The sequence below is a fragment of the Halorubellus amylolyticus genome, assembly GCF_034808145.1.
Taxonomy (GTDB): domain Archaea; phylum Halobacteriota; class Halobacteria; order Halobacteriales; family Natrialbaceae; genus Halorubellus.
The window spans coordinates 713,319-768,837 of record NZ_JAXHGM010000001.1 but is presented as its reverse complement, the minus strand read 5'-3'; the positions used below and the strand labels follow the sequence as shown (position 1 = coordinate 768,837).

The 55,519-nt window shown below is 70.4% G+C and carries 57 protein-coding genes and 1 pseudogene (2 of these 58 only partly in view); 24 read left to right on the top strand and 34 right to left on the bottom strand.

Annotation, left to right across the window (positions count from 1 at the left end):
- On the bottom strand, positions 1-342 hold the beginning of the coding sequence (locus SM754_RS03875) for a DMT family transporter (RefSeq protein WP_501993734.1). It extends 603 nt beyond the left edge of the window; the window shows 342 of its 945 coding nt (coding positions 1-342); its start codon is at positions 340-342; the stop codon falls past the left edge of the window.
- A 187-nt stretch (positions 343-529) separates the two neighbouring features.
- Here SM754_RS03875 and SM754_RS03870 point away from each other — a divergent pair, with 187 nt between their 5' ends.
- A complete protein-coding gene (locus SM754_RS03870; RefSeq protein ID WP_323674892.1) occupies positions 530-1,018 on the top strand; it encodes an Lrp/AsnC family transcriptional regulator in 489 nt (162 codons plus the stop codon).
- Positions 1,019-1,183: 165 nt separating this feature from the next.
- Here SM754_RS03870 and pdhA read toward each other — a convergent pair whose 3' ends face one another.
- Positions 1,184-2,245 carry a pyruvate dehydrogenase (acetyl-transferring) E1 component subunit alpha gene (gene pdhA, locus SM754_RS03865; protein WP_323674891.1) on the bottom strand — a complete coding sequence of 354 codons (1,062 nt, stop codon included), beginning with the start codon at positions 2,243-2,245 and terminating at the stop codon, positions 1,184-1,186.
- Between the two features lie 219 nt (positions 2,246-2,464).
- Between pdhA and SM754_RS03860 the strand changes: the two genes are divergently transcribed.
- From SM754_RS03860 to SM754_RS03850, 3 genes are all read left to right on the top strand, one after another.
- Positions 2,465-3,787, top strand: a complete 1,323-nt coding sequence (locus tag SM754_RS03860; protein WP_323674890.1) for a M20/M25/M40 family metallo-hydrolase — start codon at positions 2,465-2,467, stop codon at positions 3,785-3,787.
- A 135-nt stretch (positions 3,788-3,922) separates the two neighbouring features.
- On the top strand, positions 3,923-4,711 hold the full coding sequence (locus SM754_RS03855) for an NAD(+)/NADH kinase (RefSeq protein WP_323674889.1): 789 nt from the start codon (positions 3,923-3,925) through the stop codon (positions 4,709-4,711).
- A 24-nt stretch (positions 4,712-4,735) separates the two neighbouring features.
- Positions 4,736-5,197: a DUF7313 family protein gene (locus SM754_RS03850; RefSeq protein ID WP_323674888.1), complete on the top strand. Its 462-nt coding sequence runs from the start codon at positions 4,736-4,738 to the stop codon at positions 5,195-5,197.
- 508 nt (positions 5,198-5,705) lie between these two features.
- Here SM754_RS03850 and SM754_RS03845 read toward each other — a convergent pair.
- From SM754_RS03845 to SM754_RS03810, 8 genes are all read right to left on the bottom strand, one after another.
- Positions 5,706-5,963 carry a DUF7314 family protein gene (locus SM754_RS03845; protein ID WP_323674887.1) on the bottom strand — a complete coding sequence of 86 codons (258 nt, stop codon included), beginning with the start codon at positions 5,961-5,963 and terminating at the stop codon, positions 5,706-5,708.
- A complete protein-coding gene (locus SM754_RS03840) occupies positions 5,956-6,270 on the bottom strand; it encodes a DUF7315 family membrane protein (RefSeq protein WP_323674886.1) in 315 nt (104 codons plus the stop codon). Before SM754_RS03840 ends, SM754_RS03845 begins: the two co-directional genes overlap by 8 nt.
- A gap of 22 nt (positions 6,271-6,292) precedes the next feature.
- Complete coding sequence (locus SM754_RS03835; protein ID WP_323674885.1) at positions 6,293-7,078, bottom strand: cytochrome b family protein; 786 nt, start codon at positions 7,076-7,078, stop codon at positions 6,293-6,295.
- Between the two features lie 4 nt (positions 7,079-7,082).
- A complete protein-coding gene (locus tag SM754_RS03830; protein WP_227131801.1) occupies positions 7,083-7,877 on the bottom strand; it encodes a cytochrome b in 795 nt (264 codons plus the stop codon).
- A 4-nt stretch (positions 7,878-7,881) separates the two neighbouring features.
- Positions 7,882-8,730: a ubiquinol-cytochrome c reductase iron-sulfur subunit gene (locus SM754_RS03825; RefSeq protein ID WP_323674884.1), complete on the bottom strand. Its 849-nt coding sequence runs from the start codon at positions 8,728-8,730 to the stop codon at positions 7,882-7,884.
- 2 nt (positions 8,731-8,732) lie between these two features.
- Positions 8,733-9,125 (bottom strand): DUF7318 family protein, encoded by a 393-nt coding sequence (locus tag SM754_RS03820; RefSeq protein WP_323674883.1) that lies wholly within the window; start codon positions 9,123-9,125, stop codon positions 8,733-8,735.
- 3 nt (positions 9,126-9,128) lie between these two features.
- On the bottom strand, positions 9,129-9,788 hold the full coding sequence (locus tag SM754_RS03815; protein WP_323674882.1) for a plastocyanin/azurin family copper-binding protein: 660 nt from the start codon (positions 9,786-9,788) through the stop codon (positions 9,129-9,131).
- 61 nt (positions 9,789-9,849) lie between these two features.
- Complete coding sequence (locus SM754_RS03810; RefSeq protein WP_323674881.1) at positions 9,850-10,845, bottom strand: DUF7319 domain-containing protein; 996 nt, start codon at positions 10,843-10,845, stop codon at positions 9,850-9,852.
- A 93-nt stretch (positions 10,846-10,938) separates the two neighbouring features.
- Between SM754_RS03810 and SM754_RS03805 the strand changes: the two genes are divergently transcribed.
- Entirely contained in the window at positions 10,939-11,421 is a 483-nt protein-coding gene (locus SM754_RS03805) for a DUF7321 family protein (protein ID WP_323674880.1), read from the top strand.
- A gap of 36 nt (positions 11,422-11,457) precedes the next feature.
- Here the strand turns inward: SM754_RS03805 and SM754_RS03800 are convergent, their stop codons facing one another.
- Together SM754_RS03800 and nth are read right to left on the bottom strand one after the other, a co-directional pair.
- A complete protein-coding gene (locus SM754_RS03800; protein WP_323674879.1) occupies positions 11,458-11,712 on the bottom strand; it encodes a hypothetical protein in 255 nt (84 codons plus the stop codon).
- Between the two features lie 82 nt (positions 11,713-11,794).
- The gene (gene nth, locus SM754_RS03795; protein ID WP_323674878.1) at positions 11,795-12,478 is read right to left on the bottom strand and encodes an endonuclease III; all 684 of its coding nucleotides are present in this window, start codon (positions 12,476-12,478) and stop codon (positions 11,795-11,797) included.
- A gap of 140 nt (positions 12,479-12,618) precedes the next feature.
- On the opposite strand from nth, the gene mvaD reads away from it, so the two are divergent.
- The 8 genes from mvaD to SM754_RS03755 all read left to right on the top strand — a co-directional run bounded on the left by mvaD (position 12,619) and on the right by SM754_RS03755 (position 20,834).
- Entirely contained in the window at positions 12,619-13,626 is a 1,008-nt protein-coding gene (mvaD, locus tag SM754_RS03790) for a phosphomevalonate decarboxylase MvaD (protein ID WP_323674877.1), read from the top strand.
- A gap of 106 nt (positions 13,627-13,732) precedes the next feature.
- A complete protein-coding gene (locus SM754_RS03785) occupies positions 13,733-14,650 on the top strand; it encodes a rhomboid family intramembrane serine protease (RefSeq protein ID WP_323674876.1) in 918 nt (305 codons plus the stop codon).
- The gene (locus tag SM754_RS03780; RefSeq protein ID WP_323674875.1) at positions 14,650-15,408 is read left to right on the top strand and encodes an endonuclease V; all 759 of its coding nucleotides are present in this window, start codon (positions 14,650-14,652) and stop codon (positions 15,406-15,408) included. The genes SM754_RS03785 and SM754_RS03780 overlap by 1 nt, the downstream gene beginning before the upstream one ends.
- Positions 15,409-15,691: 283 nt before the next feature.
- Positions 15,692-16,576 carry an SDR family oxidoreductase gene (locus SM754_RS03775; protein WP_323674874.1) on the top strand — a complete coding sequence of 295 codons (885 nt, stop codon included), beginning with the start codon at positions 15,692-15,694 and terminating at the stop codon, positions 16,574-16,576.
- 3 nt (positions 16,577-16,579) lie between these two features.
- A complete protein-coding gene (locus tag SM754_RS03770) occupies positions 16,580-18,049 on the top strand; it encodes a glycerate kinase type-2 family protein (protein WP_323674873.1) in 1,470 nt (489 codons plus the stop codon).
- Between the two features lie 103 nt (positions 18,050-18,152).
- Positions 18,153-18,593: a DUF5788 family protein gene (locus tag SM754_RS03765; RefSeq protein WP_323674872.1), complete on the top strand. Its 441-nt coding sequence runs from the start codon at positions 18,153-18,155 to the stop codon at positions 18,591-18,593.
- A 16-nt stretch (positions 18,594-18,609) separates the two neighbouring features.
- Complete coding sequence (gene polX, locus SM754_RS03760) at positions 18,610-20,361, top strand: DNA polymerase/3'-5' exonuclease PolX (protein ID WP_323674871.1); 1,752 nt, start codon at positions 18,610-18,612, stop codon at positions 20,359-20,361.
- Between the two features lie 5 nt (positions 20,362-20,366).
- Entirely contained in the window at positions 20,367-20,834 is a 468-nt protein-coding gene (locus SM754_RS03755) for a DUF5615 family PIN-like protein (RefSeq protein ID WP_323674870.1), read from the top strand.
- Between the two features lie 25 nt (positions 20,835-20,859).
- Here SM754_RS03755 and SM754_RS03750 read toward each other — a convergent pair whose 3' ends face one another.
- Complete coding sequence (locus tag SM754_RS03750; protein WP_323674869.1) at positions 20,860-21,879, bottom strand: cell division protein CdpA domain-containing protein; 1,020 nt, start codon at positions 21,877-21,879, stop codon at positions 20,860-20,862.
- A gap of 149 nt (positions 21,880-22,028) precedes the next feature.
- On the opposite strand from SM754_RS03750, the gene SM754_RS03745 reads away from it, so the two are divergent.
- From SM754_RS03745 to SM754_RS03735, 3 genes are all read left to right on the top strand, one after another.
- Positions 22,029-22,313, top strand: coding sequence for a DUF5789 family protein (locus SM754_RS03745; RefSeq protein WP_323674868.1), 285 nt, complete (start codon positions 22,029-22,031; stop codon positions 22,311-22,313).
- 78 nt (positions 22,314-22,391) lie between these two features.
- Positions 22,392-23,099, top strand: coding sequence for a CPBP family glutamic-type intramembrane protease (locus tag SM754_RS03740; RefSeq protein WP_323674867.1), 708 nt, complete (start codon positions 22,392-22,394; stop codon positions 23,097-23,099).
- Between the two features lie 99 nt (positions 23,100-23,198).
- Entirely contained in the window at positions 23,199-23,663 is a 465-nt protein-coding gene (locus SM754_RS03735) for a DUF302 domain-containing protein (protein WP_323674866.1), read from the top strand.
- 25 nt (positions 23,664-23,688) lie between these two features.
- On the opposite strand, the gene SM754_RS03730 is transcribed toward SM754_RS03735, so the two are convergent.
- Both SM754_RS03730 and nreA read right to left on the bottom strand, forming a co-directional pair.
- Positions 23,689-23,901 (bottom strand): hypothetical protein, encoded by a 213-nt coding sequence (locus SM754_RS03730; RefSeq protein WP_323674865.1) that lies wholly within the window; start codon positions 23,899-23,901, stop codon positions 23,689-23,691.
- A 119-nt stretch (positions 23,902-24,020) separates the two neighbouring features.
- Positions 24,021-25,301 carry a DNA repair protein NreA gene (nreA, locus tag SM754_RS03725; RefSeq protein ID WP_323674864.1) on the bottom strand — a complete coding sequence of 427 codons (1,281 nt, stop codon included), beginning with the start codon at positions 25,299-25,301 and terminating at the stop codon, positions 24,021-24,023.
- A 225-nt stretch (positions 25,302-25,526) separates the two neighbouring features.
- Here nreA and SM754_RS03720 point away from each other — a divergent pair, with 225 nt between their 5' ends.
- The 5 genes from SM754_RS03720 to SM754_RS03700 all read left to right on the top strand — a co-directional run bounded on the left by SM754_RS03720 (position 25,527) and on the right by SM754_RS03700 (position 32,232).
- Positions 25,527-26,609: a glycosyltransferase family 4 protein gene (locus SM754_RS03720; protein WP_323674863.1), complete on the top strand. Its 1,083-nt coding sequence runs from the start codon at positions 25,527-25,529 to the stop codon at positions 26,607-26,609.
- A gap of 225 nt (positions 26,610-26,834) precedes the next feature.
- Entirely contained in the window at positions 26,835-27,218 is a 384-nt protein-coding gene (locus SM754_RS03715; RefSeq protein WP_323675258.1) for a DUF7518 family protein, read from the top strand.
- Between the two features lie 33 nt (positions 27,219-27,251).
- Positions 27,252-30,827: a chromosome segregation protein SMC gene (gene smc / locus SM754_RS03710; RefSeq protein ID WP_323674862.1), complete on the top strand. Its 3,576-nt coding sequence runs from the start codon at positions 27,252-27,254 to the stop codon at positions 30,825-30,827.
- Positions 30,820-31,905, top strand: a complete 1,086-nt coding sequence (locus tag SM754_RS03705; protein ID WP_323674861.1) for a segregation/condensation protein A — start codon at positions 30,820-30,822, stop codon at positions 31,903-31,905. Before smc ends, SM754_RS03705 begins: the two co-directional genes overlap by 8 nt.
- Before the next feature lie 123 nt (positions 31,906-32,028).
- Entirely contained in the window at positions 32,029-32,232 is a 204-nt protein-coding gene (locus tag SM754_RS03700) for an HVO_0649 family zinc finger protein (RefSeq protein WP_323674860.1), read from the top strand.
- Between the two features lie 25 nt (positions 32,233-32,257).
- Here SM754_RS03700 and SM754_RS03695 read toward each other — a convergent pair whose 3' ends face one another.
- From SM754_RS03695 to SM754_RS03685, 3 genes are all read right to left on the bottom strand, one after another.
- The gene (locus tag SM754_RS03695; RefSeq protein WP_323674859.1) at positions 32,258-32,452 is read right to left on the bottom strand and encodes a hypothetical protein; all 195 of its coding nucleotides are present in this window, start codon (positions 32,450-32,452) and stop codon (positions 32,258-32,260) included.
- Positions 32,453-32,601: 149 nt separating this feature from the next.
- Complete coding sequence (gene mtnP, locus SM754_RS03690; protein ID WP_323674858.1) at positions 32,602-33,456, bottom strand: S-methyl-5'-thioadenosine phosphorylase; 855 nt, start codon at positions 33,454-33,456, stop codon at positions 32,602-32,604.
- Between the two features lie 57 nt (positions 33,457-33,513).
- The gene (locus SM754_RS03685; RefSeq protein ID WP_323674857.1) at positions 33,514-33,924 is read right to left on the bottom strand and encodes a hypothetical protein; all 411 of its coding nucleotides are present in this window, start codon (positions 33,922-33,924) and stop codon (positions 33,514-33,516) included.
- Between the two features lie 129 nt (positions 33,925-34,053).
- Between SM754_RS03685 and SM754_RS03680 the strand changes: the two genes are divergently transcribed.
- The gene (locus SM754_RS03680; RefSeq protein WP_323674856.1) at positions 34,054-35,574 is read left to right on the top strand and encodes an MATE family efflux transporter; all 1,521 of its coding nucleotides are present in this window, start codon (positions 34,054-34,056) and stop codon (positions 35,572-35,574) included.
- 1 nt (position 35,575) lies between these two features.
- Here the strand turns inward: SM754_RS03680 and SM754_RS03675 are convergent, their stop codons facing one another.
- The 3 genes from SM754_RS03675 to SM754_RS03665 form a co-directional block, all read right to left on the bottom strand.
- Positions 35,576-37,054 (bottom strand): sensor histidine kinase, encoded by a 1,479-nt coding sequence (locus SM754_RS03675; RefSeq protein WP_323674855.1) that lies wholly within the window; start codon positions 37,052-37,054, stop codon positions 35,576-35,578.
- Positions 37,055-37,097: 43 nt separating this feature from the next.
- Positions 37,098-37,793, bottom strand: coding sequence for a phosphoribosyltransferase (locus SM754_RS03670; RefSeq protein ID WP_323674854.1), 696 nt, complete (start codon positions 37,791-37,793; stop codon positions 37,098-37,100).
- A 332-nt stretch (positions 37,794-38,125) separates the two neighbouring features.
- Positions 38,126-38,665 carry a DUF7109 family protein gene (locus SM754_RS03665; RefSeq protein ID WP_323674853.1) on the bottom strand — a complete coding sequence of 180 codons (540 nt, stop codon included), beginning with the start codon at positions 38,663-38,665 and terminating at the stop codon, positions 38,126-38,128.
- Between the two features lie 126 nt (positions 38,666-38,791).
- Between SM754_RS03665 and SM754_RS03660 the strand changes: the two genes are divergently transcribed.
- Positions 38,792-39,406 carry a hypothetical protein gene (locus tag SM754_RS03660; protein ID WP_323674852.1) on the top strand — a complete coding sequence of 205 codons (615 nt, stop codon included), beginning with the start codon at positions 38,792-38,794 and terminating at the stop codon, positions 39,404-39,406.
- 9 nt (positions 39,407-39,415) lie between these two features.
- On the opposite strand, the gene SM754_RS03655 is transcribed toward SM754_RS03660, so the two are convergent.
- The 3 genes from SM754_RS03655 to SM754_RS03645 all read right to left on the bottom strand — a co-directional run bounded on the left by SM754_RS03655 (position 39,416) and on the right by SM754_RS03645 (position 44,200).
- Entirely contained in the window at positions 39,416-40,513 is a 1,098-nt protein-coding gene (locus SM754_RS03655; protein ID WP_323674851.1) for a glycosyltransferase family protein, read from the bottom strand.
- 133 nt (positions 40,514-40,646) lie between these two features.
- On the bottom strand, positions 40,647-42,725 hold the full coding sequence (locus tag SM754_RS03650) for a PAS domain-containing sensor histidine kinase (RefSeq protein WP_323674850.1): 2,079 nt from the start codon (positions 42,723-42,725) through the stop codon (positions 40,647-40,649).
- A 305-nt stretch (positions 42,726-43,030) separates the two neighbouring features.
- Entirely contained in the window at positions 43,031-44,200 is a 1,170-nt protein-coding gene (locus tag SM754_RS03645; RefSeq protein ID WP_501993751.1) for an MFS transporter, read from the bottom strand.
- A gap of 176 nt (positions 44,201-44,376) precedes the next feature.
- On the opposite strand from SM754_RS03645, the gene SM754_RS03640 reads away from it, so the two are divergent.
- On the top strand, positions 44,377-44,544 hold the full coding sequence (locus SM754_RS03640; RefSeq protein WP_227131882.1) for an HVO_0758 family zinc finger protein: 168 nt from the start codon (positions 44,377-44,379) through the stop codon (positions 44,542-44,544).
- Between the two features lie 42 nt (positions 44,545-44,586).
- Here SM754_RS03640 and SM754_RS03635 read toward each other — a convergent pair whose 3' ends face one another.
- From SM754_RS03635 to SM754_RS03595, 10 genes and pseudogenes are all read right to left on the bottom strand, one after another.
- Positions 44,587-45,681 carry an aldo/keto reductase gene (locus SM754_RS03635; protein ID WP_323674848.1) on the bottom strand — a complete coding sequence of 365 codons (1,095 nt, stop codon included), beginning with the start codon at positions 45,679-45,681 and terminating at the stop codon, positions 44,587-44,589.
- 57 nt (positions 45,682-45,738) lie between these two features.
- On the bottom strand, positions 45,739-46,884 hold the full coding sequence (locus SM754_RS03630; protein ID WP_323674847.1) for a DHH family phosphoesterase: 1,146 nt from the start codon (positions 46,882-46,884) through the stop codon (positions 45,739-45,741).
- A 111-nt stretch (positions 46,885-46,995) separates the two neighbouring features.
- The gene (locus SM754_RS03625) at positions 46,996-47,889 is read right to left on the bottom strand and encodes an NAD-dependent epimerase/dehydratase family protein (protein ID WP_323674846.1); all 894 of its coding nucleotides are present in this window, start codon (positions 47,887-47,889) and stop codon (positions 46,996-46,998) included.
- 94 nt (positions 47,890-47,983) lie between these two features.
- On the bottom strand, positions 47,984-48,415 hold the full coding sequence (locus SM754_RS20480; protein WP_501993750.1) for a DUF5791 family protein: 432 nt from the start codon (positions 48,413-48,415) through the stop codon (positions 47,984-47,986).
- Positions 48,416-48,604: 189 nt separating this feature from the next.
- Positions 48,605-51,643 (bottom strand): annotated as a pseudogene (locus tag SM754_RS03620) (DUF7286 family protein); the annotation flags it as partial.
- Positions 51,640-52,545, bottom strand: coding sequence for a DUF7284 family protein (locus SM754_RS03615; RefSeq protein ID WP_323674844.1), 906 nt, complete (start codon positions 52,543-52,545; stop codon positions 51,640-51,642). The pseudogene SM754_RS03620 and the gene SM754_RS03615, both read right to left, overlap by 4 nt.
- A complete protein-coding gene (locus SM754_RS03610; protein WP_323674843.1) occupies positions 52,542-52,970 on the bottom strand; it encodes a DUF7285 family protein in 429 nt (142 codons plus the stop codon). The genes SM754_RS03615 and SM754_RS03610 overlap by 4 nt, the downstream gene beginning before the upstream one ends.
- Complete coding sequence (locus SM754_RS03605) at positions 52,948-53,424, bottom strand: DUF7283 family protein (protein ID WP_323674842.1); 477 nt, start codon at positions 53,422-53,424, stop codon at positions 52,948-52,950. The genes SM754_RS03610 and SM754_RS03605 overlap by 23 nt, the downstream gene beginning before the upstream one ends.
- 102 nt (positions 53,425-53,526) lie before the next feature.
- On the bottom strand, positions 53,527-55,326 hold the full coding sequence (locus SM754_RS03600) for a type II secretion system protein (protein WP_323674841.1): 1,800 nt from the start codon (positions 55,324-55,326) through the stop codon (positions 53,527-53,529).
- Positions 55,302-55,519, bottom strand: partial view of an ATPase, T2SS/T4P/T4SS family gene (locus tag SM754_RS03595; RefSeq protein ID WP_501993733.1) — the end only. It continues 1,630 nt past the right edge of the window; 218 of the gene's 1,848 nt are visible here — the last part of the coding sequence; its start codon lies beyond the right edge, outside the window — the gene reads right to left on this strand; it ends in the stop codon at positions 55,302-55,304. Before SM754_RS03595 ends, SM754_RS03600 begins: the two co-directional genes overlap by 25 nt.

Genomic DNA, 55,519 nt, shown 5'->3' with positions numbered 1-55,519 from the left:
GAGGACCGGGGAGAGCGAGACGACGACCGCGGCGACGGCGCCGGAGACGTACGTCTCGCCGACGTAGAGGAGCGCGGGGTACGCGCCGAAGACGAAGACGGCGGGGACGAGGACGCTGACGAGCTCGGTGCGGGTGCGGGGCCGCCAGCGGTCGGTCGCGGCGACGGCGTACGCGAGGACGACGAGGCCGGCGAGGTCGTAGCGAAGCGCGGCGAACGCGAGCGCGGGGACGTGGTGGAGGCCGACCTCGATGGCGACGAACGACGTCCCCCAGAGGATTGCGAGCGATACGAACAACAGGCTAGTGTCTGGTAGTGCTCTCCAGAACTTCTGCGATATCATCGGTTTCTGTCCAACGCCAGCGGACGCCCGTATTAAAACTCGTTGCAACTCGACGTCCAGAACCAGGATTGTGAATTAGCGTCGACACAGGAGTTGAACGAAACTACAGCTACAGCCGTTATTATGGATTCAGTTCGAGTCCACGACGGTCGGGAGGCTGAAGTCGCTCGCGGTCGAGCGTCGACACATGGACGACCGCGACGTGCGCCTGCTCAAGGCCATCAGCGAACTCGGCACCGGCAGCCCCGAACGCCTCCACGAGGAGACCGACATCCCGGTCTCGACCATCCACTACCGCCTGAACAACCTCCGCGAGGCCGGCGTCATCGAGAACGACTGCTACGACCTCGACCTCGACGCGCTCGGCCTCGGCGTCACCGTCATCCTCGAGGTCCTCACCGACTACTCCGGGAGCCACGAGGACGTCGCCGAGGACGTGGAAGCCATCGAAGGCGTCACCCAACTGTTCTCGACGATGGGGGAGACCGACTACGTCGCCATCGCGCGCCTGGCCGACGGCGACGACGTCGGCCGCCTCATCCGCGACTTCGAGACCGTCGACGCCGTCGAACGCACGAACTCCACGTACGTCATCGACGAACTCCACGAGGACGCCCGCGCACTCGGGAGCTACAGCATGGAGACGCTGCTCGCGACGCTCACCGACGACGACTGACCGACGACGCCCGACTCGCTCTCGACCACACACCGCACGTTCGCCACAAAGGAACTCGCCGTCCTCCTCGAACTCTCCCAGAACGTCCCCTGCCAGTCGGCGGGCACGCTCGTCGACGACGTCGTGGGACTGCGCGAAGGAGGGGTGCTCGACTAGCGCCGTCCGTCAGCGCTCGACCTGGGGCTCGTCGACGAGGTGCCGGCGCTGCTCGCGGAGGTGCGCGGGCATCTCCGCGTGCACGTTCTCGAACATCTCCCCGGCGTCGTAGCCCGTGTGCTCCTCGGCCGCCGTCACCGCCTCCTTCACCGTCTCGGTCGCCCACTCCCGGGTCGCCGCCTCGTCGGTCTCCGACCACCCGAACTCCTCCGTGAGGTACGTCCGCGCCCGGTCCAGCGGGTCCTCGAGACGCCACTCCTCGGCGTCCCCCTCGTCGCGGTACTTCGACGGATCGTCGGTCGTCGTGTGCGCGCCCTTCCGGTACGTGACCGCTTCGATGAGCGTCGGTCCGCCGCCCGAGCGCGCCTTCTCCAGGGCGTCCGTGACGACGTCGTACACCGCGAACACGTCGTTCCCGTCGACGCGAACGCCGTCGAACCCGTACGCCTGGGCCTTCTGGGCGATGGTCGCGCTCGCCGTCTGGCGTTCCCGGGGCACCGAGATGGCGTACCCGTTGTTCTGACAGAAGAACACCGTCGGCGTCTGGAAGACGCCCGCGAAGTTCATCGCCTCGTGGAAGTCGCCCTCGCTCGTGGCACCGTCGCCGAACGAGACGAGGCTCGCGACGTCGTCGTCCTTGTACTTCGCCGCCATCCCGACGCCGACCGCGTGCGGGAGTTGCGTCGCGATCGGGATCGTGATGGGGAACGTCGTCAGGCCCGCGGGGTCCTCGCGGTCGATGTAGTTCCCGTCACCGGAGAGGTGGAGCAGGACCTCGCGGAGGTCGATACCGCGCTGGAGGTACATCGCGTGGTCGCGGTACGTCGGGAACAGGTAGTCGCGGTCGGGCATCGCCGCGGCCGCGCCGATCTGCGCCGCTTCCTGGCCGGCCATCGGCGCGTACGTCCCGATGCGCCCCTGTCGGTGGAGACTGACGGCTTTCTCGTCGAATGTCCGGGCGAGTACCATTGTCTCGTAGAGGGAGCGTGCACGCTCCGCGGAGACGCTGTGGTCGGTGACTTGAGAGCCGCCCGGGGACATGACGCGAACGATGTTGTCAGCCTTCGACATTAGTGACACCTGAGGGTCTATCGGACAATCGCCCGCACGGGTAATAAAGAATCGCCTCAAACAGATTCGCCCATGGAATTATCATCGAGTACTTAAACTCGTCACTGATTCGTCGGTGGTTGGCGGTGTCGAGTCGTGGCAATATTGACGAATCGTCGAATCGGGCCGCGTACTCGCGAGCCGGAAACCCTAACACGGACCGTCGATTCGTGAGAGGCAATGACAGACTGGATCGGGGAGACGTTCACGAGCGACGTCGGGTGGACCCACCTGGAGGCACTCGTCGATATCGGCGACCGGATGGCCGGGAGCGACGGGGAGCGACGCGCAGCCGAAGCGACGCGGGACGCCCTCGCAGACGCCGGCGCGCGCGACGCGCACCTCGCCGAGTTCGACGTCCAGGGCTGGGAGCGCCACGCGAGCAGTATCGACGCGGCAGGCGAAACCTACGACCAGAACCACGAGGTGATCTCCCTCCCACGGTCACCGGACGGGGCCGCGTCCGGCGAACTCGTCGACCTCGGGTACGGCCTCCCGCGGGACTTCGAGGGCGCCGACCTCGAGGGGAAGGTCGTGCTCGCGCGCTCGGACGTCCCCGAGTGGTACGACCGCTACCTGCACCGGCGCGAAAAGTACTACCACGCCGTCGAGGCGGGGGCGGCCGCGTTCGTCTATCGGAACCACGTCGAAGGCTGCCTTCCACCGACCGGGAGCGTCGGCACTGACGCCGACCCCGTCGGCGAGATTCCCGCGGTCGGCGTCTCCGCCGAGACCGGTGCGCGCATCGCACGGCGCGCCGACGGCGACACCGTCGACGTCGACGTCACCGCCACCGTCGAGGACGCGACCAGCCAGAACGTCCACGCGACCCTCGGCCCGGACACCGACGACGAACTCCTCCTGACGAGTCACGTCGACGCGCACGACATCGCCGAGGGCGCGATGGACAACGGCGCCGGCACCGCCGCCGTCGTCCAGGTCGTCGACGCCCTCGCCCGACGCGAAGCCGACCTCGACACGCGCGTCCACGTCGTCTGCTTCGGCGCCGAAGAGGTCGGCCTCGTCGGCTCCGCGCACCTCGCCGAGACCGCCGACCGCGACGACGTCAGCGCCGTCCTGAACCTCGACGGCGTCTGCCAGGGTCGCGACCTCGGGTTCTACGCGCACGGCTTCGACGAGCTCGCCGACGCCATCGACGACGTCACCGACCGCCTGGGTCACCCCGCGTACGTCTCGCCCGAACTCGGCCCGCACAGCGACCACTGGCCGTTCGTCCAGCACGGCGTCCCCGGCACGCACGTCTACGGGAAGACCCCCGGCGACGGCCGCGGCTGGGGGCACACGCACGCCGACACCCTCGACAAGCTCGAACGCCGCGACCTCCGCGAGCAAGCCATCGTCCTCGCCGAACTCGCCGTCGAACTCGCCGACGACGACACGACCATCCCCCACCGCGACCCCGGCGACATCGCCACCCAGCTCGAGGACGAAGACCAGGCCGAAGGCATGAAGATAACCGGCGACTGGCCGTACGACGACTGACGTCGAATCCCGACCCTCACGCACCGACCCGCGGAGCGTACGTCCACCGACGCACCGATCCGTGGAGCGTACATCCGCCGACGGCGCGGCGACGAGACCTGCAGGGTTTTTGGTCGCCCCACCGCAACCCCGAGTATGGACGAGTCCACGACGGCCGACGCGGTCGTTGGCATCGTCGACGCCACCGCCGCCGACGCGCCCGACGTCACCGCGCTCGCCACCGCCGTCGAGCGCGCCGGCGGCACGCCCGTCGTCGACGACGCACGCGCGCTCGCCACGATGGACCTCGACGCGGGCATCGCCGCCGGCGACCGCGCGCTCGTCGAGTTCGTCCGCGCACGCATCGACGCACCCGTCCTCCCGGTCGAGACCACGCCGAGCACGCGTAGCGTCCCGGCCGACGACGCCGACGACGCCATCGCCGCGGTCGTCGCCCGCGAACACGACACCGCGACGCGCAGAACGCTCGCCGTGAACGCACCCGGCATCGACCCCGTCCGCGCACTCGCCGACGTCACGCTCGTCACGAGCGAACCCGCTCGCATCAGCGAGTACACGCTCCGCGCGAACGACCGCATCGTCGGCCAGTTCCGCGCAGACGGCGTCGTCCTCGCCACGCCCGCCGGCTCGCAGGGGTACGCGCGCGCCGCCGGCAGCCACGTCGTCGCACCCCACACGAGCGTGCTCACCGCCGTCCCCATCGCGCCGTTCGCGACGAACGCCGACGACTGGGTCGTCCCCGACGACGACGTCACACTCACCGTCGAACGCGACGAGGGCGACGTCTCCCTCCGCATCGACGACACGCACGTCACTCGCATCGGACACAGGGACGTCGTCGAAAGCACCCCGGACGACTCGCTCACCATCGCCGTCACCCCGCAGAGCACCGGACCGTGGCCGCACGCATTGGAAAAGCACTAATGCCTCGTCCACACAGGTTCACCTATGGACCCAGCGACGATGTTCGGACCCCTCGACGCCATCCTCACCAGCAAGGTGCTCGGCGTCGAACTCGTCAAGTACCTGCTGGTCGTGCTCGTGCTCGCCAACATGGCGACGCGCATCCTCGCCTACCAGCGTAACGTCAGCGAAGCCGAGGACGAGGACGTCGAGACCGCCTCCCGTCACCCGCTTCACACTGCGTCGACGCTCGTCCTCATCCTGACGACGTTCTACTACACGACCTACGCGCAACACGGCGGCGTCGTCCTCACGATGCTCGTCCTCGGGATGTTCGTCACGGACTTCTTCGAGTTCGAGACGCGGAGCGTCGACCTCCGCAAAGACGACTCGGTTCGTCGGCCCAACGGCGCACTGTTCGCATCCCTGCTCGTCCTCGGGTACGCGACGTTCCAGCTCGCGAACGAGTTCGACGTGTTCGTCGAGGGACTCTCCCAGATCATCTGACCACGCACGCGTCTCGACGCGTGCTCCGCTCTCCGAACGAACGCTCATACTCGTAGCACCACCCCGACCGTTTCTCCGACAGTCATCCCGTACAGACCGACGTCTGTGCCGAGCTGGTAGCGGCACTGAACGTGTGCTAACGACCCGTCGAGACCGTCCGAACGACGTCGAGACAGCTGGGACGACGACCCCGAGAACCCCACAGTCCCCGTCCCAGACGCGAACTCGAGGCGCACCGACTCGCTGGACTCACGACGGACGACGCGACGAAGGGTGAACCCACCACAGCACACCCCCAACCAACTGCCGACCACTCATCGCGTCGACCGAACGACTCTCACTCCCAGCGAGATTTCCTCGCGTCGACCGAACGACTCTCATCCCCAGCAAAATCCCCTCGTCGACTGAACGACGCCATCACCGTGCCGGTTCGACCATCGGGAGCGGACGACGCAACCGCTCGTCGACGAACGCGTACGGAATCGAACGTGACCGCAGAAACACCGCCTCAGCTCGCGAGGTACTCGCGCGTCTGCTCGGCCGCCGGGATGACGACCCAGAACGTCAACACGCCGATGATGATGAACCAACGAAGGCCACTCTCGAGCATGAGCGCCATCTCACCGTACGTCCCCAGGTCGCCCGGTGGCGCCCCCGTGAGCTGTGCACCCTCGAACGACGGCGTCTTGTACCAGCCGGCCAGGACCATCCAGACCAGTCCCACACCAGTGAGGATGGCCGTGCCTTTGGCGAATTCGTCAGCCATTATCTGAACCTTCGTCGGATTCGTCTTTAGACTTTCCCATTCCCGGAGACCGGAAGCGCGTCGAGAACGCGTACACGAACGCACCGAGCACGATACTCCCGAGGCCCGCGAGCGCCAGCACGACGTTCACCTCGTCCGGCGACGCCTGCGCCCGGTTCGTCGCCACGTCCAACGCCACGAACCCGAGGATGACCGCAACCATCGCAATCAACGTCGCGAACACCGTCACCGTCTTGTAGAGGCGCATCGGGACCTCGACCTCGCGAGACCCGCGAGCACCATCGTCTACTGGCTCGTCGTCAGTCATCGAAAGAACGTGGATTCCGCAGTTACTTCGGCGGCCGCAGCCGGTAGTACCGGCGGTTCAGGTCGTACATGTACCCCTCCTGCATCGACCGCAGGACCGCGTACGAGATGGTGCCCGCGACGAACGGCAGCAGGAACGTCACGTCCAACAGGAGCTTCGACCCGATCGGGAGCAGGTTCTTGATGGAGAGCATGCTGATTGTGAACGCGAACACGACACCGAACACGCCGACCGCAGCCCAGAACGGCTGCTCGACCGGCCGGCGCGCACTCCCCTTGTTCAGGAACGGCACGATGGCGATGAACCCGACGACGACGAGGTTCGCGACCACGCCGTACGTGCGGTCCGCCATCAGCTTCGCGCCCTCCGCCGCCGTCTCCCCACCGAGGATGGAGAGCTCCGGGTTCAGCGGTCCGAGCTTCAACAGCCCGAACGACCAGTAGAGGTACCAGTCCGGCAGGATGATCGCCGGGGTACTGCTCGGGTTCGCGGGCGGCCCGATGTGCGGCGGAAGCGCCGCCGACAGGAACAGGATCATCCCGACGAAGAAACTCGTCAGGGAGAGGTTCCGGATCATCTCGTGGGGCCACGCCGGGAACGCGAGCACGTCGCGTTCGACGTAATCGGACTCCTGACGGAGGTCCTGGTCCTCGCGTCGCGCACGCTCGAAGTACTCGTACGTCAACCGGGAGAGCCCTTCCGTGCGCTCCTTGCGCTCGCGCCACGTCGGGGTCTCGTCGTCCGGCGCGACGATGCCGGTGCCACTGCCGCCGTCAGCCATGGGTTCCTCGTCGTTGTTCTCAGACATTGTATCAGTGTGGTTCCGCGATGCCCTGCATCCAGACGATCCCGATGTGCACGGCGATGAGCGTGGTCACGATGAACGGCAACAGGAACACGTGCAGGATGTACATCCGTTGCAGGGTTGCCTGACTCAACGTGAACCCACCGAACAGGAGTTGGGCGACCCACTCACCCGCGAGCGGGATCGAGAGGGACATCTCCACGCCGATTTGGCCGGCCCAGAACGCGAGCTGGTCCCAGGGAAGCAGGTAGCCCGTGTACCCGAACACCATCGTCAACGAGATGAGGACGATGCCGAGGATCCAGTTGAGTTCACGCGGTTCCTTGTACGCCCCGGTGAAGTACACGCGGAGCATGTGGAGGAACACCGCCGCCACCATGACCTGCGCGGCCCACCGGTGGATGGACCGGAGCATGAACCCGAAGTTCAGGTCCGTCATGATGAACACGATCTGATTGTACGCACCCGACGGGTCACCGGTCGTCGCCGGTGCGTAGTAGAACCCCAGCAACGCGCCCGATAACGCCGCGACGACGTACGCTATCGTCGAGAACGACCCTAACGCGTACAGTGGGTACCAGTACCAGAACTTGTTGTCGAGGTTGTACTGTTCGGTGTGACTCTTGGGCATCTGCATGTTGACCTTGTAGTACAGGTCCTCGAGGAGTTCGAGGTAGTCAACGATGCGGAGACGCCGGTCGAGGTACACGAGAACCATCAGGTAGCCCTTCTCGACGGGCGTCAGGTCCCGTTTCTGTATCCAGCCGCGATGGTCGTGTTCGTCTTTCTTCTCCAGGCTCATTGTGTCAGTCCTCCTTCGCCGGCCGTGGCAGTGCCACGAACGACTTCTTCACGATACTGAACGGGTCGTAGACGGACTGGTGGCACTGGCAGTAGATCTTGTCCGCCGCACCGAAGTTCGCGGACCCCTCGATGTCCTTGAAGCCGGGGACGCAGCAGAAGTGCGTGCACTTGTTCAGCCACGCGACGCAGCCCTCGGCCGTGGACGCGTCGATCCAGTCGTCCTCCTCGGCGAGTTCCTGGACGTTCTCGGACCGGACGATCTGGATGGGCATCGTCTCGGCGGGGTCCAGGTCCTGGGACCGCCACGTGCCGGCCGCCGGCTTCCCGTTCGACTTCGTCCCGAACGACGTGTTCCACTCCCGCCAGGGGTCGCCGAGCTCCTGGAAGTCGTCGATGTGTATCTTGTCGCCGCCCTTGTCGCTGTGCCAGTCGTAGCCCGTCGACGAGTACCGGAAGTAGTTGTCCTGGTCCGCTTCCGGGTACACGCCCGAGTACGTCTGCACGCCGCAGTACTGGAACCACGCGGACGAGTAGTCGACCTCCGTCCCGCCGTAGTTCTCGGTGACGGCAGCGTCGGCGCCGTCCTCGTACTCCGGCCACGCGCCCATCAGGTAGCCTTCGCTGTCTATCTCGACGGGAATCTGGGGCATCCCGCGCGGTGCGGGGCCGTCGGTGTTCTCGACGGCGTAGAACGTCGTCGTCCCACCACCGGCGCCGCTCGGTGCGGTGGCGGTGTTCACGGCGGCGGCGCTCGCTGTCGTGACGCCCGCGAGGGCGGCGCCGCCGACGACGCCTTTGACGAACCGCCGACGGTCCGATTCGACCGGATACTTGTCTTCGTCCAGTGGCATTGTTATCGCTTGTAGTACGGGTATACTGCCCGTTTCAGTGTCTCGACCGCGTTCTCGGGGTCGAAGCTCTGCTCCCCGTCGACGTCCTCCTCGCGGATGTAGAGGTCCTCCCACTTCCGGCGTCGTTTCTTGACGATCATGACGTCCGGGAGGAACTCCTTCCGGTACAGCAGGAGGATGAACGCGAGGTCGACGAAGATTATCGCGAGGATCGTCCCGAGGTACATGTTACCGACCGCGTCCAGTCCCCAGCCGGCGACGAGACCGTACGTGAACAGTCCGACGAACACGACCTCGATGACGGTGAGCAGGACGATGGCGACCGCGGCGGCCGTGCTCTCGCGAGCGGGCTCGTAGCGGTGGATGTCGCCGTAGTTGCTTCCTTTGGTCGACATGGATTAGTCCTTGTTGGGGGCCGCGGTGTGCGCGGATTCGCCGTACTTGAGCGTGTAGAACGTGAAGAGCAGCGAGCTGATGATGGCGAGGATGGTCGCCAGTCCGACGAAGTGCGCCTGGAACGGGACGCCCATGTGTTCGGGGTCCTGTTCCTTGCCACCGCCGGAGGCCACCGTGTCCTTGACGGTGATGCTCGCCTCCATACCGGCGCCGACGTGGGGCTGACAGTAGTACTGGTACTCGCCGTTGGTCGTGAACGTGTGCGAGTACTCGTACCCGGTGTTGTACGTCTTCGAGTCAGCACCTGGCGTCCCTTCCCAACCGGCGCCTTCGGGTTGACCGTCGACGACGATGTTGTGGTTGTCGGAGTCCCACACGAAGTTCACGGTCGTCCCGTTCGCAATCGTGAGGTCCGCCGGTTCGTACACGAGCGAGCCGCCTGGGCCGACGACGACCTCCTTGGTCGGGCCGGAGGGCGCACCGCCGCCGGCCGTGGTGTTGTTGGCCGACCCTGTACCGTTCGGTGCGCCCGTGGTGGTCGTGTTGTTGGGCGCGCCGGAGCGTCCTTGGTCCTCGGCGGCGGCGCCTGCGGACGCCGCGCCGACTGCCGCGGCGGCTCCGGAAACGCCGCTGGCAGTTCTCAGAAAGTCCCGCCTTTTCATATACATCCGTAGGTCAGGATTGACGTTGCTTAAACCCACCGATGCGGGTGTCTGGAGGGGGTTACGTGGTCGGGTTCGAGCTCTCGTCACCGTCGCGTTCCGCGTCGGGTTGCCCCGTTCCAGCGGGGTCAGTGCCGTCGGTCCGCTCGGAGGCCGATTCGGACGCGTCGGGACGGTCCGCTGCGGGCCCGTCGAGTGCCGTCTCGACGGTCGCTTCGTCGTCCTCCGTCGGGAGGAACGCGGGACGTTCGCCGTCCTCGAGCCCGATCGCTCGAAGTCGTTCCCGGTACTCTTCGGCGCGGAACTTGTCGGAGAGCCGCGCGTTCGCGACGGTGAAGAACAGGACGAACGTGGCGGCGAGGAACAGGAGGCCGAACACGATCATGAGGCCGCGACCGATCTCGCCGGTGCCGGCGGCACCCGGTGCGAACACCGCAGCGCCGAGGAGGACGACGCCGGAGAGCCCGAGCACGCCGGCGATGAGCTGCAGCATGAAGTTCCCGAGTTCACCGCTGCCCTCGGGGACCTCCTCGGGGTCCGGTAGCACGGCACCGGCCGGTGGCTCCTCCGGTTCGTAGGAGTCCATCGAGCAGAGCGCGACCGTCGGTTTCACGTCCCTGAGCACGGTCCCGAACCCCTCGACGGAGCCGTCGCGTTTGACGACGGCGTACCCTTCGTCGGAGAACGCGAGCACGGCGTCGTCGCCGTCGACCTCGCGGCGTTCGACGACCGCGAACACGTCCCGGTGCGCGACGCGACGCTCCAGGTCCGTCCGGACGCGTTCGAGGAGTTCGTCGCCGGTGATCCACGTTCCCTCGTCGAACGCGGCGTCCCATTCCTCGGGCGTCATCTCCGCCATGTCTCCCGGCCCGAAGTCGTCGAAGTCGTACTTCTCCTCGACGCGTGCGCGCAGTTCCGCGTCCGATGCCGAGTCGTCGTCGGACGGGGACGAGGCCACGTCGCCCGGCGGTGACGCGTCTCGGTCCGGCCCGGACGGGTCGTCGCTGTCGCTCCCGGGGTCGGGGTCGTCGGCCGACGTCGGTCGGGAGTCAGTCATCCCCCGGTACTTCGGTCCACGGGCGTTTACCCTTTCCGACCGCGGGCGTCCGGGAACGCGTCCTTTAGGACACCCCGGCCGTTAGGGCCGAGCATGGTCGAAGACGTGGTGGTCGCGACGGTCGTCACCGCCGTCGTCACCGCCAGCTTCCCGTTCTACGTCTACGGTGCCTGGTACATCATCAACCAGCCGGTCGTGACGTGGGACGTCCTCATGTATCACTTGAAGTTCGTCGTCACCGGACTCGCCCTGAACACCGTCCCCGTCGTATTCTGGATGGCGCCGCGGCTGTTCGACAACATCAGCAGCCTGACCGCGCTCCACGCGTTCTTCGGGCTCCAGGCGTACGCGATGCTCCTGTTCGGACTCTGGGGTATCGCCCGCATCTTCCAGGCGAAACGCAGCGCGGACCTCTACGACGACCCCGACCAGGACGTCTCGATCGACGAACTCCACGAGCACATGGGGAAGTGGCGGACGCGCCTGCGCGTCGGCGTCTTCGGGTACGTGTTCTTCTGGATCCTCGCGTACCTCGTCGGCGTCGCCCGGTACGTGCGGTGGTACAGTATCCTCTAGCGCCGTTTCACTGCCGGCGATGCTCCCACGCGCCGGTCACTGCTGGCGGTTCGGCATCTCGTCCGGCGCGTTGTCGTGTCGGGTCTTATCGCGCGCCTCGTCGTTCAGCTTCTCCGTGTTCGTCCGTTCCCCGGGCTCGCGGTCGTTCTCCTCGTCCTCGACGGCGTCGTCGTGCGCGTCGGCGACGTCCGCGAGTGCTTCGGCGGGGACGTTCGTTCGCTCCTCGGGCGAGAGCTCCTCGTGTCGGTCGGCGTCACTGGTCTCGTCGTCACTGGTCTCGTCGTTCGTCATACGTCGAACGCGGTTGGCCACGCCGGTATGCGTCGGGCCAAATCGGCTTGGTTGACGCGGCCGGAGCCGGCGACGCCCGGTTTCACCACGCCTCGCCGCTGGCGAGGTCGACCTCGCCGTCGCCCCGCTCGCTCGGACAGATGTCCGCGAGGACGCACGCGTCGCAGTCGGCGCTCCGCGCGCCACAGACGGCGCGCCCGTGGTCGATGAGGAGGTGCGTGAACTGCTGCCATTCGCTCTCGGGGACGACGTCCAGGAGGTCCTGCTCGATGGCCTCGGGGCGCTCCTCGGTCGTCAACCCGAGGCGCCGGGAGAGGCGCTGGACGTGCGTGTCCACGACGATCCCCTCGACGACGTCGTGGCCGTGCTGGAGGACGACGTTCGCCGTCTTCCGACCCACGCCGGGAAGGTCCGTGAGCGCGCTCATCTCGTCGGGGACCTCGCCGTCGTGTTCGGCGAGAAGCTGCTCGCCGGTTCCCTGCAGGTAGCCGGCCTTGTTGTTGTGGAACGTGATCCCGTAGATGGCGTCCGCGAGTTCGTCCCGGGTCGCGTTCGCGTAGTCCGCTGGCGTCTGGTACGTCTCGAAGAGGTCTTCGGTGACGTCGTTCACGCGCTCGTCGGTGCACTGTGCGGACAACACGACCGCGACGAGCAGCTCCAGTCGCGACGCGTAGTTCAACGATATCGTCGAATCGGGGTACTCCTCGTGGAGGCGTTCGACGACGGTCTCGGCTTGCGCGCGTCGCGAGTCGCGTGGCGTTCCCATACCAGGGACGTCGGAACGGGTCCGTTTCAGCCGTTCGGTTCCGGAGACCACCGACCCGTCGACGACCAGTGACGCCGCGCACCCGGCCGCGTCCGTCGTCTGCCGTGGGTTTTAAGCGCGCGGTCGTCTCCCGTACTGGTATGAAAGCTACCGCGATGGCGCACCCGATTCAGGGGCTCGTCAAGTACCACGGGATGCGCGACGACATCGAGCGACTCCCGTACCACGACTCCATCAGCGTCTGCACGGCGCCGAGTCACACGAAGACCACGGTCGAGTTCTCCATGGATTACGACGAGGACACGTACATCGTCGACGGCGAGGAACTCGAAGGGTCCGCGTTCGACCGCGTCGAGCGCGTCGTCGAGAAGGCGCGGTCGATGAGCGACGCCGCGCACACCGTCTACCCCGTCCGGTTGGAGAGCGAGAACTCGTTCCCGTCGAACGTCGGACTCGGTTCCTCGTCGTCCGGGTTCGCGGCCGCAGCACGCGCGCTCGCTGAGGCCGCCGAACTGGACGCGACCCTCGAGGACATCTCGACCATCGCACGCGTCGGTTCAGCGAGCGCCGCACGCTCCGTCACCGGCGGGTTCTCGTACCTGAGTGCCGGTATGAACGACCAAGACTGTCGGAGTCACCGCATCCCCACAGACCTCGAGAGCGACCTGAAAATCGTCGTCGCACTCGTCCCCGCGTACAAGGAAACCGACGACGCGCACGAGGAGGCCGAACGCAGCCACATGTTCGGCGACCGGATGGCGCACGTCCACGAGCAACTCCAGAGCTGTAAGGACGCACTGCACGACGACGACCTGGAACGCGTCGGCGACATCGCCGAGCAGGACTCGCTGAGTCTCGCCGCGACGACGATGACCGGCCCCGAAGGCTGGGTGTACTGGAAGCCCGCGACGCTCTCCGTGTTCGACACGGTCCGCGACCTCCGCGAGAACGGGTACGAGGACGACGACGACGTGAACTCCGTCCCCGTGTGGTTCTCCACGGACACCGGCGCGTCCGTGTACGTGAACACGACCGCCGACCACGTCGAACGCGTGAAGGAAGCCGTCGCGGAGACGGGCGTCCGCACCACCATCTGGGAGGTCGGCGGCCCCGCGAAGCTGCTCGAGGACGACGAAGCGCTCTTCTAGCCGTCGACGACCACCGCCGACCCGTCCGGACGATGCCCGGCAGGTCTGGCGGCGTCGATGACGGACACCCAAAGCCCCTTGACCCGTCCTCCCGTAGCCGCCGGCAATGGCGAAATGCGACGAGTGCGGCAAGCACGAGAACATGCCGTACACGTGCTCTCACTGCGGGAACACGTTCTGCGGCGAACATCGCTTGCCGGAGAAGCACGACTGTCCGGGGTTGACCGAGTGGAACGACCCGAAGGGCGTGTTCGACAGCGGGTTCGACGATTCGGTCCAGTCCGAGGGGAGCGGGCGGTCGTTCTCGCTGTTCGGCCCCGGGGGTGCGTTGTCGTACTTCCGGGGGAACATGACGTACGTGTTCCTCGCGGCGATGTTCGTGACGTGGTTGACGCAGTGGGCGGTCCTCGAGTTCGTCGGCGCGGGGACGTACCTGGACGTGTTCGTGTTGTCCACGGATAACCCGCTGTACGTCTGGACGTGGGTGACGTCGATCTTCGCGCACTCGCCGCCGCCGGCGCTCGGGCACATCGCGGGGAACGCGATCATCATCTTCTTCTTCGGTCGGATAGTCGAGGACTTGGTCGGGTCGCGGGACTTCACGCTCCTGTTCCTCGGCACGGGCGTGCTCGCGGGCCTCGGCCAGATCGGGTTGTCGATGGCGCTGAACCCGGGCGAACTGTCGGGGGTGCTCGGCGCGAGCGGCGCAGCGCTCGCGATACTGGGCGTCCTGACGGTGCTGGCGCCGGACCTGAAGGTGTACATCTACTTCATCCTCCCCGTCCCCATCTGGGCGATCACGATCTTCTACGCGCTCATCTCGTCGCTCGCCATCCTCGGCGGCGGCGGCGGCGTCGGCGCTGGCGGGGTCGCGCAGGGCGCGCACCTCGTCGGCCTCCTCGTCGGGTTGGCGTACGGGAAGTACATCGAGGGCGACGTCCGGCGCCCGCAGAGCCTCGGGTTCGGCGGTGGTGGTCGCGGCCCCGGCGGTCCCGGTGGCCCGGGTGGCAGGCGTCGGTTCTGATGGACGTCGAACGCCCCGAGTTCGTTCCCGACCCGTCGGCGTCACGCGAGGAGATGGAAGCCCAGCAGCGCGCGGTCGCGGACGTGGCGTCGTTCGCGGACGACTTCGGGTTCGACGCGGCGCGCGTCGGGCGGCCGGAGGGGCCGCTGGTCGCTGGCGTCGACCAGGCGTTCCTCGACGACCGCGCGGTGTCGGCGGTCGTCGTCTCGCGTGGCGACGAGGTCGTCGAGCGCACGTACGCGGTGACGTCACTGAAGATACCCTACATTCCCGGGTTGCTGTCGTTCCGCGAGGGCGGCCCGATCGTGGATGCCCTCCAGGGACTGGAGCACGACCCAGACTTAGTGCTGTTCGACGGGAGCGGCCGCATCCACTATCGGGAGGCGGGGCTGGCGACGCACATGGGTGTCGTGTTCGACGTGCCGGCCGTGGGCGTCGCGAAGAACCTGCTCTGTGGGACGCCAGAGCGCGACGTGGATGGGCTCGCGGCGGGCGAGCGCGTGCCGGTGCTCGCGGACGAAGCCGTGACGGCGTCCGACGGCGAGGTCGTGGGGTACGCGGTCCAATCCCGCCAGTACGACTCGGGGTCGCGGTCGATCAACCCGCTCTGGGTGAGTCCCGGGCATCGCGTGTCGGCGGCGACAGCCGCGGACGCGGTGCTCGCGACGACCGCGGGCTACAAGCTCCCGGAACCGACGCGGCTCGCCGACGCGTACGCCGACGAGGCCAAGCGCGAGGTCGAGCGTCGCGAGGACTGAGAGTCGAGGTCGACGGCTGGGGCGTGGCTGGGGTGGACCGACCGCTCCGTGGCTGGGGTGAACCGACAGTTGCGTGACTGGTGGGGGCTGACAGGCGACCCGTGTCGTCCGTGCGCGCCGGCGGGTCGCGCTCCCGCCTGGACCGACGCGCGCCGAGCCGATGGTGACGACGACCGTGGCCGCGTTCCCGTACTTGAGTCCCGGGCCGTCACTTGGGTCGCGAGCCGTCGCCGCGACGGCTGGACCGGTGACACTTACGTACCCGCCGGGCGAACGCCGGGATATGACTGACGCGGACGAGTCGGCGGTCGCTGTCGAGGACGATACGGGTGGGGAGACCCGGCACAAGGACGTCTGCCTCGTGACGGGTGCGTCCTCGGGTATCGGGCGGGCGACGGCCCTCGCGTTCCTCGCGGAGGACTGGGTGGTGTACGCGTCGGCGCGAGAGCCCGACGACGTGGCCGAGCTGGCGGACGCGGGTTGCCGTACCGTCGAGTTGGACGTGACCGACGACGAGCAGGTGGCGGCGGTCGTCGAACGCGTCGTCGACGAGCAGGGACGCATCGATTGCGTCGTGAACAACGCGGGGTTCGCGCAGTTCGGGCCGCTCGAGGACGTGTCGACGGCGGCGATGGAACGCCAGTTCGACGTGAACGCGTTCGGGCCGCATCGGCTCGTTCGCGCGGCGCTCCCGCACATGCGCGAGGCCGGGGACGGGACGATAGTGAACGTGTCGAGCGTCGTCGGCGAGCTGTCGCTCCCGGGGTCGGGGGCGTACGCGGCGTCGAAGGCGGCGGTCGAGTCGATGAGCGATGCGCTCCGCGCGGAGGTCGAGGAGTACGGCGTGGACGTGGCCGTGGTTGCGCCGGGGCCGGTCGAGTCGTCGTTCTACGATCGCGCGGACCAGGAGCTCGAGGCGACGTCGCGCTCGGGCGCGTACGAGGACATCTACGAACTGTACGACGATGCGGCGTCGATGGGCGGGTTCGGGCCGGCGTCGATATCGCCGGCGATGGTCGCTGACGCGATCGTGAACGCGGCGAGCGCGACGGATCCGGCGCCGCGGTATCCGGTCGGCCCGGTCGCGAAGTACTCGGGGCTCGTGCGGTTCGTCCCGAAGCGCTTGCGTGACAGGGTGTTCGGGCTGGCGCGTCGGTTGTTCGCGTGAGTCGTGTTCGACGTCCTCGGCGGTGACGGTGATGCCGGGTGCCCCGGTGGTGAGAGCGTGGGGTCGGGCGTCGTCGAGACGGCGGTCGCCGCGCTCGCGGCGGGTGTCGAGCGCGCGGACCCGGGGCGAGCGACTCGCGACGCGGTGGTGGTCGACGACGACGCGCTCGTCGTGTGCGGGGAGCGGTACGCGCTCGCTGGCGTCGACAACGTCGTGGTCGTCGGTGCGGGGAAGGGCTGTGACCGGGTCGCCGCGGCGCTCGTGGACGTGCTCGACGGCCGCGTCGACGATGGCCTGGTCATCGTCGACGAGCCGACCGCCGGACTGGCGATGGGACCGGTGGCGGTGCGCGTCGGCGACCATCCGGTCCCGAGCGAGCGCGGTGCGGCGGCGGCGCGCGAGGTCCGCGAACGGGTCGCGGACGCGGACGAGCGAACGCTCGTGCTCGTGGCGGTGACGGGTGGGGCGTCGGCGTTGCTCGCCGCGCCCGTCGAGCCGGTCGGGCTGGACGCGCTCCAGGGCGTGACGAGCGTGCTCCTCGACGCCGGGGCGGCCATCGACGAGGTGAACGCGGTCCGGAAGCACGTCTCGACCGTGAAGGGCGGGCGGTTGGCGGTCGCGGCGGCGCCGGCTCGCGTGGTGACGGTCGCGGTGTCGGACGTCGTCGGCGACGACCCGGCGGTCGTCGGGAGCGGGCCGACGGCGCCGGACGCGTCGACGTTCGCGGACGCGCTCGCCGTCCTGGACCGGTACGACGTGGACGCGCCCGTGGTCCGCGCGCACCTCGAAGCGGGTGCGGCCGGTGACGGCTCGGAGGGCGCCGCGGAGACGCCGAGCGTCGACCACGAGGCGTTCCGCGAGACCGGCGTCGGCGACGCGGGATTCCACGTCGTCGCGTCGGCGCGCACGGCGGTCGCGGGCGCGGTCGACGCGGCCGCCTCGAGCGGGTACGAGCCGACGGTGCTGTCCTCGACGGTGACGGGCGAGTCCCGCGAGTGCGGGCGCTTCCACGCCGCGGTCGGTCGCGAGGTCGCGTCCGCAGGGGAACCGGTGGCGACGCCGGCGGTGCTCGTGTCGGCGGGCGAGACGACCGTGACGGTGTCCGGCGACGGCGACGGTGGCCCGAACCAGGAGTTCGTGCTCGGCGCCGCGCTCGACCTCGCGGCGGGGCCCGAGCTACCGCCGGCCGTCGAAGCGGCGGTCGCCGCGGTCGATACCGACGGCCGAGACGGAAGCACCGACCACGCCGGCGCGGTCCTCGCGGCCGACGCGCTCGCCGACCCGGACCTGCGTCGCGAGGCGCGAGACGCGCTCGCGCGGAACGACGCGAGCGGGTTCTTCGAGCGATTCGAGCGCGCGACGGCGGGCGACGCCTCCGGGACCAGAGTTCCTGTCGGCGGCCGACTGCGGTCGGGGGCGACGGGCACGAACGTGAACGACCTCCGCGTCGTCGTCGTCGTCGACGACCGATAGCGCCCGACTCGCGGCGGCCGTGCGCGGCGACGGCGGCAGGAACGACGGCAACGGGCGGTGGGGGACCCGCAGCGTTTTGACGATGGCGGTCCGAGCGTCGACCGTGAAGTCGTACGAGCGGAAGCAACTCCTGGAGCGCATCGAGCGCGAGAGCGCGACGGTCGGCGCGGACATCCCCGAGACCATCACGGTCCAGGGCGAGCCCCTGGAGCTCCAGTCGTTCGTGTTCGAGATGAAGCGCGTCGACGGCGTCGCGCCCGAGGACCGCGAGCGCGTGCAGGACGCGAAACGGAACCTGCGGCGCGAGCGCCTCCAGCGCAAGCAACGCCTCGAGGACGACCCCGACCTGTCGTTCGAGGATGGCGAGGCGCTCGTCGGCGCGATCATCGGCCTGGACCGCGCGCTGAACGCGCTGGAGAACCTCGGGCCGACGGACCTGGAGCGCGAAGCCCAGGCGAAGACGGCGGCCGACCGGAAGCGCTGGATGAACTTCCTCCAGCAGGCGCTCGGCCACGACGAGGACGGCCCGCGAACCGGGCTCTGACACGGAGACTGATACGATGGCACTCAAGCACGACGTCGGCGACGAACTGGAAGCGTACGCGAACCTCCTGGAGATGGACGGCGTGGAGTACAAACCGAACGTGTACCGGCGCGCCGTCGAGAGCCTCCGCGAGTACCCGGGGTCGCTCGAGGCGCTCGCCGAGGACGGCGAGGACGCCCTGCAGGCGCTCGACGACGTCGGGGACGCCATCTCCTCGAAGATAGTCGAGTACCACGAGACGGGCGCCATCGAGGAGGTCGAGGCGTTACGCGAGCGGTACCCCGTCGACCTCGATGCCCTGCTGCGCGTGGAGGGCGTCGGCCCGAAGACGATCGGGACGCTCTACGACGAGCTCGGCGTGACGGACCTCGACGAGCTCGAGGCGGCGGCCGAGGACGGCCGGGTCCAGGACGTGAAGGGGTTCGGTGCGAAGACCGAGGCGAACATCCTCGACGCCATCCCGTTCGCGCGCCAGGCCGGCGAGCGCGAGCTCCTCGGCGAGGCGCGCCCGGTCGCGGAGCGCGTCCGCGCGTTCGTGAGCGAGCACGACGCGGTCGAGGCAGCCGAGGTCGCGGGGTCGACGCGTCGATGGCGCGCGACCATCGGGGACGTCGACGTGCTCGCGGCGAGCGCGGACGGGCAGGCGGTCGTGGACGCGTTCGCCGCGTGGGAGCCGGCGGACGCGGTCATCGAGGCCGGCGAGCAGAAGGCGTCGCTGCGGTTGGACGGGATGCGTATCGACCTGCGCGTCGTCGTCCCCGAGGAGTTCGGGAGCGCGCTCCAGTACTTCACGGGGAGCAAGGACCACAACGTCACGTTGCGGAACTACGCCATCGAGCGCAGCGTGAAGCTCAACGAGTACGGCGCGTTCGACGTCAGCGAGGTCGACGACGCCGAGGACGGCCAGCGCGTCGGCGAACGGATCGGTGGCGACACGGAGGCGTCGATGTACGCGGCACTGGACCTGCCGCTCGTCCCGCCGGAGCTCCGCGAGGGCCGCGGCGAGGTCCGGGCCGCCATCGACGACGACCTCCCGACACTCGTCGCGGCGGCGGACGTCCGCGGTGACCTCCACACGCACACGGACGCGAGCGACGGCGCGAACTCGGTCCGCGAGATGGTCGAGGCCGCGAAGGCGTTCGGGCACGAGTACGTCGCCATCACCGACCACGCGACCGGGCCGGGCGTCGTCGGCGGGATGGGCGTCCCCGACGACGACCTCCTGGACCTCGCGGAGACGGTCGCGGCGGTCGACGACGACGTCAACGGCGTCACGGCGTTCTCGGGCGTGGAGGCGAACGTCGCGGCCGACGGCTCGGTGTCGGTCGCGGACGACGTCCTCGACGCGCTCGACGTCGTGGTCGCGTCGCCCCACAGCGCACTGGACCAGCCGGGTGACGAGGCGACCGACCGGCTCTGTACGGCGATGGAACACCCCGCTGTCGACGTCCTCGGGCACCCGACGGGGCGACTCCTGAACCAGCGCGAGGGACTGGGCGTCGACGCGAACCGGCTCGCCGCGGTCGCCGCCGACGAGGGGGTCGCGCTGGAGGTGAACGCGACCCCGAGTCGCCTCGACCTCTCCGGGAGCGCGGTGCAGGCCGCGGTCGACGCGGGCGCGACCGTCTCCATCAACACGGACTCGCATCGCCCCGGGACGTACGGGAACGTGACGTACGGTGTCCATACCGCCCGCCGCGGCTGGGCGGAACCCGACGACGTCCTGAACACCTACGACGAGCGCGCGCTCCGCGAGTTCCTCCACTGACGGGGATGAAGCTACTCCTCGACGCGATGTGCGGCGGCGTCCGCGCGTACCTCCGCGTCTGCGGGCACGACGCCGCGTACGCCCTCGACCGCGGCGTCGAGGCCGACGACGCCATCGCGGCGCTCGCTCGCGACGAGGACCGCGTCGTCGTCACCCGCGACCGCGACCTCGCCGGCGCGACCGAGAGCGTCCTCCTCCGCGAACGCGAGCCCGTCGACCAGCTACGCGAACTCGCCGCCGCGGGCGTTCCCCTCGAACCGACCGACGAGCTCGAACGCTGCGGGCGCTGCAACGGCGTCCTCGACCGGGTCGACGAGACCGGCGCGACGCCCGCCTACGCGCCCGACCCCGGCGACGAGCGAGTCTGGCGGTGTCGCGACTGCGGGCAGTGCTTCTGGAAGGGCGGCCACCACGAGCGGATGGTCGAGACGCTCGCCGCCGTGTGCGAGAACGAGACCGCCGACGGCACGTAAGCGGCGGGTCGTCAGCGGGCCAGCTTCAGTTGTTCGGCTGCCAGGCGTCGCAGGCCTCCATGTCGTCCATCTGTTCGTCGTGGTACCCGCAGTACGGCTGGATGCCCTGGTTCGTCTGGACGTAGTCGAAGTGCTCGCAGTTCCCGCAGTAGCGGTCGGCGTGGTTCGTCGACGCGGACTCGGTCGGTTCGTCCTCGAGGACCTCGGCGTCGTAGCCGTCGCCGGCGTGGTCGTCGAGCGGCGAGGAGATGTCCTGCGTGGTCGCGCCGCCGTCGCTCGCCGCCGGATGCCCGCCGGTGGCGCTCGCGTCGCCGGCACCGGCGCGCTTCGAGCGCCGCGCCTGCCGCTGGCTCGGTCGCCCCGCAGTCCCGCCGTCGTTCGCGCTCGTCGACGCGGACGACGACGATGGATCCGCGGTCTGCGTCTCGACGTTCCCGTCCGGCTGCCGGCCGAGCATCCCGACGCCGCCGCCGAGGTCCGCCGCGGACCGCTCGCCCTCGCGGACCGCCTCGGCGGTCTCCTCGTCGACCTCGACGACGCGCGTCTCGCCCTCCTGCGTGATGCGGAGTTCGATGGTGCCACCGGGGTCGTTCCGCGTCTTGAAGTTCACGACCGCCGTGAACAGCGTCCAGATGCTCGTGAACGCGCCGAACACGTAGACCGCGGCGACGACGAGCGTCAGGTCGGTGTCGGCGGCGGTCGACGTCACCCAGTACGTCGGGTACGCGTACCAGAACAGCGCGACGCCGAGCACGCAGATGCTCGCGCCGATTGCCGCCGCGCCACGCACGCGGTTGCTCGCCGGCAGCACCGTGAACACGCCGAGGAGGACGGCCGGGAAACCGACGCCGCCGAGGACGCCCGCGATCTTCCGCGCGCCGAGGACGTCCACGCCGACCGTCGCGAGGACGTTCGTCCCGCCGGCGACGATGCCCGCGAGCGTCAGGACGACGCCGACGACGAACAGGCCGGTTCCGGCGTACAGTCGGCGGACGCTCCCCACCTCTCCGACGTTGTCCTCGTACACGTCCGCGAGACTCGTCATGCGTCCGCGTTGGAGCGCCTCCGACAAAAGGGTGCGTCAGACAATCGGCAGCCGCCGGTGTCGGACGTCCCCGGCGGTCGCGTCGCCGCGGTCGCTCGACGCCCGCTTGAAGCGAAAGGTTGAATCGCGGCGCTCGCAAAGCGCCGAGCATGGCAGACGACGAGGAAGCGGAAGACGAGCCCGCCGTCGAACTCGGCTCGGGTGCGTCCGTCGAGGGCGCCCCGGTCGCACGCGTCGCGTCGCGACTCAAGTACCCCCAGCAGAAGAGTCGGGTCCTCGAACTCGAGGGCGACAGCGAGATCCGGACGCCGGAGGGCCCGCGGACGCTCGCGGACGTACTCGACGAGGACGACACGACGTACTTCGACACGCGCCAGTCGTTCGTCGACGCCGTCCAAGACGTCGTCGGCGACGGCCCGGTCGCGACCGAGTGACTCCGGGACCGTGGTCCGGGTGACGTCGACGGGAGCCGCGACCGCGACCGCCGACACCACCGGGTCTGCGTTCGCCGCATGAGCACGCGGACCGCAGCGGCGCTCGGTCGCGTCCGCGACGGCTGGCGGGACCTGTCCTGGACCGCGAAGTCCCTCGTCTGGGGGTTCGTCCTCACCGTCCTCTGGATGCGGTACTCGCCCGCGGGCCTGGACCGCCGCATCGTCGTGGACGGCCTCATCTTCTTCGTCGGTCCGATGGCGCTCGCCGCGACGCACGGCCGCGACATCGGGTACCGCGTCGACCGGCGCGCGGTCCGGAACGCCGCCTTGCTCGCGCTGTTCGTCCTCCCGTTCTACCTCGTCGGTTCCTCGCTCCCCTCGATTCGGGAGTTCTACCCGATGTGGGGGACCGCGGCCGAGCTCCGTGACCCGGGCGCGTTCGCGGTCCACGCCGCGAAGCAGTTCGCGCTCGTGCTCGCGGTGGAGACGTACTACCGCGGGCTGCTCTGCGTCGGCGTCGGCGAACGCTTCGGTATCAAGGCCGCGTTCATCAGCCCGGTCGTGTACGCCGTCCATCACGCGACGAAACCACCGATCGAGATACTGCTCTCCGGGCCGACGGACGTCCTGTTCGGCGCGATCGACTACAAGTCGAACTCGCTGCTCCCGAGCGTCGTTGCGCACGGCGCCGGGCTCGTCCTGCTCGACTGGCTCGTCATCCACGACCCGATCATCGCCACCGACACCGTCCTCGGGTGGCTCCGGTGGCTCCCCATCCCAGTCTGAGCGCTCGTCGGGCACGGGCGCGAAGACAGCTGGCGGTTGCGCGACCGTCGTGCCCAACTCGCCGTACGCTTTTCAGCCGCGAGCGCCGAGAGGAGAGTGATGACACTCCCAATCGACCCGGAAGCGGTCAGCGAGTCGGACGTCGGTACGAAGCGCGCGGTGCTGGAGATGGACCACGAGGACGCCGTCGAGCACGTCCGCGAGGCGTTCGTCGACGCCGGGTTCGGCGTCGCGACCGAGTTCTCGCCGAGCGACATGCTGAACGAGAAGGTGGACGCCGGCCGCGACCCGTACTACGTCCTCGGCGCGTGCAACCCCGGGGTCGCGGACAAGGCGCTGGACGTCACGAAGGACATGGGCGGGCTGTTCCCGTGTAACGTCGTCGTCTGGCAGGACGAACCCGGCGTCCAGCACGTCTACCACGTCTCCATCATGAAGATCGCGCGCCTCGTCGGCATCGCGCCCGATACCGACGACTGGCAGGCGATCGTGGACGAGACCGGCGAGTACGTCGAGGCGGCGATGGCGAACCTCGACGGCGAGGTCCTCGCGGTCGAGGACTGACCGCCACTCGGGGCCGCGTCGTCGGTCAGCGCTCGTCTTCGAGTTCCTCGACGCGTTCGCGGAGCGCGTCGACCTCGCGTTCGAGGTCGGTCACGCGACTCGGGTCCGGGAGCGCGACGATGCGTCGGACGAGCACGTACCCGATGACCGCGAGGACCACGAGCGGCAGCAGGATGAATCCGATGACGATGAGTTCGTTCACGCCGGGCACCTGGAGCGGGAGCGAGAACGCGGGCATGCTAGGTCGGTTCGCTCGGGGACGTCAAGAATCGCCGGGTCGGTCGCTCGACTCTCGGCCGGTTGGACTCCTCGATTACCGTCCGGCGGGAGTCACCGACTCCCGTCCGGTCGACGCCGTCACGCCCAGTCCGCGAGCGACGACTGGAGGCCCGAGACCATGCTCGACTTCCGGCGGAGGCGGTTCGTCGACACCGGGAGGTGCGGTTCGATGGCGCGGACGGCGGTCGCGAAGTCCTCGGCTTCGCCGGGTTCGTCGTCGAACGCGTTCCGCACGCTCTCGCGGACCTGCCAGACGCCGACCGGCGCCCAGTAGTCGTCGCTGACCTCGCGGAGCACGAGGCACTTCGCCTGCCGGCCGCGCTCCACGAGGTGCTCGAGGACGCCGAGCCGGCTCGCGTAGTACGCGCCCGCGGTCTCGCCGACGTACCCGCTCCGGCCCTCGAAGCCCTCGCTCGCGGCACCCATCCAGACCTCGCCGCCGCCCTGATTCCAGATGCTCCCGGGGGCCTTCATCTCGACGAGCTCGAACTCCCACTTGCCGGGCGCGAGCACCACCCAGTAGCGGTTCCCCATGAACTCGTTCTCGTGCACCTCCACCTGGTCGACGCTCTGGGTGCCGCGGAGCTGGCCGCGGAGGTACTGACCGACCGTGTCGTCGACCGCCGTGATCGACCACCGCGTCGGCACGAGCCGCCGGTTCTCGCCGCGACCGAGCGCGCCCGCCGACAGGATGTTGTTGATCTCGTAGACGTCGAACCCGCGCCGGTAGAGGTACGTCATCGCGCCCTGGGCCCGCCAGTCGTCGTCCTCCAGCGTCTTCTTCACGGGCCGCGGGACGTACGGGTTCTCCGCGAGCTCGGCGCGGTTCGCTCGCGCTCGCGGCCCCCGCGGCGCGCTGATCTCGCCGCCGTCGAGGTCCAGCTCGGGCGTCCCGTCCAGGCCGATCTCGACGTCGACGGGGTCGCCAGCGATCGCGACCTCGCGTTGCGTGCCGAGGAACCCGCTCCAGGCGTCGTGGACGCTCTCGGAACCGTCGAACGTCCCGGCGTCACGGACGTCGGCGCGCCGGTTCGAGTTGAGGAGCGAACTCCGGCGTTGGACGACGTCGTCGATGCCGACCGCGCCGTACCAGGACGCGTCCGTCACGAGGCTCTCCGGGTCGACGTCGCCCGCGACCGGCGACAGCAGGCCCGTGGACACGTCGGGGTAGCCCGACCGGCCGACGAACACGGACGGCGACGTCGACCCGAACAGGTCCCCGCCCTGCACCGACTCCTCGAACGCGCGCTCGAAGTCCTCCAGGTACTCCGTCACCTCGTAGGACTTCTCCTTCGCGAGCCGCCGGCGTCTGGCGTCCTCGTCGGGCTCCAGGCCGTCGATGTAGTCGTCGAGCCGCATCTGTCGTCCGTTCGTCGTCGTCGGGCATGAACCTGACCCCTCGCCGCCGGTTGCTCGCCCCTCGCGGTCCGCTGTCGCCGTTGGTACGTGCCGTGGTCGTCAGCTGTCGTCGTTCGCGCTGCCGTGGTCGTTCGGTCGCGTCGACGGCGGTCTCGGCGCACCGAACGGTGAGGTGGCCGTCACGGAGCCGATTCGTTTAATACCCGTCCTGTGTCGGTTGTGGGTATGCGCGTCGTGTTCGTCGCGTTGGAGACCGCTTTTCATCGTGGGTCCGAGGCGAACTCCCGGGTCCGCGGGGTCGCGGAGCGTCTCGCTGCGCGCGGGCACGACGTCGTCGTCCTCTGCGGGAAGTGGTGGACGAGCGGCGACGAGACGTGGACGGAGAACGACGTGACGTACGAGGCGGTCGTGGACGACGTGACAGCCGAGCGGTCGTTCCGCTGGGCGCTCACCACGCGCATCCCGCGCCGCAGTCCCGACGTCGTGCACGCCGCCGGGACGCCGGCGTGCCAGGTTCCGGCCGCGAAGAAGGGTGCGCGGATGGCGCGCGCGCCGCTCGTGACGGACTGGTACGGGGACGTCGACGGGTACGGTCGGACCGAGCGGAAGGCGCTCTCGAAGGCCGACCGCGTCCTCGTGCCGTCCGCGCTCGTCGAGACGGCGGTCCGCGAGCACGTCGACCTCGCGGCGGACGCGGTCGAGGTCGTCCCGAACAGCGTGAGCGTCGACCGCGTCCGGGCGACCGAACCGGACCGCGTCGGCGACGTGGTGTACGCGCGCCGGCTTGACGACGGGGCGAACCTCGAGTCGCTCCTGCTCGCGCTCGCGGAACTCCGTCAGACCGACTGGACCGCGACGGTCGTCGGCGACGGCCCGGCGCGAGCGCGGTACGAACGGCAGGCTCGCGACCTCCGCATCGACGACCGCATCACGTGGCTCGGCGAGTGCACGCGGGAGGAGCGCATCGCGGTCTACCGGGGCGCGCACGTGTTCGCGCAGACCGCCGACGAGTGCCTGTTCCCGACGGAGTTCCTGTGGGCGCTCGCGAGCGGGTGCGTCGGCATCGTCGAGTACCACGCGAACTCGAGCGCGCACGAACTCGTCGAGCACTACCTGAAACCCGGCGGGGACCGCGACCGGGCGTTCCGGACGACGAGCGAACAGGAGCTCGCGGACGCCATCCGCGACGCCGCCGACCTGGAACGCCTCGACTACGACCCGGCGTTCGACGAGTACGACCACGACGTCGTCCTCGAGTCCTACCTCCAGTGCTACCGCGAGACCGTCGAGGCCGCCGGGCTGTTCTAGCCGGCGCGGCCCGGTGCCGGGACGGTCGCGTCGTCGTCGACGCGGAGGAGGCACGCGACCCCGGACGATGGCTTATAAACGTGCAGTCGAGTGGTGTGGTATCGTCCCCCAGTACTGGCCGGGAACTCGCGTCTCGCGCCACCAGCCGACCACCCGCCAGCACATTACAGGAATGATACATTTGTCTTGCGTACCATTAAGAGACTCCGCCCGCGCGTATCCTGTATGCCAACGAACCGGGTTGAGGAACTCGAGGCCACCGTGGCGGAGCTCGAGTCCACCGTCCGCGGCCTCACCGAGGAACTCGTAGAGACCAAAGAGCGCGTGCGCATCCTCGAAGCCGAACTCGACGCCGACCCCCAGACCGTCGTCGAGGACGCCGACCCGAACGTCGACCTCGGCGCCGACGAGAGCGCCGCGCAGACCACCGCCCGCGGCGACATCCCCGAGAGCGAGGCGACCGACACCGAGATCGTCACGCCCGAAGCCGGCCAGGAGGACGTCGCCGAAGCGACGAAGGAAGCAGTCGAAGGAGACAAGCCCACCGAGGGCGAAACGGGCGACGATTCGGAGGATTCGGACGTCGGCGACGACATCATCGTCGCCTGACGCCGGCATCCCCGCGGTGGATTCGGACTAACAATGCACATCAAGGAACTCGTCCTCGAGAACTTCAAGAGCTTCGGGCGGAAGACCCGGATCCCCTTCTACGAGGATTTCACGGTCGTCACCGGCCCGAACGGGAGCGGGAAGTCGAACATCATCGACGCCGTCCTGTTCGCGCTCGGCCTCGCTCGGACGCGAGGGATTCGCGCGGAGAAACTCACCGACCTCATCTACAACCCCGGGCACGCCGACGGCGACGCCGGCAGCGGCCCGAAGGAGGCGATCGTCGAGGTCGTGCTCGCGAACGACGAGGGGCGCCTGTCGCGCTCGCAGGTCGAGAACGCCGCCGGTACCGACGACGTCGGCGACGTCGGCGAGATTTCGGTGAAGCGACGCGTCAAGCAGACCGAGGACAACTACTACTCGTACTACTACCTGAACGGGCGCTCGGTGAACCTCTCGGACATCCAGGACCTCCTCGCGCAGGCCGGCGTCGCGCCGGAGGGGTACAACGTCGTCATGCAGGGCGACGTGACGGAGATCATCAACATGACGCCGTACGCCCGCCGCGAGATCATCGACGAGATCGCGGGCGTCGCGGAGTTCGACGCGAAGAAGGCGGACGCCCTGGAGGAGCTGGAGACGGTCAAGGAGCGCATCGAGGAGGCGGAGATCCGTATCGACGACAAGCACGACCGCCTCGACCAGCTCGCCGACGAGCGTCGCGAGGCGCTACGGTATCGGCGGCTGCGCCGCGAGAAGGAGGAGTACGAGGGCTACCTGAAGGCCGCGGAGTTAGAGGACAAACGCGAGGCGCTCGCGGACGTCGAGGGCCGCATCGACCGGAAGCAAGCGGCGCTCGAGGACCTGGAGCGCGAGCTCGACGAGCGCCAGGGGAAGGTGCTGCGTCTCGAGGACGACCTCGAGGAGTTGAACCGCGAGATAGAGCGGAAGGGCGAGGACGAGCAGCTCCAGATAAAGAGCGACATCAACGCCATCCAGAACGACATCGAGCTCCTGGAGGAGAAGGTGTCGTCGAGCGAGGACGCGATCGAGTCGGCGGAGGCGGACCGCCGGCAGGCGTTCGTGCAGGTGGACAAGAAGCAGGAGGAGATCGAGGCGCTCGAGGACGAGATCAAGGAGTGCAAGGTCGAGAAGTCGTCGTTGATGGCGGACGTCCAGGACAAGCGCGCGGAGCTCGCGGACCTGCAGGCGGAGATCGACGCGATAGACACGGAGTACGACGAGCTCAAGGGTGAGCTCCAGGACCGCAAGGAGGCGTTGGAGGCGGCTCGGGACGAGAAGAACGAGCTGCAGCGCGAGCAGGACCGGTTGCTGGACGAGGCGCGGCGGCGGTCGAACGAGATCGCCGAGGTCGAGGACGACGTCGAGGCGGCCGAGGCGGAGATTCCGGAACTGGAGGCCGAGCGCGAGGACCTCCAAGACGAGCTGGAGAAGGCACGCAAGAACGCGCTCTCGATCGAGGGCGTCGTCGACGACCTGAAGCGAGAGAAGCAGGCGACCCAGAGCGACATCGAGGACGTGGAGGACGAGCTCCAGCGCAAGCAACAGGAGTACGCGGAGCTGGAGGCGAACGCGGAGGCATCGGGCGATTCGTCGTACGGGCGGTCGGTGACGACCATCCTGAACTCGGGGATCGACGGCGTGCACGGGACGGTCGCGCAGCTCGGGAGCGTCGGCGGGCAGTACGCGCAGGCCTGTGAGACCGCTGCGGGCGGGCGGATGGCGAACGTGGTGGTGGACGACGACGTCGTCGGCCAGCAGTGCATCGACCACCTGAAGTCGCGGAACGCGGGCCGCGCGACGTTCCTCCCGATGACGGACATGCACGACCGGTCGCTGTCGAGTCCCCCGGACCTGCCGGGCGTGGTGGACTTCGCGTACAACCTCCTCGACTTCGCCGACGAGTACACGGGTATCTTCAGTTACGTCGTCGGTGACACGCTCGTCGTGGAGGACCTGGAGACGGCGCGGGACCTCCAGGGCGACTATCGGCTCGTGACGCTCGACGGCGACCTCGTCGAGAAGTCCGGGGCGATGACTGGCGGGTCGTCGTCGGGGTCGCGGTACTCGTTCGCGAAGTCCGGGCGCGGCGAGCTGGAGCGCGTCGCCGAGCAGATAACCGATCTCCAGGAGCAGCGCGAGGACCTCCGCGAGGAGCTCCGGGACATCGACGACCGCTTAGACGATGCACGCGACCGGAAGGCGGACGCGACCGATGCGGTCCGTGACGTCCAGACCGACATCGACGCGGTCGAGGCGGAGGTCGAGTCGACGCGGGAGCGCGTCGAGCGCCTGGAGGGCCGGAAGGCCGAGCTCGAGGGCGAGCGCGAGGACGTGGACGCGGAGATGCAGGAGATAGAGGCCGCGGTCGGCGAGAAGCAGGCGGAGATCGCGGACATCGAGGAGGACATCGACGAGCTCGAGGGCGAGCTCGCGGATTCGCGCGTCCCCGAGTTGACGGCGGAGATGGAGGCGGTCGAGGCGGAGATCGACGACATCGAGGGTCGCGTGAGCGACATCGACGGGTCGTTGAACGACCTGACCTTGCAGAAGGAGTACGCGGAGGACGCCATCGAGGACCTCCACGACGACATCGAGGACGCCCAGGACCGCAAGGCCGAGCACGAGGACCGCATCGCGGAGCTCGAGGGCGACATCGAGGAGAAGGAGGCGGTCCTCGAGGAGAAGCGCCGGAAGGTCCTGGAGCTCGAGGACGAGCTGGAGGACCTGAAGGCCGAGCGCGAGTCGGTCCGCGAGGCGGCGAAGGCGGCGCGACAGGCAAGGGACGAGCAACAGCAGCAGGTGGACGCGGTCGAGTCGACGGTCGAGAGTCTCGAGGCGGAGCGCGAGGACCTGGAGTGGGAGGTCGAGAGCCTGGAGGCGGAGGTCGGCGAGTACGACCCGGAGGACGTCCCGGACCACGATGCGGTGGTGGAGATGGTGGAGTGCTTCGAGGGGGACATGGCGGCGATGGAGCCGGTGAACCAGCTCGCTATCGACGAGTACGACGAGGTGAGGGACGCGCTCGAGGAGTTGTTGTCGGGGAAGGAGACGCTCGTCGAGGAACGAGACGGGATTCGCGACCGCATCGACTCCTACGAGGCGCAGAAGAAGCAGACGTTCATGGACGCGTACGAGGCGATCAACGAGCAGTTCACGGACATCTTCGAGCGGTTGTCGAACGGGACGGGGACGCTGCATCTGGAGGACGAGGCGGACCCGTTCGAGGGTGGGTTGACGATGAAGGCGCAGCCGGGCGACAAGCCCATCCAGCGGCTGGATGCGATGAGTGGCGGGGAGAAGTCGTTGACGGCGTTGGCGTTCATCTTCGCGATCCAGCGGCACAATCCGGCGCCGTTCTACGCGCTCGACGAGGTGGACGCGTTCCTGGACGCGGCGAACGCGGAGCGCGTGGGGCAGATGGTGGACGAGCTCGCGGGCGACGCGCAGTTCGTCGTCGTGTCGCATCGGTCGGCGATGCTCGACCGCTCGGAGCGCGCGATCGGCGTGACGATGCAGGACGACAACGTCTCGGCGGTGACGGGCATCGACCTGGCGGGCGGCGAGGGGGTGCCGGCGGATGACTGACGGCGGCGACGGCGAGGCGGCCGAGGAGACGCCGCGCGCTGACGGTGGGAGCGATCCGGCGTCGATGCTCGACATCGCGGGCCACGAGGACCGCGAGCGCCCGGGTGACGCGGACGACCCGTTCGGTAGCGACGACGGCGGCGAGGGCGCGGAGTCGGGTGGCGACGGTGACGCGGATCCGTACGCGGACGCCGCCGACGCGGCGGACGCGACCGCGGAGACGATGGACGAGGTGCTGCCGGACGAGGACGCGATGGTCGACGGCGACGACGACGAGGTCGAGCCGGTGGAGGTCCTGGTGACGCTCGCGGAGAACGGCGAGATCGACCCGTGGGACATCGACGTCGTCAGGGTGACCGAGGAGTTCCTGGATGCGCTGGACGACGCGGACCTGCGGTCGTCGGGGCGGGCGTTGTTCTACGCGAGCGTGCTCGTTCGGATGAAGGGCGACGAGCTCCTGCACGGGAGCGACGACGACGAGGAGGACGAGCTGGAGCCGTGGGAGGAGCCGTTCGCCGAGGGACCGGAGGGCGGCACGGAGGGCGGCGAGCGGCCGGGCGACTTCGATCCGGTCGCGGCGTTGGAGGACGAGATGGAGCGGCGGTTGGACCGCAAGCACGCGCGGGGGACGCCGGAGACGCTCGACGAGCTGGTGCGCGAGCTCCGCGAGGCCGAGCGGGGGTCGTGGTGGAAGCGCCAGCGCGAGTACGATACGAGCGATTCGCCGTCGGGGTACGGGCGCGGCGAGCAGACGCTCGACTATCGGTCGGCGGACGACTTCCGCGTGGACGACGAGCCGACGGAGGCGGACGTGACGGGGACGACGCACGAGGAGGACATCGAGTCCGTCATCGAGGACGTGGAGGCGACGGTACGCGAGCACTACGACGCGGGTCGCGACGAGGTCCTGTTCCGCGAGGTCGCGGCGGCGTACGGGTCGCGCGTGCAGACGTTCCTCGCGGTCCTGTTCATGAGTCACCGCGGGACGGTCCGCCTCCAGCAGGACGAACTCTTCGGCGACCTGTGGGTGCAGGACCCGAACGCGGCGACCGCGAGCGAGAGCGCGGCTGCTGACTGACGGCCGCTCTCCGGTGGCTGCGAGCTCCTCGGACGTTACGTCGAGGAGCGGACGGCCACCCCCGACCAATGTCATGGTAACTCATGGCATGACTTATGCCGTTGGGCGACGAAGTTCACGCTCATGTCCCGAAGTGCAGGCGGGTCGTCGCTCATCGACCGTCTCAACGACCGATACGAGGGGACGGACCTCACCTGCCCCGAGTGCGGGTACCACGACGAGGACGGGAGTTGGCGCGCGTCGACGAACGGCCGTCGCATCGACTACCGGCACCTCTGCCCGAGCTGCGGGAACAACCGCATCCGCACCGTCACGCTCGGCGAGTGACGGTCTCCGGCGGTCGTGTTCGCCCTCAGCAGGTCTCGCAGTCGCGACTGCGCTGGACGTGGAAGAGGCTGACGAACAGCGCGACGCTGGCGACGCCGAGGGACGGGCGGAGTGGGTCGAAGCGCGTCATGAGCGCGGACGAGCTGAACAGCGCGAGCAGGACGGCGCTACAGATTGGGCAGCCGAGCGCGTGGACGCCGGCGAGGGCTCCCGCCAGCATACCCGTCGCCGACCGGGTCGTCGACGCGCGACCGCTCGTAGACGAACGCGCCGACGGCGACCGCGACCCCACGGACCGCGACAGCGCGGTCGAGCGAGGACGGGAGAGGAATCGGGGACGGGCCGGGCAGCGACGACATGGCGGTTCGCCTAGAGGTAGTCGCCGGCGAGTAACTCGACGCGCTCGCGCGTCGCCTCGGGGATCGCTTCCGTCGGCGTGTTGACGGTGCCTTCGAGCGCGCTCCAGGCGTCGCTATCGAAGTCCTCGGGCATCGTCCGCACCGCCTCCTCGACGACGGCGTTGATGGACTCCTGGTTCGCGGCGGCGTTGTCCAGGACCTCCTGGAGGGTGACCTCGTTGTCGGCCTTCCAGACGTCGTAGTCGGTGACGCCCGTGACGGTCGCGTACGCGAGCTCGGCCTCGCGAGCGAGCTTCGCCTCGGGGATGGCGGTCATGCCGACGACGTCCCAGCCCTGCTGGCGGTAGAACTCGCTCTCGGCGCGCGTGGAGTACTGCGGGCCTTCGATGCAGACGTACGTCCCGTCCTCCTCGACGTCCGCGTCGTGGTCGGCGGACTCGGCGGCGTCGGCGAGGTGGGACTTGAGCGCGGGGTCGTACGGGTCCGCGAACCCCATGTGGACGACCATGCCGTCGCCGAAGAACGTGTGCTCGCGCTGGCTCGTCCGGTCGAATATCTGGTCGGGGACGAGGAGCGTGCGCGGCGGCAGGTCCTCGCGGAGGCTCCCGACGGCGTTCGTCGAGATGACGCGGTCGACGCCAGCGTCCTTGAGCGCGTAGATGTTCGCCTTGTACGGCGCGTTCGTCGGCGTGTGCTGGTGGTCCGGGCCGTGCCGCGGCAGGAACACGACGTCCTTCCCGTGGAGGGTGCCGACGGTGAGGTCGTCGCTCGGTTCCCCGAACGGCGTGGTCACGCTTCGCTTCTCGACGTCCTCCAGCGGGAGGGCCTCGTAGATGCCGCTCCCACCGATGATGCCGATTGACATACCAGCGCGTTCCCCGCCCGCGGAGTTAACCCCTGCGAGTCGCCCTCGCGGCGCGGTTCAGTCGTCGCGCCGGCCGCGTCGCCCGGGGTCGACCGCGGCACGGAGGGCACGACGCGGGTTCGTACGGTCGACGAGGACGGCGAGCGCGTAGGCGGTGCCCGCCGCGCCGACGGTCCACGCGGTCGACGGGTCGCCGAGCGCGCCACCAGCGGCGGCTTGGACGACGAAGAACGACGCGACGGCGACGAGCGAGAGTGTGCCCGTGGTCTCGAGGGCGACGCCGCGGTCGACCGCCACGGCGGCCAGGCCGACGGTCACGCCGCCGGCGAGCCACGGGTACCCGACGTCGAGTGCGGCGACGACGAACGCGAACGGGAGGAGTCCGACCGAGAGGACGACCCAGTGCGCGACGAACCGCACGCCGGCACCGAGCAACTGCCGACCTCCCGCCGGAGGTTCGGGGGACACGACGGGTCGGACGGCGGGCTCCGAGAAAAATCCCGGCGATGGGCGGGAGAGTAGGACGCGGTCGGGAACAGCGAGCCGCGCTAGCACGGGCTACGAGCCTTCATACGCCCCCGTGATGTTTCGGTTCGTATGACCGAGAATCGGGAGTTGACCAAGGGCGACCTCCTCGGACCGATGGTGGCGTTGGCGTGGCCGATGATCGTCATTCAGCTGCTGCAGGTCACGTACAACGTCGCGGACACGTTCTGGCTCGGTGCGCTCTCCGCGGACGCCGTCGGTGCGCTCAGCCTCGCGTTCCCCGTCATCTTCCTCATGATCTCCGTCGGCGGCGGGTTCACCGCCGCGGGCGCCATCCTCGTCGCCCAGCACACCGGCGCCGGCGGCGACGACGCCGCCGGCAAGGTCGCGGGGCAGACGCTCACGTTCGTCATGGCCGTCAGCGTCGTCCTCGCCGTCCTCGGGTTCCTCGTCACCGATACGATGCTCGGGGCGTTCCCCGCCGACCCCGAGACGAAGGCGCGCGTCATCCCGCTCGCCGCGGACTACATGCGCCTGTTCTTCCTCGGGAGCCCCGCCCTATTCGGGTTCTTCGTGTTCGTGAGCCTCCTCCGCGGGTACGGGAACACGCGAACGCCGATGCGCATCATGTTCGTCTCCGTCGTCGTGAACGTCGCCATCGACCCGCTGCTCATCTTCGGCTTCCAGCCGCTCGGAATCCCCGCGATGGGCATCGAGGGCGCCGCGGTCGCGACCGTCCTCAGTCGCGCCATCGCCGCCGTCCTCGGGTTCTACGTCCTGTTCGGGACGACCGTCGGCCCGACCATCGAACGCGCGCACCTCGTCCCCGACCTGGACGTCATCGCCGACATCGTCCGCGTCGGCGTGCCGTCGGCGCTCGAACAGTCGATGTCGTCGCTCGCGATGGTGACCTTGACCGCGATGATCGCGACGTTCCCGCCGGCGGTCGTCGCCGCGTACGGCCTCGGGAACCGCCTCATCTCGCTCGTGTTCCTCCCCGCGATGGGTCTCGGGCAGGCGACGAACACCGTCGTCGGCCAGAACCTCGGCGCCGACGAACCCGAACGCGCCGCGCGAGCGACGTGGCTCGCCGCGAAGCTCGTCGCGGTCGTCAGGCTCGTCGTCACCGTCGTCGCGCTCGCGTTCGCCGAACCAATCGTCGCCGTGTTCCTCCGCACCGACTCCGCGACCGCGACCGAGACGGTCAGACTCGGCGCGGAGTACCTGCGCGTGATGGCGATCGCGTTCTCGTTCGTCGGCGCGTTCCAGGTGTTCCTCGGCGCGTTCAGGGGCGCGGGCGACACGAAGACGGCGCTCGCGTTCAGCGCGGTCGCACTCTGGGCGGTACGCGTCCCGGTGACGTTCGCGCTCGCCATCGCCGGCGACTTCGGCGCCACCGGCATCTGGATAGCGGTCGCCCTCGGCGACGTCGTCGGCTGTCTCGCCGCGATGGCGTGGTTCACGCGCGGCACGTGGCAGGACACCGTCGTCGACGACGACGCGACCGCGACGACGGAGAGCGGCCGCGGGGACGACCCGACCGCGACGATGGAGAACAGCCGGGGGGACGACGCGCTGCCGTCGCCCGACACCGACGGCGTCGGCTCCGAGGCCGTCCCGGTCGACGACTGACTCAGGCGTCCACCGAGCGGCCGTCTACGTCGCCGTCTCCACCATCGTCGTCCGCCGCGAGCGGCAGTGCGAGCTCGACGACGGTCCCCCGCGGGTCGTTGTCTCGCACGTCCACCGACCCGCCGTAGGACTCGACGACGTCCTTGACGAGATAGAGCCCGAACCCGGTTCCCGCGGTCATCCCCGCGGTCTCCCCGCGCTCGAACACCCGGTCCTTCCGGTCGTCCGCGATCCCCGGACCGTCGTCGGCGAACGTCACGATCACGGCGTCCCCGTCGACGGTCGCAGCCACCTCGACGCGCGGCCGGTCCCCGTCGTGGTGCTCGATGGCGTTCGTCAACGGGTTCTCGAGCACCGGCCCGAAGAGCTCGTCAGCGAGGACGGCGACGTCGGGAACCGGCTCGAGGACGACCTCCGCGTCCGGATACCCCGCGCGGACCGCCTCGACCTGCTCGCGGAGCGTCGGCTCGAGCGGAACCGGCGACGGCTCCGGGCCGTCGTCCGCGATGGTGTCCGTGTACTGCCGCATCGTCTGGATGAACGACGCCATCCCGTCGACGCGGTCCACGACCGTCGACACGTGCTCGCGGTCCTGCGGCCTCGGCTCCAGCAGCGACAGCCGCGAGGAGACGACGTTCACGTCGTTCAGGAGGTTATGCCGGACCGTCCGGTTCACGAACTCCAGGCGCTCGCGTTGCTTGTACATCGCCGCCTCCCGGTCGAGTCGCGCGAGTGCCCCCGCGAGATGCACGGCGAGCAACCGCATCGTCTCCCGCTCGTGGCCCGGGACCGCGTCGTCGTACACCGCGACGTGCCCGCGGTCGTCGACGGCCGCCCGCACCGTCGGTGTCGCGTCCGCGTCCACGCCCGCCGGCGCCACGACGACGTCACCGTCGACGACGACCTCGACCGCGCGCTCGCCCAGCAGCGCGTCGATAGCGTCCGAGACGACCTCGAACGCGCGCTCGCGGTCCTGCGCCGCCTCGAGGTCGCTCGTGTGCCCGAGCAGCGTCTCGAGGTGCTCGTTCAGTCGCGCGGAACGCGACAGCTCGACCGCGTTCCGCTGCGCTCGCGCGCTGTACACGCCCAGTCCGAACGACGTCGTCGCACCGATCAGGACCGCGTCCATCGCGATGACGTACGGCTTCAACGACCCCATCACGGTGTCCTGGACGACGACGACGAACGCGACGAGCGAGAGCACCACGGCCGTCCCCGCGAGCGTCCGCACCGCGACCGTCCGCGAGTGCCGCGGCGCCCAGTCCACGCGCGTCAACCACACGCCACCCGCGACGAGGACGCCCGCGAGCACGACGAACGTCAGGTTCTCGAGGAGCGTCGTCGTCGGATGCCACGAGAGCGCGGTGACGTCGTCCCAGATGTCGTACGCCGGCACGCCGAGCAGCACGAGGCCGATCGCGGACACCGACAGCCCCGGCCACAGCCGGCGCGAATCCTCACTCCCAGCGGTCCGAGCCATGCCATCGAATCTCTCCGGTAGTCACTAAAACGGTGCCCAGAACTCACTCCACGAGCCGCCACTGCCCGGGGCCGGCGTCCGCGACGACGTCACGACGCTCCATCTCCGTCAACACCTCGCCGAGCCGGTTCGGCTGCGCGATCTCCATCTCGATACGCTCCACGTCGTGGTACTCCGAGAGATAGTGCCGGATGTCCGCCTTCGAGAACGACGAGTCGTCCGCGCGCTCCATCACGCCCGAGATGACGTCGATCATGTCCTCGATGAAGTTCCACGGGTACACGATCCACGCCCACTCCTCCAGGTTCTCGCCGACGTAATCCGGCTCGAACTCGCTCGTATCCAGCAACTGGAGGGTCGCAGTGCGGACCTCGCCCGCGTCGCGCTCCATCACGTACTCCTCCGCCCGCCGAATCGACCCGCCCGTGTCCGCGATGTCGTCGATGATGAGGACGTCCTTGCCCGCCACCGACCCCTCCGGCATCGGATACCGGACCTGGGGCTCGTCGCTCTTCTGGGCAGTCCCGACGTAATGCTCCATCTTCAGGCTCGTCAGGTCGTCCAGCCCGAGGAAATCACAGATACACCGACCCGCGAACCACCCGCCGCGAGCGAGCGCGACAACGACGTCCGGCTCGAACGCGTCCCGCTTCACGTCGTTCGACACGTCACGGCACAGCGAGTAGATGTACTCCCAGTTCGTGATGGTGCACTTGAAATCCTCCGGCAGGTCGCTCATACCCGCGAATCGGCCGCGTCGCCACTTAACGGTTTACTCACAGCGATAATTCACGTCCACGACAGCACGACGAGAATCCAGGGTCGAAACGTCCGTTTAGCGGCGGCCGGACGCTCGTCTGAGCAGTCCAGAATCGGTCGAACGCCGGAACGCGGAAACGGCCGCCTGGCGGCGGCCGTATGCTCGTGCGGCCAGTTCACGCTCGTGCGGGCAGTCCAACAGGAAACGGCGTCCTGCCGGACGCCGTATGCTCGTGCGGCCAGTTCACGCTCGTGCGGGCAGTCCAACAGGAAACGGCGTCCTGCCGGACGCCGTATGCTCGTGCGGCCAGTTCACTCCAGGTTCGCGAGTGCGCCATCGGCGAGGCCGCGGGTGTCGGGGAGGTCGACGTCGGCCCACGCTTCGACGTCGTACGTGACGTCGACGACCTCGTGGAGGCGCTCGGCGTCGCTGCGCGCGGCAGCGTGCTCGACGGCGGCGCGGAGCTGCTGGCGGACTCGCCTCGCGAGCGCCGCACGGTCGACGTCGCGCGCGTCGACGTCGAGGATGTGCGGGAGGTCCTCACCGTGCGCGGGCTCCTCCGGCCACGCGCGCGGCCCGGCGACGTACGCCGCCTCCGCGTCACCGAGGCCGTCGACGACGCCGGGGACGGCGTCGGGTTCGACGCGGACGACGTGGAACGACTCCGCGGCGGCGTTCACGCGGTCCGCGATACCGTCCTCGGTCACCTCGCGGCCGTCGCGGAACGCCGCCTCGCGGACCGCGCGCACGAACTCCGACTCGGCGAGCGCGCCGAACAGCTCGAGGACGCCCGCGAGCTCGTCCGCCGACAACACCGCCTCGCCCCCCGCCGCAGCGTCGGATTCGGTCACGTCAATACCGGTACGGGCGCGACACCAAAACCGTTCGGGCGACGGCGAGAGGACGCGTCGACGACGCGAACGAGGTCGACCGGCTGCGGGACAAGACACTTCTCGGCGCCGGTCGTCGGGCCGGCCATGCCCGCCCGTCGCCGCGTCCTCGCCGCGCTCGCCGCCACCACGACGACCGTCGTCGCCGGTTGTCAGTCGCTCGCGTCGCGCGACACGACTCGGGAGTCGACCGCGCGAGAAGCGACCGCGTTCACCGAGGGCGTCGTCGACCCAGCGACGTCCTGCGGGGAACGCACCGAGCCGGTCGACCCGTACTGGACCGCGGCCGGACCCGGTCCGCGAGACGGCTTCCGGCTCACCGCGAGCACCGACCGGGTCGCGCTCGGCGACGAGGTGACGTTCACGTTGACGAACGTCAGCGGCGAGGACCAGACGACCGGCGTCAGCAAGAAGCTCGACGTCCAGCGTGCCACCGAGGCCGACTGGCACAGCATCTTCGGGATTGCACCGGACCGTGGCGGTATCATCGACAAGGTGGTCTCCCACGAACCCGGGAGCGGTTTCGAGTGGCCAGTCACCGTCTCGGAACGAGGACTCACCGATGCCTTCGAGTACGACCCGACGTACCGCGTCTGTGGGCCCCTGGAGCCGGGTCGGTATCGGTTCGTCTACTGGGGCACGAATCGAGGCGCGGGGCACGCGGTCGGCTTCGAGGTCGTCGACGGGAACGGGGGCGGCTGACCCCGCGATTCAGGTCCGGACGCGCTCGATGGCGCGGTGGCTCGCGTCGAGGACGGTCTCCGGGTGGAGGTCGACGTCGCGCCACGCCGGGAGGCGGTCGTCGCGGTCGGGAGCTTTGACTGCGGGAGCGTACGCCTCGACCTGCTCGCGTTCGTCGTGCGCGTCGTACGCGAAGTCGTTGAACGCGGCGTCGGCGGCGTACTGGTCGACGAGCGCGTCCGCGGTGTCGCGGTAGGCCTCCCGGAGCGCGTCGTAGTCGACGGGGACGTCGTGGTCGGCGAGCGCGTTGAACAGCGCGCGCCCGACCTGCTCGCTCATGTCGCTCAGTCCCGTAGGCCCGGAGACGGCGCGATGGTCGTGCTCGTGGCGGCCGAGGTCCACCTGCGCGGACCGCTCGAAGCCGGCGTGCGCGTACGCGTCGGCGAGCGTCCCGACCTCCAGGCCGAACTCCCGTTGGGCGCGCACCTCGCGCGCGAGGTCGGCGGTCAAAGCGAACTCGCCGGCGAGGGCGTACCGGAACGCGTCGAGGTAGTCGACGAACGCGTGGTCGGTCGCGTCGTCCAGCGCCCGGACGAGCGGCCGGACGAACAACCGGAACAGCCGGCCGTAGAGCTGGTCGTTCTCCACGCGAGCGTAGTACCCCTTCGAGAACGCGTACTCGCCGGCGAGGGGCGCGAGCAGTTTCGGGACGTGACGCTCGTTGTAGGTCTTCGCGTCCGCGTCGTGACAGACGACGAAGTCGGCGACGTCGGCGGCGTGCCCGAGCGCCAGCCAGACGTCCCGGCCCTTCCCCGCGACGCCACGGAGCCCGTGGTCGTCGAGGACGGCGTCGACCGCGTCGCTGTTACACCACAGCAGGTCGGCGTCGAGGTCGAACGACGCGAGCCAGTCCGCGAAGTCCGCGACGTGCTCGGGCGACGCGGACAACGGCACCACGACCTTCCCGGGGTCGACCGCTTCGAGCGCCGACAGCGTGCGCTCGGGCGCCAGCCCCGCGTACTCGCGTTCGGTCATCGGCACCACGACCGCCGCACGCTCCGTCGGCGCCACCGGGTCCGCGTCGCCGTAGTCGTGGAGCGTCGTCACGCGCTCCTGCACGTACTCCATTGTCGAATCCTGCGGTTCGGAGTCGTATAATCTGCGTGGTGACGGAAGCGACGACGCCGACAGCGTGCGCGCGAACCGACGGAGTTTCCGCGGTGTGCGTTCGCGGCGAGAAGGAGCCACCCGGACGATGCGGTCAGTCGTCCGTGGGCGTCTCGAACTCGAATCGCGCGCCGCCGCCCGCGCTCTCCGCGAGCGACACCGACCACCCGTGGGCGTGCGCGATGTCGCTGACGATGGACAACCCGAACCCCGTGCCGTCCGCGCTCGACGTGACGCCGTGCTCGAAGAGGTCGCCTTCGAGGTCGGGGTCGACGCCGACGCCGTCGTCCGCGACGTAGAACCCGTTCCGGTCCTGGAGGACTCCGACGGTTATCGTTATCTCGCCGTCGTCGCCGGTCGCACTGTCTCCGGAGTCGGCCGTCTCGCCGCAGGACGAGTCGGGGTCGGGCGCTCCGTTCCCGTTCGCGTCACCAGACTGCGTCTGGTTGCTCGTGGAACCGTGTTCCACTGCGTCGCCGGGCTGCGGCCGGGTGCTCGTCGTGCCGTGCTCGACCGCGTTCTCAGGCTCTGCCTGGGTGCAGGGAGAGCCGTGCTCGACCGCGTTCTCAGGCTCTGCCTGGGTGCAGGGAGAGCCGTGCTCGACCGCGTTCCGGAACAGGTTCTCGAACAGTTGCGTCAGGCGACTCTTGTCGCCCGCCACGACCGGCACGGCGTCCTCGACGGACAGCGACGCGTTCGCCGTGTCGACGTACTCCCAGGCTTCGACCGCGGCCCGTCCCAGCCTGACGGGTTCGGGGTCCTCGAGGGACGGGTGGGCGCGAGCGAGCGTCAGCACGTCGTCGATGAGTTCGGCCATCCGGTCGTGCGCGTCCGCGACGTCACCGAGGTACGCGAGGTCGCCGGTCTCGATGGCTTGCTCGGTGAACATGGTGGCGACCGAGAGCGGGTTCCGGAGGTCGTGTGCGACGACGCTCGCGAAGTCGTCGAGTCGCTCGTTTTGCCGGCGAAGTTCCGTCGCTCGGCGCTCGCGAACCATCGCCGCCTTCACTGCGGACCCGAGGATCCGGAACAGGTCCCGGTCCGTCTCGGAGAACTCCCGGGCCTCCGTGGACGCCGCCGTCAGGACGCCGACGCCCTCCAAGGGCACGATGAGCTCGCTCCGGAACGCCGTTCCGGGGTTGTACACGTCGTCGACGTCGGCGAGGGCCTCGTACACGCCGACGGTGTCTGATTCGAACGCTTGCCACGCGAGACTCGGTTCCTCCGCGGTGAACCGCGGCTGGTCGCCGCCGATGGCTGCTCGTGCCGCGTCGGTCTGCGCGACGGGTTCGAGTGCGCCCGTGCGTTCGTCGTACCGCCAGATCGCAGTCAGGTGCAGGTCGAGGACGTCCGACGCCGCGTCCAGCGCGAAGTCAGCGATATCCTGGATGGAGTCGGCCTCCGTGAGGTCGGCGGCGACGCGTTGGAGCGCTCGCAGCGCCTCCTGGGACCGACGGCGTTCGGTGACGTCCAGATGGATGCCGACGGCACGCAGCGGCTCGCCGTCGTCGCCGCGCTCGAACACCTTCCCGACGGTACGAATCCACTTCCAGTCGCCGTCGGCCGCCCGAATCCGGTGCTCGTCCTCGTAATGGGCGGTCTCGCCCGCGAGGTGCGCTTCCATCACTTCGGTCGTCGCCTTCAGGTCGTCGGGGTGAACGCGGCCCGACCACTCCTCGAGGCCCGTCCCGATCTCCGCGGGGTCGTATCCGAGCACCGTCGCCCAGTTGTCGTTGTACTGGACCTCGTTCGTCCGGACGTTCCAGTCCCACACGCCGAGGTTCGCGCCCTCGATGGCGAGGTTCAGGCGCTCGGTGACGTCGAGCAACGTCGCTTCGCGTTCCCGGCGCTCGGTGACGTCGCGCGAGAAGATCGTCAGCCCGTGCTCGTCGGGGAACGCGCGTCCCTCGACCCAGTAGTCGACGGGGTCGTCGAGGTACTCCTCGAACGTGACCGCGTCCCCGGACTCCATCGCCTCGCGGTACGTCGCTTCGAGTTCGGTGCCGACGATGGCGGGGAACGCCTCCCAGAGGACGGTCCCGACGACCGCTTCGCGGCGGCGGTCGACGCGGGCCGCCATCGTCTCGTTCATGTACTCGATCCGCCAGTCCGTGTCGACGGCGTACACGGCGTCGCTCGCGCGGTCGAGGAGTCGTTCGAACCGGTCCGTCATTCTGCCCGCACCTCCCACTCCTGGGCCCCCCTCACGCAGGTCGCGATGCGGCCCGCGGGCCACTCGGCGTCGTCAACGTCGTCCCGGAACGGGGGGTGGCCGCTGACCCCTGCACGCGTCGCGTCGCGCGTTCTCGCGCCCCGGTCCTCGCCGTCGACGGGGATCACTGGGGCGTCGTGGGCGTCCGCGTCGACGGGCGCTCCCCGAGTCACGGACGGGCCGCGACCGCCCGTAGCCGACGCATCGTTCCTACGAGTCACGGAACGCCTGTTGAAGACACTACCGTTTAGTTCTCTCGGGTGGCGTCAGTCGACTGCGCGCGCTTTCGTCGGCAGTCGGCCGAGCGCGTGGAGGGCGACGAGGACGACGACGAGCGCGGCGACGAGCGCGGCGTACCCCTGGAACGCCTGCGTGAAGGAGACGCCGAGGTCGTTCATCGTGCCGAGGGCGACGCTGCCCGCGGACTGCACGAGCATCATCGTCCCCGAGTAGAGCGCGTACGCGCTCCCACGGTGCTCGTCCGGAAGTGCGTCGAGGAGGTAGATGTCCATCGCGGGGAACAGCGAGTGGATGACGTACCCGATGGCGAGCGAGAGAGCGACGATGGCGTACAGTCCGGTGGCGACGGTGAGCGCGCCGAGCAGTGCGGCGAACGCCCCCAGTATCGTGAGGATGACGGGGACGTGCTTGACGCGGTCCATGAGTTGCCCGGTGAGCCAGAACGCGGGGACGCCAGCGGCGAAGATGCCCGTGAGGAGGACGCGGCCGGTGGGGCGAGCGATGTCCTTGACCGAGTCCAGGTACTGCACGTAGAAGTTGAAGACGCCGTTCCAGACGAACCCCGTGAATCCGAGGAAGACGACGCCGGCGACGACGAGCGGCCACTGGGCGCGCGCGCCGGCGATGAGGTCGCGGTCCTCCGCGCCGGCGTCGGGGAGGTCCGCGCGCCGGGAGACGGCGTAGAAGACGGCGGTGGTGGTGGCGGCGAGGACGGCGATGCCGGCGAACACGAGCCGCCAGCGCGCGAACGACACGACGATCCACGTCGCGGCGAGGACGACGCCGACGAACAGCGGTGCGGCGACGGCCGCGACCTGGCTGGCGGTGCCGTGGATGCCGAGCGCTCGTCCGACGCGGTCGGGGAACAGCTCGGAGACGAGCGGGTTCGCGGAGATGAAGTACGCGCCGCTGGCGACGCCCATGAGGAGCGAGCCGACGTACACGGAGTTCAGGGACCACGCGAACGTGGTGAACGTCGCGGCGGCCGTGAGCACCACGCCGGTGCCGAGGATGACGCGATGCCGCGGGACGCGCGTGAGCAGCCAGCCGGTCGGGATGCGCGGGAGCGCGCTCCCGAGCCACACGAGCGTCGCGATGAGCCCGAGCTTCCCCTGGGACGTGACGTCGAACGCGAGGGCGAGCGAGTCGAGCATCGGCGCGAACGCGACGCGCGGGAAGTTCACGAGGAACACCATCGCGCACATCGCAGCGAACAGTTTCGTCCGTCCCTGTGTCACGGACCGTCCTTCGAAGGTCGCCCGCTTACGTATTTCGAACCGAAACTGACGCTCCGGTCCGGTATCGAGGAACTCCCGTCAGTGCGTGGAGGGGTCACCGCAGGGTTTTATTACGTGCGTTCGTAGGACGGGGCATGAAATCGGTCAGGAAGGCGCTCCGCGACGGCTCGCTGTTCAAGGACACCTACGAGCGACTGAACTGCGCCGAGTGCGAGAAGAAGCTCGGGACGAAGAACGACCCGGACGAGATCGGGACGGTACGCGTCTGCGAGGAGTGCGGCGGCGAGTGGAAGGAACTGTAGACGGTTCGGTCACTCGAACGTCGCGTCGAACGCCTCGGTCGCTCATTCGAACGTCGCGTCGAACGCCTCTGCGCCGAGCGGGTCGAACGTGCCGGCGGCGACGTTGTCGGCGACGTGCGCTTTCGAGGACGCGCCGACGAGCGCGCTGGTGACGCCGGGGGCGGAGCGCGCGAAGTTGATCGCTCGCTGCGCGGGCGTGTCGCCGTCGAGTTTCGAGTCGACGACGTCCGGGATGGCGTCGTCGGTCGCGAGGTCCCCTTGCTTGAGCGACGCGGACGTGAAGACGTCGAGGCCGGCGGTGTTCGCGAGTTCGAGGACGCTGACGTCGCCGTCGGCGCTCGACTGGCTCTTCTCGGTGAACGCGCCCGCCATGTGGACGTTGAACGGGAGTTGGATGGCGCGGAACGACGTGGCGGCGTTCCCGGCGCGGTCGGCCGCGGTGCGGGCGCGCGAGACGACCTCGGCGAGCGAGAGGTACTTCGGGTGGTCTCGCGGGACGCGGAAGCACTCCCAGGTCGCGACGCCGTAGTGCCGGAGGTCGCCGGTCGCGGCGCGTTCCTCCATCGCGACGAACGCGTCCTCGATGGCGTCGTACACGGTGTCCCGGTCGTGTTCCGCGAGCTGGACCTCGGGGTTGTGGAGGTAGTAGAGGTCGAGGCGGTCGAGGTCGAGCGATTCGAGCGACCGGTCGAGCTGGTCGTGGACGAACGCGGGCGTCATCGCGTGCTGGCCGGCGACGAGGTCCTCGCGGTCGAGCGGGCCGTTCTCGACGAAGCGCTCGCGGACGTACCGCCCGGGGTCGTCCGGGCGCTCGCCGTCGAACGGCACGAACCCGCACTTCGACGCAACGAGGAGCGCCTCGCGGTCGACGTCCGCGTCGGCGATGGCGCGGCCGACGACGCGCTCGCTGCGCTGCGCGCGGTAGTTCCGTGCGGTGTCGAGGACGCTGATACCGCTCTCGACGGCCTCGACGACCGCGTCGCGGTACGCGTCGTCGACCGCGTCCGTCGGCTCGCCGAGGTACGTGCCGAGGCCGATACTGGAGACGACGCCGTCCCCGAACCGCCGGAAGTACGTCCGCCCGAACGCGTCGGTGTGACGGTCCCGGTAGTCCCACGTCGCCGTCTGCGTGACCATGCTCGCGCTAGCAGCGGCGACGCTAAAAGGCCGCCGGGTCGACGTCGACGAGCGCGGTCAGTAGTCGCCGGCCATCGCGGTGAACAGTCGCTCGGAGAACTCCTCGCGGGTGACGCCGTCGCTCGGGCCGAGCCCGTTCATGTGGTCGAGACTCAGTTGCCCGCCGCCCATGCGGGCGTGCCCGCCGGCCTCCGCCATCGGGATGCCGTCGACGGCGGCCTGGAGCGCCTCGCCCATGTGGACGCGGTCGTCGCGCGAGCGCCCGGAGACGTGCACGGTGCCGTCGTAGTCGCCGAAGACGACGACGGCGGTGACGCCCTCGCGGTGCGTGAGTTCGTCCGCGGCCTGCGGGATGGCGTCGACGTTCGGGACGCCGCCGAGGTCGCAGACCGCGTACGACCCGTCGACGTCGTGTTCGAGGATGGCCTTCGCCTTCGTCTCCAGGACCTCGATGGGGACCTGCGGGTTCGCGATGCGGTCGAGCAGGTCCTCGTTGATTGCGGGGTAGAGGTACGCGCTCGCCTCGAACTCGTGCTCGCTACAGCCCTTCGTGAGGTGGTTCGTGTCGGACTGGATGCCGTACACGAGCCCGGTCGCGAGCTGCGGGGAGACGGAGAGGCCGTCGTCCGCGCCGACGGTCGCGTCCAGTTCCTGGAGGTACTCGACGAACAGCGACGCGCACGCGCCGACGTCAGCGCGAACGTCCGTGATGCGGCCGGTGCCGTCGCCGGGGTGGTGGTCGACGACGGCGAGCGGGTCGACGCCGTCGGCGCCCTGGAAGCCACGCGCTTCGTTGTGGTCGACGAGGACGACGTCGTCGCGGAGGTCGCCGCGGGTCTCGATGCAGTCGAGTTCGAGGTCGAGGACGGTCCGGAACGCGCGGTTCTCCTGGTGGCGTATCGACCCGGGGTACTGGAGGACGGGCGTCGCGCCGGCGTCGCGAGCGAGCGTCGCGGCGGCCATCGCGGACGCCATCGCGTCGGGGTCCGGGTTCGGATGCATGAGGATGGAGAGGTCGTCGACGCCGTCGAGCGCCCGCCTGAGGCGGCGGGCTGGATGCTGACGGCGCTTCCACCACCACGCGAGCGCGCCGAGGGCGGCGAGTGCGACGACGACGGCCGCGGCGAGGGCGACGACTCGCTGCTCGCCGCCGACGAGTTGCAGCGGCACGCGTGCCGGCGGCGCGTGGACCCGCAGTGCCATGCCCGACCACATAGGGCCGGAGGCAAAGAAGGTTCCCCCATCGGGCGAATCCGTCGTCGACGACGTAGACGTGACGTTCGAACGACACCTATTCCGACGTCGACGGGCGCTTCAGGCGTCGTCGCGGTAGTCCGCGACGGCGGCGTCGTACCCCTCGCGGTACGTCGGGTACCGGAACTCGTACCCGAGGTCGCGGAGGCGCGTGTTGTCGACGCGCTTCTCGGCACGGATGCGGCGTTCCGCGGCGGCGGAGAGGTCGCCGTCGGCGAGGCGCTCGGTCGTGGTCCGCTTCGCGGGCGAGGGTTCGCCGCAGGCGTCGGCGAGGTAGTCCGCGAACGCCCACTTCGAGACGGGTTCGTCGTCGACGACGTGGACGACGTCGCCGCGGGCACGGTCGGTCTCGAGGAGGAACCGGACGGCGCCGGCGGCGTCGTCGCGATGCACCATGTTCAGGTAGCCTTCCGTGACGGGGCCGTCGACGTACCGTTCGAGCCGGTAGCGCTCCGGGCCGTAGAGGCCAGCGAACCGCGCGACGGTGCCGTCGATGCCGTAGAGGCGGTCGGCGGCGAGCGCGATGGCCTCGGCGCTCGCGAGCACCCTGGTCTTCGCGGTCGTCGGGTCGATGGGCGTCGACTCGTCCACCCAGTCGCCGCCGTGGTCGCCGAACACGCCCGTACTGGACGTGTAGACGAGGCGACGCGGCGGGTCCTCGCGCGTCGCGTACTCGCCGAGCGCGCTCTGGAGGCCGTCGACGTACACGTCGCGCGCTGCGTCGGCCCCACGCCCTCCCGACGACGCGGCGAACACGAGCGCGTCCGCGTCCGGGAGCGCCGCCAGCGACTCCGCGTCGGTGACGTCCGCCCGGACGCCGTCGAAGCCCGCGCCTTCGATGGCGTCGAGACCCGAGTCGCTCCGTCGGACGCCGACGACGTCGTGTCCGCGGTCGACGAGCTGACGGCCGAGTTCGATACCGACGTACCCACAGCCGAGGACGACCACTCGCATACGCGACGGTCGGGCGAGCACGAACTTGAACCCTCGCGTCTCGCGGCGCCTGGCGTCGCCGTCAGGGCCTCTCGTGACAGCCGAGCGCGACGCGTCAGCGCTGGCGGCTCGCGATGACGTGCTGGACGTGGACGTACTCGTCGAAGGTCATGGGTGCGCGGCGCTCGATCTTCTGCTGGACCTCCTTCGCGTCGAGGTCGATGGCGAGGTCGCTCTCGACGGCGTCGACGTCCATCACGCCCGTGGTCATCCCGAGGAGGAGGTGGTCGCACGCGATCTCGACGACGGTGTCGGGGTCGGCGACGCCGTCGCGCACGGAGAGCACCGCGGCGGCGTCCTGCAGTGAGAGGTCCGCTGGGAGCTCGGCGGCGGCGATGGCTTCGACGGCGTCGCGGTCGAGGTCGGTGGCGTCGACGACGGCGTCGACGCCGTGCTCGTCGACGACGGCGGCGAGGTCCTGTGCGTACTCCGCGCGGAGGTCGTCGACGGAGAGCCCGTCGACGTCGTGACGTTGGTCGTGGAACATGGACGGTCGTTGCCACCGCGGGTACAAATCTCCATCACACTCGCCGCGACCGCAGCGGACGGCCGTCGACGCGTTCGCGGTCGCGTTGCTGGTGGTGGACGCGGTCGCAGTCGCGTTGGCCGAGGGATCGGTGCTCGCGTCGCTCGCGCCGGGTCGCGTGTCGGGAACGGGACTCGGCCAGCCGGGGGAGTCCTCGAACGCGACGAGGTTGCGGTCGCCGAGGCCGCCGCGGCCGGGCGGGACGACGACCGCGACGGGGACGGTGGCGCGGGCGGTGACGCGGTCGGCGTACCCGAGTCGGTCGTCGACGCCGTCGCCGTCGACGTCCACGGCGACGGCCGCGCCGTCGCGGACGTACGTCGTCTCCCCGGTACCACCGGCGGGGCCGTCGCGGGCGCGGACGGCGAACGTCGGATAGGTCGCGTTCGCGTCGACGACCCAGACGTTCGCGGTCGCGTACCAGTACCCGGGGACGGGCGCGAGCGGGAGGCCGAGGAACGACGCGTTCGTCGCGTTCCGCGCACCGCCGACGAACTCGTTCGTGGCGTTCTCGGCGACGCCACCGGCGCGTTCGTCGAGGTACGAGCGGAGACCCGCAACGACGTCGTCGGCGGGTCGGACGGTGCTGCTGGCGCGCGCCCGCCGGAGCGCCGTCGCGACGTGCGTCCGCGTCGCGTCCCGGAACTGCGCGTCGACCGGGCCGGTGCTGGACGCGTCGGCTGCGCGCTCGACGACCGCGGCGACCACGGCGTCGGTGGCGCTCCCGTTCACGATGGCGCGACCGCGAGCGGTCGTCGACGGGTACGTCGCGAACGCGTCCGCGACCGCGGCGCTGGCGACGTCCCGTTCGAGCGGGGTGCGTTCGGCGAGCGTCGACGCGACGCGGCGTCGCGTGGTGGCGACGGACGCGGCGACCGCGTCCCGCACCTGGTTCTCGCGCTCGGCGAGCGCGTCGGTTCGGTCGCGCTCGGGGACGTCGCGGGCGCGGTCGAGTTGCCGGACGGCGGCGCGGAACGTCGTGCCGCCGGCGTCGGGGGCGACCGCGTCGACGACGCGCGACGCGGCGTCGCCGGACGGGACGGTGAAGACGTTCACGTTCCGCGCCGCGAGCGGATGGACGGCGCTGGCGCGCGCGACCGACGGGACGCGCTCGGCGTCGACGCCGTCCACGACCAGGTACGACGGTGACCCCATCACGGCGAGGTCGACGTCGCCGACGAGGTGGTTGGCAGTCGCGGGCGCCGGGTCGTCGTCGGTGTCGTCGATGGCGCGCTGGACGGCGGCGACGCCACCGACGCCGCGGTCGGTCACGTCCGCGAGCGTCCGGTCGACGGCGCGGCGGGCCCGGGAGAGGACGCGTTCGTCGGCTCGCACCCTGGCTTCGAGGTGGCGTTCGACGCGAGCGAGGTACGCGCGTTCGGCGGCGACGGTGGCGAGCGCCGCGACGGAGTCGTACTCGGTTCGCGCAGGGGCGAGGTCGCTGCGGCGGTCACGGACGGCGTCCAGAAGTTCCGCGGTCGCCGGCTCGCCGGTGAGCGCGCTCTCGCGCTCGACGGTGACGGAGAGGTTCCGGACGTCCTCGCGGAGCGTCGCGACGGCGTCGTAGACGACCGCTCGCGTCCGGTTCGTCGTCCGGCCGCGTGCCGGAATCGTCCGGCCGTGGAACTCGCCGACGGCTGCGCGGGCGGCGACGCGGTCGACGCCGCCGTGGACGGCGAGCGCTCGGTCGGCGTCGCGCGCCACGTCCGCGAGGTTCGGGTCGACCGCGGACCGCTCGCGGAACGCCGACGGGACGACGCCGGTGACCTCGCGGTTGTCGACGCGGTCGCTCGCGTTCGGGCGATGGCTGGCGTGGACGGCGACGCCGACGCGAACCCGTCCCCGCGTGGTGTCGGTCGTCACGGTCGTCTCGTTCCCGCGCGTCCACCTCGTCCGCGCCGTCCGCGTGACGGTCGCCGACCGGGTCGCCGCGAGGACGCGCGTCTCGTCGGCACGCGGCGACGGGACGGGCCCGGGGCCGTCCGCGACCGCGACGTCGCGGTCCGCGGTCGTCGACGCGGCGGTCCAGTTCCTCCCGGGCGAGGGCGGGTTCGGCGGCGGTGCGCGCTCGACGGGGCGTGCGGTGACCGCCGGCCGGAGCGCGGCGTCGTAGCTCGCGCCGACCACGGCGTCGAGACTCGGGCCGTCGTCGCCGGCGAGGAACGCCGCGAACGCGTCGTCCGCGGTCGCGTCCACGGAGACCGAGAGCGCGCTATCCGGCCCCACGCCCGAGTCGGGTATCGCCGGGACGTCGGGCGTGGTGTGCGCGAAGGTACCGCCGGGGTGGTCCCCGAGGACGGCGGTGAGGTAGCGGTCGGCGTTCGCGCCGGGGCGCTTCCACCGCTGGGTGAGGTCGCGGACGCCGACGCGGGCGATGGCGCGCCGGTACGCGCGGACGCCGGCCGCGTCCGCCGTCCCGAACGTCCCGCGTTGGGTGGCGAGCGCCGCGCCGTTCGCGGCGAGCGCGACGTGCCGGGTCGCGAGGACGTTCCCGACCGGACCGCCGGCGTACTGCGCGCTCCCGCGGAGCCACGCGAGCCCGTAGAGTCGTGCGGCGAACTGCCGGCCGAACCCGGGGCCGTCGACCGCGCCCCTGGAGAGCCGGTCGTCGTACGTCTCGACGCGGTCGTGGAGCGCGAGCGCGGGCGACGCGAGCGTCACGGCGAACGACCGGTTCTCGCGGCGGACGACGCGGCCGTCGACGCGGACGACGAGCGAGACGTTCCGGACGGCGACCGCGACGGTCGCGTTCCCGCGCCCGGAGAGGGACACGCGCTGGATTCCCGTCCGGAGGTCTGTCGGGTCGTCGACGTCCGGGAGCGAGAGCGTCGCCGTGGCGTCGCCGACGCGGACGGTCGTCGCGGCGAGCGCGCGCTCGACGCGGACGTAGCTCCGGACGCGGAGCGCGTCGCGGTACGGGCGGCTCTCGTTCAGCACGCGCCCGTACGGCGTGTCCGCCGGCGAGACCACGGGGTTCGCGGCGCCGCGGGCGAGCGCCGTCGAGACCGCGGTCCGGACAGCGGTTCGCGCACTCGCCGTCGCTCGCTCGGCCGCGACCGCGGCGTCGGGCCGCGTCGGTTCCGGCGTCGGTCGGGAGACGGTCGCGGCGACGCCCGCGGCGGCGACGAGCAGGAACGCACCGACGAGCGCGAACGGGACGCGAGCGCGGTCGTCGTCGGCGAGCCTCACGGCGACCACGTCCTGACGGTGAGGACGACGACGCGCGGCCTGGCCGCGTCGGCGGCGTCCGCGGGCGTCTCGTAGCTCGCGCGAGCGACGGCGACGTACCGGTCGGCGAGGGCGCGCGAGAGGAGCGCGTTCGCCCGCTGGACGCGACCGCCGGCGAGCGCCCCCGCCGGCGCCACGTCCAGTGCCCGGCCGAGGCCGCGGTACCGCGAGACGACCGTTCGTCGCATCGCGGGGTCGCGGAGCGTCCAGCGCGCCGGCGAGGGCGCCAGGACCGTCGCGAGCGTCGCGTCCGCGATCGTGCGCGCCAGCCCACGGACGCCGTCGTCGTTCGCCGCGCGCCGACGCTCGGTCGGGTTCGGGCCGGTTCCGACGGGCACGCGGACGCGAGCGACCGAGACGTCCACGTCCCGCGGCACCGCCGGTCCGACCGTCGCCTCGCCCGCGGCGTCGCTCCCCGGGAGCGGCGCGTACGACGCCGTGACGTTCACGGACGCGTCGACGCTCGCGAGCGCGCGCTCGGTCCGGGTCCCGATTGTCCGCTCGAACGCGCCCGCTGGTGTGGTCCGCTCGCTGCCGTCGGTTCGGAGGTCGCCAGCGTCGGCCCCAGGGTCGCTGGCGTCGACGTGGAAGCCGGCGAGTGCAGCGCGTGCGAGCAGCGCCGCGAGCGTCCCGTGGGCGCGAGCACCGCCAGGGGCGTCGACCGTTACGGTCGTCGTGGAGAGGAGCGCCGCCGCCCGGTCCGCGGTCCGCGGGTCGTGGCCGTCCGGCGGTGGCGTCGCGGCCGCGAGGACGCCGACGGCGGCGGAGAGGAGCAGGAGGCACAGGACGACGTCGAGCGTCGTGCTCGACGCGCGGTCGGCCCGCGAGCGGTCCGCGGGCGGTCCGGACGCGAGCGCGTTCATCGCCACACGACGACGCGGAGACGGCCGGTGACGACGACGCCGGGGGCGACCCGAACCGCGATGGGCCGCGTCGCGCTCGCGGCGTCCGGTGGACTCGCGGGGCCGACCCGCCAGCGGTCGTCGTTGGTCGCGAGCACGAACGCCGCCTCGTAGCCGTCGGGCGCGGTCGACCGGGCGTCCGCGAGGTCGTCCGGGCGGACGACGCCGTCGGTGGCGAGCGCGTCCACGGTCCGCTGGAGCGTCGGCTCCGCGACGCGCGGGTCCGCGGGGTCGGGGAACGCGCCGTAGAGCGAGCTCGCGTACAGCGCCAGCGCCGCACCGACGACGACCGTCGCCGCGAGCGCCGGCAGCGGCCCGGTCTGCCCGCGAGCGTCCGCAGACCTCTGGGTCCGGTCCGCGGGTTCAGGCGAGGACGAGCGTGACACGCACATCACCCCAGTTGACGCGCCGGACGCGCATCGAATCGTCCGCCGGCCGCCAGCCGGCGTCGCGAGCGTCCCGTCGTGCGGCCGCGGCGGCGTCCCCGAGCGCGCTCGGGGAGTCGAACGCCTCGCTGGGCGGGACGCCGCGGGCGACCGCGGCGAGCGCCGACTCGGCCGGCGCCGGCGTCACGGGCCCGAACGCGAACGTCGCGTGTGCAGCACCGGCCGAGGACCGGAGCGACAACGACCGCGCGGTTACCCGCACCGCACTCGCGGCGACGGGATGGGTCGCGGTCCCCGCGTAGTCGCTCGCGGCGAGCGCGTCGACCGTGTTCGCGGCCGCGGACGCGTCCGGCGGCGGGCGCGTCGGCAGGTCGGCCGCGACGCCGACGACGACGAGGCTCGCGGCCGCGAGCCCGAGGAACCAGTACGTCGCTCCGGGAGCTACGTCGAGCATGCCGACCGTGGCCGCGCCATCCGACTTGAAGCCACGGCGGCGTCGACCGCTGCGCCGTGGCGGTCGCGTCAGACGAGTGCGCCGGTGGCGACGGCACCGCCTTCAGACGAGTGCACCAGTCGCGACGACGCCGACGGTGAACGCGGTCGCGGCGGTCGGGAGCGCGGTCGCGAGCTCGCGGCCGACGGCGACGCGGTCCGGGCCGGCTTCGAGGACGACCGCGAGCGCGGCGAGGATGCCGGCGAGCGCGAGGACGTACGCGCCGACGGCGACGCCGAGCGCGCCCGGGTCGACGCCCGTGCTCGGCGCGTCGCCGAGGAGCGCGTCCGGCGACGCCAGGCCGTCCGCGAGCGCGACCGTCGCCCCGCCGACGAGCGGCCCGAAGACCCGGCCCGTGGACCGGAGCGTGCTCGTGACCGCCGCGAGGTCGTCCCGGCACGCGCGCTCGACGGCGGCGAGGTCCTCCAGGTGGTCCGCGACCGCGACGACCGCCTCCCCCGCGGGTGCGCCCTGCGCGGCGGCGAGCGAGAGGAGGTCGACGACGGCGCGAGCGCGCTGACTCGGGACGGTCGCGAGCGCGCCGTGCTCGCCGAGGAACGCCTCGCGCGGCCCGACGCCGAGGCGCTCGCGGACGCCGATCGCCGTCTCGAACACCGCGCCGGTCTCGCCGCCGACCTCGGCGCCCGCGGCGAGTGCGTCCTCCACCGCGTCCCCGTTCGCTACCCGTCTCCCGACCGCGTACGCGGCGTCCACGAGGCCGTCCTCGACGGCGAGCGCGCTCGCGCGGACCGACGCCGCGGCCGCCGTGAGTCGCCCGGCAGCGACCCCGACGCCGACCCCGACGCCGAGGATGCCGGCGAGCCACGGTGGGACGAGCGCGGCGACGCCCGCGAGGACGGGGACGCCGAAGCCACCCGTCGTCGCGAGCGCGAACGCGCCGCCGCCGACGGTCGCACCGGCGAGCGCGCCGGTCGCGAGCGCGGGCCAGCGTCGCGCCGGGACTGCAGGGTGGTCGCGGGCGACGCGCGGCGGCGGGAACGCGACCGGGCGGTTCGCGAGCACCCACGCGGTCGCCCCCAGGAGGACGAGCGGCAGGCAGACGTCGTAGACCGCGACGACGACCGGGAGGGACGCCGGGAGGCCGGCGGCCCCGGCGGCGGGGAGGACGGCGACGAGCGCGAGCGGGAGCAGGACGCCGAACGCGTACAGCGCGTTCACGGGCCCGGAGAGCGCGGTCGTGTACGACCGGAGGCGGTCGCGCGTCCCGTCGAGCACCGCCTGGAACGCGCGGTCGACGCGCCGGCCGCGGTCGCCCTCGGGCGCGTCCGGGGCGCTCGCGAGCAGGTGGCAGGCGCGCCGGAGGCCGGGTGCGTCCTCCGCGTGTGCGTCGGCGAACGCGAGCAGGGCGTCGTCGAGTCGGTCGGTTCGTCGGCAGCGCGCGGCCAGCGCCGCGGCGAGCGCGTCGTCGCTCGCGTCGACCGCGAACGCGACCGCGGGTTCGAGCGCCGGCTCGACGTGCAGTCGGAGTGCGAGCCGGGCGACGAGGTCGGGTGCGCGGCCGAGCGCGCGCCGCCGGTGGAGCGCAGCGAGCACGCCGGGGAGCTCGTGGACGCCGTGCGCGACGCCGACCGCGGCCGCGAGCGCGACCGGGACGACGACCGGCGGCGGGAGTCGGACGAACGACCCCGCGAGGACGACGAGCGCGCCGGCGACCGCGGCCGCCCCGTAGCCCGCGCGAACGACCGTCTCCCCCGCGCTGGGGACGTCGAGCGTCGCGAGCGCACCGCGGAGCTCCGGACTCGCGTCCACGTCGAGGGGCGCGAGCGCCGCGAGCGAAGCGAGGACCCGCGGCACCGCCCCCGAGTCAGCGCCAGCGGTCACGTCGACACCCGCGTCGTCCACGCGCTCGGGTCGTGCGCGCCGGTCTCGGCACGCCGGGCGAGCACGCGCTCGCGACCCGCGAGTGCCTCGCGGACGTCGTCGTACGTCTCCGTCGCGGTCGCGAGCGACGCCACGAGCTCGCTCTCTCCCGACTCGACGCGTCCCGTCGACGCGAGCGCGCCGGCATCGTCAAGCACGAACAGCGGCTCGAACG

Excerpts from the sequence above, each read along its gene's own strand:
- SM754_RS03870 (WP_323674892.1), top strand. The coding sequence starts at position 530 with ATGGACGACCGCGACGTGCGCCTGCTCAAGGCCATCAGCGAACTCGGC.
- pdhA (WP_323674891.1), bottom strand. The coding sequence starts at position 2,245 with ATGTCGAAGGCTGACAACATCGTTCGCGTCATGTCCCCGGGCGGCTCT.
- SM754_RS03860 (WP_323674890.1), top strand. The coding sequence starts at position 2,465 with ATGACAGACTGGATCGGGGAGACGTTCACGAGCGACGTCGGGTGGACC.
- SM754_RS03855 (WP_323674889.1), top strand. The coding sequence starts at position 3,923 with ATGGACGAGTCCACGACGGCCGACGCGGTCGTTGGCATCGTCGACGCC.
- SM754_RS03850 (WP_323674888.1), top strand. The coding sequence starts at position 4,736 with ATGGACCCAGCGACGATGTTCGGACCCCTCGACGCCATCCTCACCAGC.
- SM754_RS03845 (WP_323674887.1), bottom strand. The coding sequence starts at position 5,963 with ATGGCTGACGAATTCGCCAAAGGCACGGCCATCCTCACTGGTGTGGGA.
- SM754_RS03840 (WP_323674886.1), bottom strand. The coding sequence starts at position 6,270 with ATGACTGACGACGAGCCAGTAGACGATGGTGCTCGCGGGTCTCGCGAG.
- SM754_RS03835 (WP_323674885.1), bottom strand. The coding sequence starts at position 7,078 with ATGTCTGAGAACAACGACGAGGAACCCATGGCTGACGGCGGCAGTGGC.
- SM754_RS03830 (WP_227131801.1), bottom strand. The coding sequence starts at position 7,877 with ATGAGCCTGGAGAAGAAAGACGAACACGACCATCGCGGCTGGATACAG.
- SM754_RS03825 (WP_323674884.1), bottom strand. The coding sequence starts at position 8,730 with ATGCCACTGGACGAAGACAAGTATCCGGTCGAATCGGACCGTCGGCGG.
- SM754_RS03820 (WP_323674883.1), bottom strand. The coding sequence starts at position 9,125 with ATGTCGACCAAAGGAAGCAACTACGGCGACATCCACCGCTACGAGCCC.
- SM754_RS03815 (WP_323674882.1), bottom strand. The coding sequence starts at position 9,788 with ATGAAAAGGCGGGACTTTCTGAGAACTGCCAGCGGCGTTTCCGGAGCC.
- SM754_RS03810 (WP_323674881.1), bottom strand. The coding sequence starts at position 10,845 with ATGACTGACTCCCGACCGACGTCGGCCGACGACCCCGACCCCGGGAGC.
- SM754_RS03805 (WP_323674880.1), top strand. The coding sequence starts at position 10,939 with ATGGTCGAAGACGTGGTGGTCGCGACGGTCGTCACCGCCGTCGTCACC.
- SM754_RS03800 (WP_323674879.1), bottom strand. The coding sequence starts at position 11,712 with ATGACGAACGACGAGACCAGTGACGACGAGACCAGTGACGCCGACCGA.
- nth (WP_323674878.1), bottom strand. The coding sequence starts at position 12,478 with ATGGGAACGCCACGCGACTCGCGACGCGCGCAAGCCGAGACCGTCGTC.
- mvaD (WP_323674877.1), top strand. The coding sequence starts at position 12,619 with ATGAAAGCTACCGCGATGGCGCACCCGATTCAGGGGCTCGTCAAGTAC.
- SM754_RS03785 (WP_323674876.1), top strand. The coding sequence starts at position 13,733 with ATGGCGAAATGCGACGAGTGCGGCAAGCACGAGAACATGCCGTACACG.
- SM754_RS03780 (WP_323674875.1), top strand. The coding sequence starts at position 14,650 with ATGGACGTCGAACGCCCCGAGTTCGTTCCCGACCCGTCGGCGTCACGC.
- SM754_RS03775 (WP_323674874.1), top strand. The coding sequence starts at position 15,692 with ATGACTGACGCGGACGAGTCGGCGGTCGCTGTCGAGGACGATACGGGT.
- polX (WP_323674871.1), top strand. The coding sequence starts at position 18,610 with ATGGCACTCAAGCACGACGTCGGCGACGAACTGGAAGCGTACGCGAAC.
- SM754_RS03755 (WP_323674870.1), top strand. The coding sequence starts at position 20,367 with ATGAAGCTACTCCTCGACGCGATGTGCGGCGGCGTCCGCGCGTACCTC.
- SM754_RS03750 (WP_323674869.1), bottom strand. The coding sequence starts at position 21,879 with ATGACGAGTCTCGCGGACGTGTACGAGGACAACGTCGGAGAGGTGGGG.
- SM754_RS03745 (WP_323674868.1), top strand. The coding sequence starts at position 22,029 with ATGGCAGACGACGAGGAAGCGGAAGACGAGCCCGCCGTCGAACTCGGC.
- SM754_RS03740 (WP_323674867.1), top strand. The coding sequence starts at position 22,392 with ATGAGCACGCGGACCGCAGCGGCGCTCGGTCGCGTCCGCGACGGCTGG.
- SM754_RS03735 (WP_323674866.1), top strand. The coding sequence starts at position 23,199 with ATGACACTCCCAATCGACCCGGAAGCGGTCAGCGAGTCGGACGTCGGT.
- SM754_RS03730 (WP_323674865.1), bottom strand. The coding sequence starts at position 23,901 with ATGCCCGCGTTCTCGCTCCCGCTCCAGGTGCCCGGCGTGAACGAACTC.
- nreA (WP_323674864.1), bottom strand. The coding sequence starts at position 25,301 with ATGCGGCTCGACGACTACATCGACGGCCTGGAGCCCGACGAGGACGCC.
- SM754_RS03720 (WP_323674863.1), top strand. The coding sequence starts at position 25,527 with ATGCGCGTCGTGTTCGTCGCGTTGGAGACCGCTTTTCATCGTGGGTCC.
- SM754_RS03715 (WP_323675258.1), top strand. The coding sequence starts at position 26,835 with ATGCCAACGAACCGGGTTGAGGAACTCGAGGCCACCGTGGCGGAGCTC.
- smc (WP_323674862.1), top strand. The coding sequence starts at position 27,252 with ATGCACATCAAGGAACTCGTCCTCGAGAACTTCAAGAGCTTCGGGCGG.
- SM754_RS03705 (WP_323674861.1), top strand. The coding sequence starts at position 30,820 with ATGACTGACGGCGGCGACGGCGAGGCGGCCGAGGAGACGCCGCGCGCT.
- SM754_RS03700 (WP_323674860.1), top strand. The coding sequence starts at position 32,029 with ATGTCCCGAAGTGCAGGCGGGTCGTCGCTCATCGACCGTCTCAACGAC.
- SM754_RS03695 (WP_323674859.1), bottom strand. The coding sequence starts at position 32,452 with ATGCTGGCGGGAGCCCTCGCCGGCGTCCACGCGCTCGGCTGCCCAATC.
- mtnP (WP_323674858.1), bottom strand. The coding sequence starts at position 33,456 with ATGTCAATCGGCATCATCGGTGGGAGCGGCATCTACGAGGCCCTCCCG.
- SM754_RS03680 (WP_323674856.1), top strand. The coding sequence starts at position 34,054 with ATGACCGAGAATCGGGAGTTGACCAAGGGCGACCTCCTCGGACCGATG.
- SM754_RS03675 (WP_323674855.1), bottom strand. The coding sequence starts at position 37,054 with ATGGCTCGGACCGCTGGGAGTGAGGATTCGCGCCGGCTGTGGCCGGGG.
- SM754_RS03670 (WP_323674854.1), bottom strand. The coding sequence starts at position 37,793 with ATGAGCGACCTGCCGGAGGATTTCAAGTGCACCATCACGAACTGGGAG.
- SM754_RS03660 (WP_323674852.1), top strand. The coding sequence starts at position 38,792 with ATGCCCGCCCGTCGCCGCGTCCTCGCCGCGCTCGCCGCCACCACGACG.
- SM754_RS03655 (WP_323674851.1), bottom strand. The coding sequence starts at position 40,513 with ATGGAGTACGTGCAGGAGCGCGTGACGACGCTCCACGACTACGGCGAC.
- SM754_RS03650 (WP_323674850.1), bottom strand. The coding sequence starts at position 42,725 with ATGACGGACCGGTTCGAACGACTCCTCGACCGCGCGAGCGACGCCGTG.
- SM754_RS03645 (WP_501993751.1), bottom strand. The coding sequence starts at position 44,200 with ATGGTGTTCCTCGTGAACTTCCCGCGCGTCGCGTTCGCGCCGATGCTC.
- SM754_RS03640 (WP_227131882.1), top strand. The coding sequence starts at position 44,377 with ATGAAATCGGTCAGGAAGGCGCTCCGCGACGGCTCGCTGTTCAAGGAC.
- SM754_RS03635 (WP_323674848.1), bottom strand. The coding sequence starts at position 45,681 with ATGGTCACGCAGACGGCGACGTGGGACTACCGGGACCGTCACACCGAC.
- SM754_RS03630 (WP_323674847.1), bottom strand. The coding sequence starts at position 46,884 with ATGGCACTGCGGGTCCACGCGCCGCCGGCACGCGTGCCGCTGCAACTC.
- SM754_RS03625 (WP_323674846.1), bottom strand. The coding sequence starts at position 47,889 with ATGCGAGTGGTCGTCCTCGGCTGTGGGTACGTCGGTATCGAACTCGGC.
- SM754_RS20480 (WP_501993750.1), bottom strand. The coding sequence starts at position 48,415 with ATGTTCCACGACCAACGTCACGACGTCGACGGGCTCTCCGTCGACGAC.
- SM754_RS03615 (WP_323674844.1), bottom strand. The coding sequence starts at position 52,545 with ATGAACGCGCTCGCGTCCGGACCGCCCGCGGACCGCTCGCGGGCCGAC.
- SM754_RS03605 (WP_323674842.1), bottom strand. The coding sequence starts at position 53,424 with ATGCTCGACGTAGCTCCCGGAGCGACGTACTGGTTCCTCGGGCTCGCG.